The 57671-nt window shown below is 35.1% G+C and carries 48 protein-coding genes, 1 tRNA gene and 5 pseudogenes (1 of these 54 running past the window's edge); 26 read left to right on the forward strand and 28 right to left on the reverse strand.

Features of this window, described 5'->3' with window-relative positions; all coding sequences use genetic code 11:
- A partial coding sequence (locus tag A9G36_RS09455; protein WP_141670645.1) for a toxin VasX occupies positions 1-3941 on the reverse strand: 3941 nt, incomplete at its 3' end.
- A 78-nt stretch (positions 3942-4019) separates the two neighbouring features.
- Entirely contained in the window at positions 4020-4487 is a 468-nt protein-coding gene (locus A9G36_RS09460; RefSeq protein WP_065569533.1) for a hypothetical protein, read from the reverse strand.
- A 438-nt stretch (positions 4488-4925) separates the two neighbouring features.
- Here A9G36_RS09460 and A9G36_RS09465 point away from each other — a divergent pair, with 438 nt between their 5' ends.
- The 5 genes from A9G36_RS09465 to rpmE all read left to right on the forward strand — a co-directional run bounded on the left by A9G36_RS09465 (position 4926) and on the right by rpmE (position 8833).
- A complete protein-coding gene (locus A9G36_RS09465; protein WP_065569534.1) occupies positions 4926-5387 on the forward strand; it encodes a DUF721 domain-containing protein in 462 nt (153 codons plus the stop codon).
- A gap of 62 nt (positions 5388-5449) precedes the next feature.
- Positions 5450-5848: a YhcB family protein gene (locus tag A9G36_RS09470; RefSeq protein ID WP_051825300.1), complete on the forward strand. Its 399-nt coding sequence runs from the start codon at positions 5450-5452 to the stop codon at positions 5846-5848.
- A 72-nt stretch (positions 5849-5920) separates the two neighbouring features.
- A complete protein-coding gene (locus A9G36_RS09475; protein ID WP_034946696.1) occupies positions 5921-7294 on the forward strand; it encodes a Do family serine endopeptidase in 1374 nt (457 codons plus the stop codon).
- A gap of 129 nt (positions 7295-7423) precedes the next feature.
- On the forward strand, positions 7424-8476 hold the full coding sequence (degS, locus tag A9G36_RS09480) for an outer membrane-stress sensor serine endopeptidase DegS (protein ID WP_034946699.1): 1053 nt from the start codon (positions 7424-7426) through the stop codon (positions 8474-8476).
- A 141-nt stretch (positions 8477-8617) separates the two neighbouring features.
- Positions 8618-8833, forward strand: a complete 216-nt coding sequence (gene rpmE / locus A9G36_RS09485) for a 50S ribosomal protein L31 (protein WP_034946702.1) — start codon at positions 8618-8620, stop codon at positions 8831-8833.
- Between the two features lie 106 nt (positions 8834-8939).
- On the opposite strand, the gene metJ is transcribed toward rpmE, so the two are convergent.
- The gene (metJ, locus tag A9G36_RS09490; protein WP_034946705.1) at positions 8940-9257 is read right to left on the reverse strand and encodes a met regulon transcriptional regulator MetJ; all 318 of its coding nucleotides are present in this window, start codon (positions 9255-9257) and stop codon (positions 8940-8942) included.
- A 177-nt stretch (positions 9258-9434) separates the two neighbouring features.
- Here metJ and metB point away from each other — a divergent pair, with 177 nt between their 5' ends.
- Positions 9435-10619 carry a cystathionine gamma-synthase gene (gene metB, locus A9G36_RS09495; RefSeq protein ID WP_051825302.1) on the forward strand — a complete coding sequence of 395 codons (1185 nt, stop codon included), beginning with the start codon at positions 9435-9437 and terminating at the stop codon, positions 10617-10619.
- A gap of 177 nt (positions 10620-10796) precedes the next feature.
- On the opposite strand, the gene citX is transcribed toward metB, so the two are convergent.
- The 7 genes and pseudogenes from citX to A9G36_RS09530 form a co-directional block, all read right to left on the reverse strand.
- Entirely contained in the window at positions 10797-11336 is a 540-nt protein-coding gene (gene citX / locus A9G36_RS09500) for a citrate lyase holo-[acyl-carrier protein] synthase (protein ID WP_034946708.1), read from the reverse strand.
- 69 nt (positions 11337-11405) lie between these two features.
- The gene (citF, locus tag A9G36_RS09505; protein ID WP_065569535.1) at positions 11406-12935 is read right to left on the reverse strand and encodes a citrate lyase subunit alpha; all 1530 of its coding nucleotides are present in this window, start codon (positions 12933-12935) and stop codon (positions 11406-11408) included.
- Positions 12936-12947: 12 nt separating this feature from the next.
- Complete coding sequence (citE, locus tag A9G36_RS09510) at positions 12948-13835, reverse strand: citrate (pro-3S)-lyase subunit beta (protein ID WP_065569536.1); 888 nt, start codon at positions 13833-13835, stop codon at positions 12948-12950.
- Positions 13832-14122 (reverse strand): citrate lyase acyl carrier protein, encoded by a 291-nt coding sequence (gene citD / locus A9G36_RS09515; RefSeq protein ID WP_034946714.1) that lies wholly within the window; start codon positions 14120-14122, stop codon positions 13832-13834. The genes citE and citD overlap by 4 nt, the downstream gene beginning before the upstream one ends.
- On the reverse strand, positions 14123-15178 hold the full coding sequence (gene citC, locus A9G36_RS09520) for a [citrate (pro-3S)-lyase] ligase (RefSeq protein ID WP_065585662.1): 1056 nt from the start codon (positions 15176-15178) through the stop codon (positions 14123-14125).
- A gap of 8 nt (positions 15179-15186) precedes the next feature.
- On the reverse strand, positions 15187-16029 hold the full coding sequence (locus tag A9G36_RS09525; protein WP_034946717.1) for a fumarylacetoacetate hydrolase family protein: 843 nt from the start codon (positions 16027-16029) through the stop codon (positions 15187-15189).
- Between the two features lie 98 nt (positions 16030-16127).
- Positions 16128-17414 (reverse strand): annotated as a pseudogene (locus A9G36_RS09530) (2-hydroxycarboxylate transporter family protein); the annotation flags it as partial.
- A 280-nt stretch (positions 17415-17694) separates the two neighbouring features.
- Here A9G36_RS09530 and A9G36_RS09535 point away from each other — a divergent pair.
- Positions 17695-19284, forward strand: coding sequence for an ATP-binding protein (locus tag A9G36_RS09535; RefSeq protein ID WP_065569538.1), 1590 nt, complete (start codon positions 17695-17697; stop codon positions 19282-19284).
- Positions 19285-19305: 21 nt separating this feature from the next.
- Positions 19306-19998, forward strand: a complete 693-nt coding sequence (locus tag A9G36_RS09540) for a response regulator (protein ID WP_034947061.1) — start codon at positions 19306-19308, stop codon at positions 19996-19998.
- Between the two features lie 524 nt (positions 19999-20522).
- On the opposite strand, the gene A9G36_RS09545 is transcribed toward A9G36_RS09540, so the two are convergent.
- Both A9G36_RS09545 and A9G36_RS09550 read right to left on the reverse strand, forming a co-directional pair.
- Entirely contained in the window at positions 20523-21263 is a 741-nt protein-coding gene (locus A9G36_RS09545; RefSeq protein WP_065569539.1) for a carbonic anhydrase, read from the reverse strand.
- Between the two features lie 148 nt (positions 21264-21411).
- Positions 21412-21487 (reverse strand) — tRNA-Asn (locus tag A9G36_RS09550).
- A gap of 137 nt (positions 21488-21624) precedes the next feature.
- Here A9G36_RS09550 and A9G36_RS09555 point away from each other — a divergent pair.
- Entirely contained in the window at positions 21625-22200 is a 576-nt protein-coding gene (locus tag A9G36_RS09555; protein WP_065585663.1) for a TIGR00730 family Rossman fold protein, read from the forward strand.
- A gap of 67 nt (positions 22201-22267) precedes the next feature.
- Here the strand turns inward: A9G36_RS09555 and fruA are convergent, their stop codons facing one another.
- From fruA to glnA, 10 genes and pseudogenes are all read right to left on the reverse strand, one after another.
- Complete coding sequence (fruA, locus tag A9G36_RS09560; protein WP_065569541.1) at positions 22268-23977, reverse strand: PTS fructose transporter subunit IIBC; 1710 nt, start codon at positions 23975-23977, stop codon at positions 22268-22270.
- An 8-nt stretch (positions 23978-23985) separates the two neighbouring features.
- Positions 23986-24921, reverse strand: a complete 936-nt coding sequence (gene fruK / locus A9G36_RS09565) for a 1-phosphofructokinase (RefSeq protein ID WP_065569542.1) — start codon at positions 24919-24921, stop codon at positions 23986-23988.
- Positions 24922-26127 (reverse strand): fused PTS fructose transporter subunit IIA/HPr protein, encoded by a 1206-nt coding sequence (gene fruB, locus A9G36_RS09570; protein ID WP_065569543.1) that lies wholly within the window; start codon positions 26125-26127, stop codon positions 24922-24924.
- A gap of 682 nt (positions 26128-26809) precedes the next feature.
- Positions 26810-27565, reverse strand: coding sequence for an iron ABC transporter ATP-binding protein (locus A9G36_RS09575; RefSeq protein ID WP_065569544.1), 756 nt, complete (start codon positions 27563-27565; stop codon positions 26810-26812).
- On the reverse strand, positions 27562-28533 hold the full coding sequence (locus tag A9G36_RS09580; protein WP_065569545.1) for an iron chelate uptake ABC transporter family permease subunit: 972 nt from the start codon (positions 28531-28533) through the stop codon (positions 27562-27564). Before A9G36_RS09580 ends, A9G36_RS09575 begins: the two co-directional genes overlap by 4 nt.
- Positions 28523-29479, reverse strand: a complete 957-nt coding sequence (locus tag A9G36_RS09585; RefSeq protein WP_034912658.1) for an ABC transporter permease — start codon at positions 29477-29479, stop codon at positions 28523-28525. Before A9G36_RS09585 ends, A9G36_RS09580 begins: the two co-directional genes overlap by 11 nt.
- 11 nt (positions 29480-29490) lie before the next feature.
- On the reverse strand, positions 29491-30444 hold the full coding sequence (locus A9G36_RS09590) for a siderophore ABC transporter substrate-binding protein (RefSeq protein ID WP_141670396.1): 954 nt from the start codon (positions 30442-30444) through the stop codon (positions 29491-29493).
- Positions 30445-30658: 214 nt separating this feature from the next.
- Positions 30659-32113, reverse strand: coding sequence for a nitrogen regulation protein NR(I) (gene glnG / locus A9G36_RS09595; protein WP_065585664.1), 1455 nt, complete (start codon positions 32111-32113; stop codon positions 30659-30661).
- An 11-nt stretch (positions 32114-32124) separates the two neighbouring features.
- Entirely contained in the window at positions 32125-33174 is a 1050-nt protein-coding gene (gene glnL / locus A9G36_RS09600) for a nitrogen regulation protein NR(II) (RefSeq protein WP_065585665.1), read from the reverse strand.
- A gap of 72 nt (positions 33175-33246) precedes the next feature.
- Positions 33247-34656, reverse strand: a pseudogene (gene glnA, locus A9G36_RS09605) (glutamate--ammonia ligase).
- 551 nt (positions 34657-35207) lie between these two features.
- Between glnA and A9G36_RS09610 the strand changes: the two are divergent.
- Genes A9G36_RS09610 through gpsA form a run of 3 tightly spaced genes read left to right on the forward strand, consistent with a single transcriptional unit; the run spans position 35208 to position 37232 of the window.
- Positions 35208-35648, forward strand: a complete 441-nt coding sequence (locus A9G36_RS09610) for a rhodanese-like domain-containing protein (RefSeq protein WP_065585666.1) — start codon at positions 35208-35210, stop codon at positions 35646-35648.
- 25 nt (positions 35649-35673) lie between these two features.
- Positions 35674-36174 (forward strand): protein-export chaperone SecB, encoded by a 501-nt coding sequence (gene secB / locus A9G36_RS09615; RefSeq protein WP_065569548.1) that lies wholly within the window; start codon positions 35674-35676, stop codon positions 36172-36174.
- Between the two features lie 44 nt (positions 36175-36218).
- The gene (gene gpsA / locus A9G36_RS09620; RefSeq protein WP_065569549.1) at positions 36219-37232 is read left to right on the forward strand and encodes an NAD(P)H-dependent glycerol-3-phosphate dehydrogenase; all 1014 of its coding nucleotides are present in this window, start codon (positions 36219-36221) and stop codon (positions 37230-37232) included.
- Positions 37233-37302: 70 nt separating this feature from the next.
- Here the strand turns inward: gpsA and A9G36_RS09625 are convergent, their stop codons facing one another.
- Positions 37303-38277, reverse strand: a complete 975-nt coding sequence (locus tag A9G36_RS09625; RefSeq protein WP_065569550.1) for an ornithine cyclodeaminase family protein — start codon at positions 38275-38277, stop codon at positions 37303-37305.
- A gap of 189 nt (positions 38278-38466) precedes the next feature.
- Here A9G36_RS09625 and aas point away from each other — a divergent pair, with 189 nt between their 5' ends.
- From aas to A9G36_RS09685, 13 genes and pseudogenes are all read left to right on the forward strand, one after another.
- Entirely contained in the window at positions 38467-40608 is a 2142-nt protein-coding gene (gene aas, locus A9G36_RS09630; RefSeq protein WP_065585667.1) for a bifunctional acyl-ACP--phospholipid O-acyltransferase/long-chain-fatty-acid--ACP ligase, read from the forward strand.
- A 15-nt stretch (positions 40609-40623) separates the two neighbouring features.
- Positions 40624-41811, forward strand: a complete 1188-nt coding sequence (lplT, locus tag A9G36_RS09635; RefSeq protein ID WP_065569552.1) for a lysophospholipid transporter LplT — start codon at positions 40624-40626, stop codon at positions 41809-41811.
- Positions 41798-42694, forward strand: coding sequence for an N-acetylmuramic acid 6-phosphate etherase (gene murQ, locus A9G36_RS09640; RefSeq protein ID WP_065585668.1), 897 nt, complete (start codon positions 41798-41800; stop codon positions 42692-42694). The genes lplT and murQ overlap by 14 nt, the downstream gene beginning before the upstream one ends.
- 158 nt (positions 42695-42852) lie before the next feature.
- Positions 42853-43228, forward strand: a pseudogene (locus A9G36_RS10555) (PTS sugar transporter subunit IIA); the annotation flags it as partial.
- Positions 43229-43284: 56 nt separating this feature from the next.
- A pseudogene (locus A9G36_RS10560) lies at positions 43285-43827 on the forward strand (PTS system mannose/fructose/N-acetylgalactosamine-transporter subunit IIB); the annotation flags it as partial.
- Positions 43828-43853: 26 nt separating this feature from the next.
- Positions 43854-44648 (forward strand): annotated as a pseudogene (locus tag A9G36_RS09650) (PTS mannose/fructose/sorbose transporter subunit IIC).
- 16 nt (positions 44649-44664) lie between these two features.
- Positions 44665-45576, forward strand: a complete 912-nt coding sequence (locus A9G36_RS09655; protein WP_065585669.1) for a PTS system mannose/fructose/sorbose family transporter subunit IID — start codon at positions 44665-44667, stop codon at positions 45574-45576.
- A 147-nt stretch (positions 45577-45723) separates the two neighbouring features.
- Positions 45724-46098: a DUF956 family protein gene (locus A9G36_RS09660; RefSeq protein ID WP_034946779.1), complete on the forward strand. Its 375-nt coding sequence runs from the start codon at positions 45724-45726 to the stop codon at positions 46096-46098.
- 224 nt (positions 46099-46322) lie between these two features.
- Positions 46323-46571, forward strand: coding sequence for a 30S ribosomal protein S16 (rpsP, locus tag A9G36_RS09665; protein WP_034946782.1), 249 nt, complete (start codon positions 46323-46325; stop codon positions 46569-46571).
- 26 nt (positions 46572-46597) lie between these two features.
- Positions 46598-47125, forward strand: a complete 528-nt coding sequence (rimM, locus tag A9G36_RS09670) for a ribosome maturation factor RimM (RefSeq protein WP_034946785.1) — start codon at positions 46598-46600, stop codon at positions 47123-47125.
- A 16-nt stretch (positions 47126-47141) separates the two neighbouring features.
- Positions 47142-47894, forward strand: coding sequence for a tRNA (guanosine(37)-N1)-methyltransferase TrmD (gene trmD / locus A9G36_RS09675; protein WP_034946787.1), 753 nt, complete (start codon positions 47142-47144; stop codon positions 47892-47894).
- A gap of 31 nt (positions 47895-47925) precedes the next feature.
- On the forward strand, positions 47926-48276 hold the full coding sequence (gene rplS, locus A9G36_RS09680; RefSeq protein ID WP_034913735.1) for a 50S ribosomal protein L19: 351 nt from the start codon (positions 47926-47928) through the stop codon (positions 48274-48276).
- A 137-nt stretch (positions 48277-48413) separates the two neighbouring features.
- The gene (locus A9G36_RS09685; protein WP_034946789.1) at positions 48414-49016 is read left to right on the forward strand and encodes a MarC family protein; all 603 of its coding nucleotides are present in this window, start codon (positions 48414-48416) and stop codon (positions 49014-49016) included.
- 156 nt (positions 49017-49172) lie between these two features.
- Here the strand turns inward: A9G36_RS09685 and A9G36_RS09690 are convergent, their stop codons facing one another.
- From A9G36_RS09690 to A9G36_RS09710, 5 genes are all read right to left on the reverse strand, one after another.
- The gene (locus A9G36_RS09690) at positions 49173-50573 is read right to left on the reverse strand and encodes an amino acid permease (RefSeq protein ID WP_065569557.1); all 1401 of its coding nucleotides are present in this window, start codon (positions 50571-50573) and stop codon (positions 49173-49175) included.
- A 64-nt stretch (positions 50574-50637) separates the two neighbouring features.
- Positions 50638-51744, reverse strand: coding sequence for an alanine/ornithine racemase family PLP-dependent enzyme (locus A9G36_RS09695; RefSeq protein WP_065569558.1), 1107 nt, complete (start codon positions 51742-51744; stop codon positions 50638-50640).
- 17 nt (positions 51745-51761) lie between these two features.
- On the reverse strand, positions 51762-53174 hold the full coding sequence (locus A9G36_RS09700; RefSeq protein ID WP_034946802.1) for an APC family permease: 1413 nt from the start codon (positions 53172-53174) through the stop codon (positions 51762-51764).
- Positions 53175-53228: 54 nt separating this feature from the next.
- On the reverse strand, positions 53229-54626 hold the full coding sequence (gene lysA / locus A9G36_RS09705) for a diaminopimelate decarboxylase (protein WP_034946805.1): 1398 nt from the start codon (positions 54624-54626) through the stop codon (positions 53229-53231).
- Positions 54627-55239: 613 nt separating this feature from the next.
- On the reverse strand, positions 55240-56418 hold the full coding sequence (locus tag A9G36_RS09710; RefSeq protein ID WP_065569559.1) for an NAD(P)/FAD-dependent oxidoreductase: 1179 nt from the start codon (positions 56416-56418) through the stop codon (positions 55240-55242).
- 361 nt (positions 56419-56779) lie between these two features.
- Here A9G36_RS09710 and gltB point away from each other — a divergent pair, with 361 nt between their 5' ends.
- A protein-coding gene (gltB, locus tag A9G36_RS09715; RefSeq protein WP_065585670.1) for a glutamate synthase large subunit crosses the window boundary here: on the forward strand, positions 56780-57671 show its start. Its footprint extends 3566 nt past the window's final position; only the first 892 of its 4458 coding nucleotides appear in the window; its start codon is at positions 56780-56782; its stop codon lies off the right edge, out of view.

Here is a 57671-nt window from a genome sequence, read left to right on the forward strand (position 1 = left end):
GTGACTTTAGTGGGCGCACTATTTTTTAGATTTTGTTGACCTTCTTTCCCCAAATCGCTTGCATTCACTTCATGGTGGGCGGTTTGGCAAAGTCCTTTTCGGGATGCCAAATAAAAATCTTGCTCGGATAGGTAGTTGCCCGTATCACTAATGGGGTAAGGTGGGTATAAGTCATTGCGAGCTAGGTTGCCAAATATGGAGCGGTTTATCCATTTGTCCATTTCGTCCCATTGGCTGCCGTCGTCGTAAGTGCCAAATAGAAAATTAAGAATAAATGGCGCTAAAACTAAAACCAGCCCCCATGGTCCAGACAACGCAAACGATAACCCCAATCCGGCTATTGCAAAACCAATACAAGAACTGACCATAAAACTAACGGCGCCAACATCACCCCGGGCTAATGCTTTATTGGCACGACAGATATCATTTAAGCTATCCACCAATGCCAATACTTTACCTGCTGCGCCAACAAAGTTCCCTGCTTTACCTAGCTTATTGAGTACTTTTAATAAGCTTTCGTTACGTTCACCAAAAAGAGCCGCCAGTTTGATGCCGGAGATTGCCGCTTCAGATGCCGTTAGGGCTATATCTAAATAAGTCCTAAATAAGGCTTTTGATACTTTATCAATTAAGACTGAATCGGTTAGTGTGCTCAGTTTTTCCTGTAAATTCTTAATTTGAATATGCTGATAAGCTAACGTCAATACATTAACAATACCCGTCGCTGAGGTGTCTAATACAGTACTTCGCCACTGGCTTTCTGCTTTCAATTTAGCTGATTGCAATTCATCATAACTAATTACATGGGCTTCTTTAAACTTTTCTACTTTGGCTGTGCCCTGACTGGTGGTCATGGTGCTTTCAAAGTTGAGCCGCTGTGCATCACAACCAAAGGTCATGAGTAAATTAAGCTCTACGTGTTGTCCTTGTGCTTTTTTAATGTCTAGACTTTTTAAAACAAATTTTTCTTGGGTTGCAAAATAACGACCTTGAATTTTTTTCCCTGCTGAGGTAACAAGTTTGCCGCCTCGCTCCGTTGGGAAGACCACTTTGGCGCTATTGCCTAAGGTGTCTAAAAATGCCTGCAAATTACTTACCGGTACCTTTACGGTGTATTGTTTATGCGTTGCGGTGGTAAACATATTCATTGCTTGGATTAGGTGCTTGTCAGCAATGGCAGTATTTAGCTTGTAAGTTGAATTGTGGGATAACGTTTTGACTATGTTGGTCATTGAGAGCTTAACCAGCTCTTCAGTTAAGTAAGCCCCTACGGTGACATTTTCTTTAATTTTTAAGTTCATTATCGGGTCGGCTAAATCTAACACCGTTTTTATGCCCGATAGCGGGTTGGCAACCTCGGCTGTTTGTGCTTCACTATTTGTGTCATTTTTTGCTAATATCGCTTTTACTTCGGCCGTTAGTTGTTTGTCAGCTTCGCTCACATTACCAGAGGCAACATTAAATAGGGTATAGCTTCCTTCTTTGCCCTCAATGAAATGATGATAAATACTCGTTTCATTATTTATTAATAGTGTCCATAACTCCGCTTGTTTGTCTAAATAAAGACTGCCAATAAAATCATTATCTAAAATAATATGTAAACTTGATAAAGCATTTAGATGCCGGTCTGAGGTATCTGGGGCACATTCGTCTAACCAAAATGGCAGGGTGTTTTTTTCACCAAATAGCCATAACACATAATTGAAGTAATCGTTAGAGACCTTTTCCACATAGGTAACTAAATTTTGGTACAGTGTTTTATTTAATGCGTGGTATTGACTATAAGAAGCTTCGTTTAACCGTTTGGATTCTTTTTTACTCCAAGCTTCATCCCTTCGCCATTCGGCAAGGATATTTTTAGCATTGGGGTACCTGACAACAACAACATCATAGTCATCACCATGGATAGGGCTATCGCTATTTTGTTTATAAAGCGCTAAGATTTTCTGTTTTTGCTCAGCGCTAATCTTAACTCGTTGATAATCGCCTAATGGCGGATTGTTGGTTGAATATCCAACCCCTTTATTACTTAGGTACCTAAAATAAAAATACTTGGCTGTTAAGCTCATGGCTGCTTCATAAGCTACGCCATTTAACGGTAAGCCATTTTCTGCGGCAAATTCACGCTCACCAATAACATCTAACACGGTAATTTCATCAAGGTAAATCTGGTCTGGTGTACCGGTGTTGGGTCTCATGTTTGGGTTATAGTGATTTTTTAGCTCATCTATTGCCGCCCTTCTTTTTCTGAGCGTTAATTCATCTTTATTTACTGAATCTTTATAAAACGCAAATAAAATACATTCCGATGCCTCGGTGGGTTGATGATTTATTTTTAAGATATCTTTATAACTTTCTATGCTGTTATATTGATTACGGGCATAGCTTGTTTCGGGTTTAAAGTAAAGAAAAGGTCTATCATTGTTTGCTTGTGATTGTTGCTTGCTAAAATAATTTTGAATTGCTTTGGTTCGTGGACCGGCTAAATTTGCAGCTACTTTTGTACGTACGTTGCCCTCAGATTTATGCTCTAACCAACCCTGAGGCGGGGTGCTAAATCGTAAATAGTTAGGGGTGCTATTAATCTCTTTATACTGCTGGTTATAACTGAGATCTAAAATATTTTCAGCATAAAACGATTTGATGATATCAGGGTCGATATCGTTGCCTATTTCGTCTTTACCTTCAAGAATAATTTTCTCGGTGGTTTTACCCAAATTTGCGCTTAATCTTTTTTGTAAAGCAATCACCTGTTCTTGACTGCGACCCGCTAATCCATTGACTATCGGCGCTAATAGCTGTCTGCGTTGGACTGAAAGCTCTTCGGCTAGTCCAAAGCTGTCTTCCACCAGTATGACCCCAATTTCATCGGTTTTGTAATTTGAATGCTCTCGTGCTTCACTTCGATAGCTGTTTATGGTTTGTTCAAATTCTTTATGCACGCCACCGACCGCTTTTCTTAATGAGTTAAAATGGCTAGCCGTGCAAAATAAGGTGCTAAAATGACGCAGTACTTCTTCAGTGGTGTTGTTAATTAAATCGTCTAAATTCACTTTTTGGGCATAAAACACCCCTTTGCCTATCTCTTTATTGGCTGAGGTATTTAGTGCCGTTGTTTTTGCTTTTAATGATTTTTGATATGCCGTTTGTTGTTCTTTATCAAAATAGTCAAGTACTTCTTTATCGCTGCATTCAAGTTCAAGCAAGTAACGTTCTTGTGTGCCTGTATGCATAAAGTCGTTAAATGAAAAACTGCGTTTTTGAGATGCCGCCATCTCTTCTGGTTTGGTTTGGGTTAAATCAATTTCAGTAAAACGCTGTTTGCGTTTGTCTTCGTTTTGACGATAATATTCAACCGTTTTTTTATCCCAACGGTAAGAACTGTAGGCTACCCACGCTTTGTCATAAATTTTATTGTCTATTGTGATAAATTTCGCTTTAAATTGATGCCCTTCTTCAATACACGATGTTGGTAGCGCTTTGGGGCGTGAACCTTTGACGTTTCTAAACTCTCTTAAGCGAAAAGCACCTGAATTGGTCACTTCAAATACACTCACTTTTAACAGGTCTAGGTTAGTACCTTGCCATTCTTTTACCGATTTATTTTTTTGTAATAATAGATAGACATAACCTTCTCTTAAGGTTCGATAAGCATATTTAAAATGGGTTAGCGCTTCTTCTGGCTCTCGGTCTGTTAGGGATAACATACCTTTGTCCCATTCAATCCCTTTAAAGTTTTTAGGTACCACACTTTTTCTAACTAAAAAAAGAGGAAAGCCCTTTTTTTGGCATGCACCACATTTACCATTGTTCAACACCATGTTTTCCTTGGCTTCATTAATCAGCTCAGGGGTTACAACTGGTGGCTCGTTATTGGCTTGAAGATCGTTGTCGTTAAATTCTGAGTTAGTATTGTTAATCTTTGTATTGTTTGCATCCATTTTATTTCCTTAGTTATTTTTATAGTTATTAAATAATCTTTGAAACGTTAAGTTTAAAATACATTGTGATAATAGCCTTTACGTGTGAAAAGCAATATGATTGTTCATAATAGGGATTTTTTTATGTTGGTACTGAGCACTATATTGTATTGAATCAAAAAAAGTAGTTTGAGCAGAGATATCATTTTTAGTCGATTGATTGAGCAAGGATTGTAATGTATTTACCTCGATATTTTTCTTTAAAAGATCAATCATAATTAGAGGTAAGTAACGCAATAATCGATAAAATAACAAGGGCTGTTTAGCTACAACAATATTTTTTTGTCGATAACGCTGTTGTAATTGTTGCTGATGGAGATTGCTAAATTTATCCGTTTTCCAAACGGCGTGATAGCATCGGCTCAATAATGTTTTTTTTCCAATACATAAATGAAACCATACCAATGTGGTTTTAGCTTTTTCTTTTAGAAAGAGTAGATAATTGTTAAGTAATGCGAAGCTAGTTAAAAAGAATAATTGCCTTGCTCGTTGTTGTATTATATCCATGCTGATTTTAATAATCTTATTTTTAACTTTTTATTACTAGTATTGAATAATTAACATAGGTAATTTTTTGTTCGTCATAAACTACGTGATTTTTGGACATTATGCAATCTTTATTTATTCATTTATTCTTTAATTAAATTAGTTGGATAGCTTGAAAAAAGCGGTAATTAAGTTGATTTTTCCCTTATTTTTAATAAAGTTATCATTTTTTGTTTTGTTAATGTAGTTAATAATTTTAAAATTTATTTTTTATTAATCTAAGCGTTATTCTAGGCGTGAATTTATTATAAGATTAATGAAATTTTTATTTAATAATGCGTAAATATAATTTTTTGGTAAGACATTTTTTAACAATTAGGGTAAATTATTAAGTTATTAGTTGTACGATTTTTGATGAAATTTATTACTCTTGATCGATAACGGATTATAGGATTACATATGCGTGATAACGAACCACAGGTATTAATGTCAATATTGACACAAGACACATGTTTGTCACAAATTAAGGAAAGAGTTTCTGCATTAAATCAATTGTCTTATGTCGTTAACGAGTTGTTACCTTCACCATTAAATCAACAGTGTCGGGTGTCAAATTATCGTCAAGGAGTATTAATTATTGAAGTGAGTTCAGCTAGTTGGCTAACGCGATTAAAATATGAACAAAGCAATTTGTTGTCAGGCATTCGTAAAAAACTTTTGCCTTCTTTATCTTCTATTCAATATCGAATTAACCCAGATATATTGATAATGCCATTACCACGCACCGAAAAATCAAAAAAAATAAATAATAATAAAAATTATATGACGATTAATAGTGCTAAATATTTATACACTTTAGCACAACAAGCACCCGATAAATTAAAAAAACAATTGATTAAACTTGCTAACCATGCAAAATAAGCGCAGAGATTTGAGTACGATTTTTTATGCAATTTTATTATGAATAAATACAAGGAGTAAATATGGACAAAGATATAGTGATCTACCTTATTATTGGTTTTGCCGTAGGGTTTATTATCAGTTTTATTATTATGAATGTGATAAGCCCTAAAGCACGTAAGTATGCAAGTGTAAAACGCGAACTTGAGCAAGCGCAAGAAGAGTTGAAAACCCAAAAGCAGATCATTGCTAAACATTTTTCACACAGTGCAGAAATTTTAGATAATATGGCAAAAGATTTTCGACGCCTTTATCAACACATGGCAGAAAATTCTCAACAAATTATTGGTAATGATAATATACCCAATATTCGGATTGATTCAGAACCTAACGCGGATACCCAAAATAATTTGGTTTTTGAAAAACAGCCCAAAGATTATTCTGAAACCCCTCCAAATTTGTTTAAAACAAATGAAAAGTAATATCGATTTCGTTTTTTATATTAATTGGATCTTTCGTAAATATTATATTTTTTGAATAGTGAGAGTTGTAAAATGAACAATTCATTAAAAAAACAAAAAAAATTGTTAGGTGTAATTGCATTAAGTATCAGTATGAGCTTGTCCGTTTTTTCAAATGCTCATGCAAGCTTTTCAGCTACTCAATCCGCTGATAATACTGAAGTACCAAGTTTAGCACCTATGTTAGAAACCGTATTACCTTCCGTGGTGAGTATTAAAGTGGAAGGTGTGGCAAAAATGCAAAATACGATGCCAGAAGAATTTAGACGTTTTTTTGGCTATCCTGAAAATCAATCAAGAGCATTTACTGGTCAAGGTTCTGGTGTCATTATCGATGCAGAAAAAGGGTATGTGGTAACCAATAATCATGTTATTGAAAATGCAGATAAGATTACAATTAATTTAAACGATGGACATGAATATACCGCAAAATTGATTGGTAAAGATCCACAAAGTGATATTGCGTTACTTAAAGTCGAAAATGCTAAAAAGCTAGTATCCATTAAAATTGCAGATTCCGATAAATTACGAGTTGGTGATTATGTTGTCGCTATTGGTAATCCATTTGGTATTGGTCAAACAGTAACTTCTGGTATTATTTCAGCTCTGGCTCGTAGTGGACTTAGTATGAGTGGTTTTGAAAATTTTATTCAGACCGATGCGTCAATTAATCGTGGTAATTCTGGTGGTGCACTCGTTAATTTAAAGGGTGAATTAGTTGGTATTAATACGGCGATTATTGCACCAAGTGGTGGCAATGTAGGTATAGGTTTTGCAATACCAAGCAATATGGTTAAAAACTTAGCATTCCAACTTATTGAATTTGGCGAAGTGAAGCGTGGTGTGTTAGGTATTAAAGGTAATGAGTTAACCTCTGATATTGCCAAAGCTTTTGATATTGATGTGCAAAAAGGCGCTTTTGTTAGTGAGGTTATTGATGATTCCGCTGCGAAAGAAGCAGGTATTAAATCTGGTGATGTGATTATTTCTATGGACGGTAAACCTGTAGATAGCTTTGCTGAATTGCGTGCCAAAATTGCAACAACTGGGGCTGATCGTATCGTTAAATTAGGTTTAATTCGAGACGGTAAAAAAATTACGGTTGATGTTAAATTGAAACACAGTGATGAATCGAATACCGAGGCAAGATCACTTCATCGTTCACTTGAGGGGGCAATCTTAAGCAATGGAGAAGTTAAAGGTCAAAAAGGAGTATTAATTGAAAGTATTGCTAAAGGTTCAGCCGCTTCTCGGTTAAGTTTGCAAGAAGGCGATTTGATTACTGGTGTAAACAAAGAGCGTGTGAATAATATTGCTGATCTTCGTAAGATTATTGATAGTAAGCCGTCAGCCATTGCATTAAATATTATCCGTGGAAATAGCCGATTATATTTAATTCTTCGCTAAGTTTTATTAGTCATTATCGCTATTTTCTTCTTTTCGCCGGTGTTTTCACATCGGCGGAAATCGTCAATTTTAACATTTAGATAGATGTGTTAGAATCTGCCTACGTTCTTTTTTATAATCTAAATAATCATGCTTAAAAAAATCTTATGGCCAATATTGATTGGAGCCGTTTTAGCACTCGTTCTTTTGATTATTTTTCCGACTTTACGTAATGGAACTCAATCGAGCTTTTCAAGATCACTTTTTGATAATGCGCCAATAAGTTACTATGATGCAGTTAGAACAGCTGCACCTGCTGTGGTTAATATTTATAGCCGTTCGGTTAATGCCGTTTCTCATCAATCACAAAATAGTGCCATTACGCCTCTTGGATCGGGCGTGATTATTAATAATCAAGGTTATATCATTACCAATTATCATGTTATCGAGGGAGCAGAACAAATTATTGTTGCCTTGCAAGACGGACGAATTTTTGAAGCACTCTCAGCAGGGGCTGATAAGCTTGTGGATATTGCTGTGCTTAAAATAGAAGCAACGAATATCCCAACTATTCATATCAATACCTCGCGCGAACCCAAAATTGGAGATGTCGTTTTAGCTATCGGTAATCCTTATAATATTGGGCAAACAATTACTCAAGGTATCATTAGTGCAACAGGCCGTGACGGATTAAGTCCTTATCGACGACAGAATTTTATTCAAACTGATGCTTCAATTAATCATGGTAATTCTGGCGGTGCTCTTGTTAATACTAAAGGTGAATTAGTCGGTATTAATACCCTTACTTTTGCTAAAAATTTAGGCAATGAAGTCCCTGAAGGAATAGGCTTTGCAATTCCAACCGCTTTAGCAATGAAAATCATGAATAAATTAATTCAAGATGGCAAGATTATTCGCGGCTATATTGGTATTGATGGTTTAGAGTTTGCACCAACACAAAATCCAAGTGATATGCCAGTTGTGTTAGGTATTTTAGTAACAAATGTTGAAGGCCCTTCATTACAAGCAGGTATTCAAACTGATGATATTTTAGTTATGGTGAATAATAAACCTGTAAAATCGATTGTTGAAACAATGGATCAGATTGCAGAGTTGAAACCAGGCACTGTTGTCCCCATTATAGTTTTGCGAAATGGTGAAAGGATTGAGTTACAAGTGACAATCGGTCAGTTGTCTGTTTAATTAGTTTTTACTACTTGATTATCATGGCTATTGGTCGTATAATTTGCGATCTTATCATGTTATTTTAACACTTGTATGGTGTATAAATTTTGCTACTATAGCCGTTTATATAGCGATACAAACAAACTTTAGAGGCTTATTATGAAAGAAGGTATTCATCCAGAATATAAAGCAATTACTGCAACTTGTTCTTGCGGTAATGTGATTAAAACACATTCTACCATTGGTCATGATATTCACCTTGACGTATGTGGTGAATGTCATCCGTTCTATACTGGTAAACAACGTGATGTTGCAACTGGTGGACGTGTCGATAAATTCAAACAACGTTTTGCTATGGTTGGCGGTAAAAAATAATTTCCCCAAATGTACAGTTGGCATTCGTTAAAAAAGGCGCTTTATGCGTCTTTTTGCTTTCTGTAAATTAAATTAGCTAATTTTAGCCTAATTGTAATGCAATATCTTATTCATCAATTAAATCTGGGTTGATACCTAAATCCCGCATCATTTTTTGTGCTTGGCTTGGTATTCCATCTTCGCGATCTTTTTGTAAATCTTTATCACATGGTAATGGTTGACCTGTGTAAGCATGAAGAAAGGCTTCACATAATAGTTCACTGTTGGTTGCATGGCGCAAGTTATTAATTTGTCGTCTTGTACGTTCATCTGTCAATATTTTCAATACTTTTAAAGGGATTGATACTGTGATTTTTTTTACTTGCTCACTTTTTTTGCCGTGCTCTGCATAAGGGCTGATATACTCACCATTCCATTCCATCATATTTTTTTCACCGAATTACATTACAAATCATGTGGGTAATTCTAGCGTTTTTTTCATTTTGCTGCAATCTATACGCCAAGATACTTAGACGTCTAGACATGTTGACGTCCCTATTTATTGTGCTATTCTTATACAACTGATGTTTTAATAAACGCAATCTTTTCTAGGAATGATATTATGGTCAGTCAATCTAAAATTTCACGCCAATGTGCTAAGCTAAACCAGAGTACTATTGCTGTTCGTGGGGGGTTAAATACCGATGATCAGTATGGTAGTGTTGTTCCAGTCATTACACCTTCTACTTGTTATCGATATCAAGAATTTGCAAAACCAAGGGAGTTCGATTATGGGCGGAAATCAAATCCAAGTCGGCGATTAGTAGAAGAAACTGTCGCACAATTAGAAGGCGGCGCAGATGCTATTTTAACCAATTGTGGGATGTCGGCTATTCACCTTGTTAGTGTCGCTTTATTAACGCCAAATGATTTAGTTGTTGCTCCCCATGATTGTTATGGTGGTAGCTATCGCCTTTTTAATAGTTTAAGCCAAAAAGGTTACTTTAAGGTAAAATTTGTTGATCAGTCTGACTCAGCGGCCTTGCAAGAAGCACTCAGCTTACATCCTAAATTAGTATTGATTGAAACGCCTAGTAATCCATTGCTCCGTGTTGTTGATATTCAAAAAATTGCGCAACAAGCACATAATATTGGTGCTTTGGTTTTAGTCGATAATACGTTTATGACGCCTATATTACAAAAACCATTGGAACTTGGTGCTGATATTGTTACTCATTCTTGTACTAAATTTTTAAATGGTCATTCAGATCTGTTGGCAGGCATTTTGGTATTTAAAGAGCAGCAGCTTGCTTCCGATGTTTTATGGTGGGCTAATAATATTGGTACACTGACTTCATCATTCGATAGTTATCTTTTGTTACGTGGATTACGTACTCTTTCCGCTAGAGTAAGATTACAACAAGATAATGCTCAGAAAGTTGTAGAGTTTTTAGTTAACCACTCTAAGATAAAAAAAGTTTATCACCCATCTTTATCGTCAAATATTGGACACGATATTGCCCAAAAACAGCAAAAAGGGTTTGGATCACTTTTAAGCTTTGAATTAGCAGGCAACCCTGAGATTATGCCAAAATTTTTAAAAGCACTTAATATTTTCACATTAGCGCAATCTTTAGGTGGCGTTGAAAGCCTTGTTTGCCACCCTGCGACAATGACACATTCTGGAATTAGTGCAAAAGCACGTGAAACAGCAGGTATTTCAGATCAGTTATTACGAATTTCAGTTGGTCTAGAAGATATTGATGATTTATTAGCTGATTTGGAGCAGGCTCTTGCCATAATTTAAATATTGCAGAGGATAATATATAAGGATTGAGGTGATAACTTCAATCCGTAATTTATTAGCTTTCGATTACTTTTTTAGTAAAGCTTTAACCTGTTTTTGATAGTAATTAGGTTGTTATTGGACATAAAATTACTGTAGATTTATTGTTGTTGCACGTTTTAAAACTAGTGAATATTTTTATGACTGCTGAAAGTTTTGTATCTTTTTTTCTATTGCAATAAAAACTTCATTAATTGAGTGTCGTTTTGCTCGCCCACAAACTTTTGCTATGTCATCACAAACTAGGCATTGTCTTGGTTGATTTGCAAATAACACTCGAGAAAGGCTTTTTTTGGTTACTGGATCAATAACATCAATATCCCATAATCGTCCTAATGGGTGGCTATTTTCAATATTAATGCAATATTGCTTTAGCTTTTCGGCACAATAATTTATTGAAAATATGGCTTCATAACCGGTTATATCGCAATAATGTTTTTCATCAATGATAGTAATATTATTTTTTAAAAAGCATTTGTGAAGTGCTTTGATAGCTTCATTAAAAAGGTATTTTGCACCACTACTATTTTTTATAGCACCAGGAATAACTAAACTTAGTGAGATTATAGGGTGCTGATAAAGCGTCAGTACAGATTGTTGGTTAACGACCCTTTTTTCCTTGGCAAGTAACATTTGCTCTAGGCTTATTGGCGTTCCATCATCAAATTTTATTAGCATTTTATTCGTTATAAAAGCGCACTAGCCTAACATTGTTTAGTTCAATGTTAGGCTATTACTTGGTTGTGATTAGTCTTTAACTTCACGCACTACGTCAATGATTGAACCGTCGCGGTAATGAACAATTCCAACAATTTTATCTTTAAATTCAATTGGTTTGGGTTCACCTGTTAAAGAAACCGCTCTTTGATACAGCTCTTCAATGCTCATCACTGGTAAATTTGCTGCTTTTAAGCGTTCAGCAATTTCTGGACGGTTAGGATTAACTGCAATACCATGGTCGGTCACTAACACATCAACACTTTCACCTGGAGTAACTAATGTTGTCACTTTTTTAATTACAGTTGGGATACGGCTACGGATAAGTGGCGCAACAACAATTGTTAAATTTGCACCAGCCGCTGTATCACAATGACCACCAGATGCACCACGCATTACGCCGTCAGAACCAGTTAATACATTAACATTGTAATCAAGGTCAATTTCTAAAGCACTTAAAATTACAACATCGAGTTCATCAACACTTGCACCTTTCGATGCTGGGTTTGCATAAACATTAGTTGATACTTCAATGTGATCTTTATTTCTACCTAAAGATTGCCCAGCTGTACCATCAAAACTTTGAGTATCTAATAAACGTTTAACTAAGCCTTTTTCATGAAGATCAACAATACTTGCTGTGATCCCACCTAGCGCAAATGATGCTGTGATATTTTTTGCACGCATGCGATTTTCTAGAAAACGGGTTGCTGCTGTTGAAGACGCACCAGAACCTGTTTGAATCGAGAAGCCATCTTTAAAATAACCTGAATGCTCGATCACATCTGCAGCGTAACGAGCAATCATTAGTTCACGTGGGTTACTCGTAATACGCGCAGCACCTACACTAATTTTTGTTGGGTCGCCTACTTCATCAACTTTCACAATGTAGTCAACTTGATCTTGGCGAATACTTGCTGGGTGATTAGGGTAACCAACAATATCTTCTGTCAGTAATACCACTTTTTTAGCAAATTGAGCATCAACCATGGCATAGCCTAGTGCACCACATTGTGATTTACCTGATACACCGTTTGCATTACCTTGTTCATCAGCAGTTGATACAGCTAAAAATGCGATATCAATATTAATTTCGCCACTTTGGATTAGCTTTACTCGTCCGCCATGAGAATGAATATGGACTGGGTTTTCCATTAAACCATGTGAAATAGCATCCGCTAATTTTCCCCGTAATCCAGAAGTATAAATTTTAGTTATAACACCTGATTCAATATGAGGAATTAATGCTGAGTTACAACTTAGTAGCGAACTTGATGCTAAAGTTAAATTTTTAATACCTAATTTGCTAATCGTTTCAACTACTTTGTTAATAACTTTATCACCTTCACGAAAAGCGTGGTGAAAAGAGATGGTCATGCCGTCACGTAATTCGCATTTTTTAATTGCTTGTTCAATAGAATCACACAATTTGCGCGTGTATTTAGACTCATCTTTTAAATATGGTGTTGTTGCGTTAGCATCAACAAAAGGCTTAATATTCTTGAGATTAGGATGCTGTTTAAGCAAATCATCAATTTTTTTATCTATAGAAGTAGTCATTTTTTAATCCTATCAAATTTCTTTACGTACACCGGAATATTTGGCTAATTCAATCACCTTTCTAGCGCGAGCAATAATTGGTGCATCGATCATTTTGCCGTTTAGCGAAATCACACCAAGACCTTTTCTTTCACCTTCTTCAGCTGCTTCAACGACTTTTTGAGCATTTTCAACTTCAGCTGCTGTTGGGGCATACGCGTTATGTAATAGTTCAATTTGTCTTGGGTTGATAAGTGATTTACCGTTATATCCGAGTTTTTTGATTAGGCTGACTTCTTTTAAGAAGCCTTCGTCATCATTAACATTTGAATATACTACATCAAAGGCATCAATTCCCGCTACACGTGCTGCATGTAAAACAGCACAACGAGCATAAAATAGTTCAGTACCGTCACCGCGTTCAGTCTGCATGTCAACAAGGTAGTCAAATGCCGCTAATGCAATACCAATTAAACGTGGAGATGATTTAGCAATAGAAATTGCATTAACAACGCCTTGAGCAGATTCAATAGCTGCCATTAATTTAGTGCTACCAACTTCACGCCCACACTCTTTTTCGATTCGTTCAACGTGTGCTTCAAGTTCGTGGATATCTTCTGCGCTATTGGTCATTGGTAAACGTACAACATCGACACCAGCTCTAACAACAGCTTCAAGATCTTTTAAACCAAATGGAGTATCAAGTGCGTTGATTCGAACAACTGTTTCAATACCATTTTCTTTATAAATAGGAAGAAGTAAAGTTTGTGCGACTAATAAACGCGCAGAATCTTTTTCCTTAATTGAAACGGCATCTTCAAGATCAAACATAATTGAATCAGGTTTGTATACAAATGATGTCGATAACATTGCAGCATTTGCACCCGGAAGAAATAACATACTTCGACGTAATTTTTTCATAGTAATTTACTCCAATCTAAGCTTTCTTCTTCAGCACCTCGTAACACTGCACACTGTACTCTTGCTTTAATAGCACAATCTAATGCACCTTTATCATCGATAATAATTAAACCATCTGTGACGTTAAGATCATTTAAAGTTTGATCTACAACTGCTCGTATTTGATCGCCAAATTGTTTATTAACATCACTATTAATAACAACTTCGATTCCTGAATTTGGCATGACTTTCACTAACAAATCGCTCGATTCGAGAGTCCCTGCCATGGCTTCTTTTTTGATTTTCATTTAGTTACCTTTTGAACGAATTAATTTTTTGACTGAATCTAAATTTTCCGCTAGATAATTCCAAGTGGTTTCTGGAACCAATCGTTTTACCTGTTCATATTGCTCTGCAGCAAGTAGCTTTCTTACCAAAGAAGCAGATATGATATCTTGCCCTTCAACAATACGTTGTATTTCAACCAACGTGATAACTGGATAATCGCTAACTTTTTCATCCTGTAACCAATAACCCATTGATGTGTTGTATGCATTAGTGACTTTACTGTATGGTTCAGTGCCAACAAATCGATAAGTAATATTAAGGGTTGGGGCAATATAATTACGGAAAATTAATAAATCGATTCCCATGTATGCGCTATCGATCTTATCATTGTCTTTCAAAAAATATGTAGGAAATGTTGCTCTTGAAATAATATATGAAGAACTTGCATGTACTGTAACATTTTTTAAGTGTTTGGAACCTTCTTTCACCAACTGTAATCTAACATCAAACGGAAAAAGCGAAACATTTTCATTAACCACAAAAACGTGTAACCAATCACATTGGTTTGCTGCATATTCTAGTAGATGTTGATGACCTTTAGTAAAAGGGTTGGCATTCATGACAACGCTGCCAATCTTGGCTCCATCTTTACGCTGTTCGCTAAGCTGTTTGCAATATTGTTTAATGCCAACGGGTGTATTTTCCATTAACACTATTAGGTCATTTATTTCAACAATCGGATAAAATCCACATCCTTTGAAAAAATCGATATTTTCAGGTTTTGTATATAAAAATAGATGAAAATGACCTTGTTCATTAGCATATTTAATGGCGTTATCTAGCAATGTTAAGTTAAGTTGATTCCCGCGATAATTTGGGTCAATTGCAACGCATTTAATAATATTATCATCTAGACCTGCACAAGCCACAATTTTATTATCCATTCGGGCAATGATAAATGTGTCGACTTGAGGATCTAAGTCCAGATCCGATAAGGCTAATAATTGCTTTATCTGATCACGTTCTTCTAATGATTTAGATATATCTACTACTGAAAAATCGACCAAATTATACATGATGCCACCTATTTTTCTGCTACCACATAATTGGTTAAACGACCAATCCCTTTAATTTCAACTTCGATTTTATCGCCATCTTTCATAAATACCGGTGGATTACGCTTTTTACCAACTCCACCAGGTGAACCTGTAAGTATTACATCACCCGGTGATAATCGGGTAAAAGTGCTGATATAAGCAATTAATTCTGGTACTGTATGAACCAAGTTTTTTACTGAATCATGCTGCATTTCTTGATCATTTAAATATGTCGCTAATGTTAATACTGTTGGATCTGGAATTTCATCTGATGTAGTTAAACAAGGTCCAAATGCACCTGTACTTGGCCAGTTTTTACCTGCAGTAAACCAAGTATATTGCCAATCACGGATGGAGCCATCCATGTAACAACTATAGCCGGCTACATGCGATAATGCGTCTTCTGGTTTAATTCGGAAACATGATTTGCCAATAATAATCGCCAATTCACCTTCGTAATCTAACTCATTTGTAATAGCTGGTTTGATAATATTTGTTTTATGCCCAGTTTGAGAATCAGGAAAACGTACAAATAGTGTTGGTGCTGAACTTGTTTCGTTAAATTCTGCACGTTTTTCAGCATAGTTCATTCCAACACATAAAATTTTGTTTGGATTTGGAATAATAGGTAAATAAGTAACGTCTTGTTCATTAATGTCACTTGAGGCATTAAGGTAAGTTTTGGCAATAGATAACCCTTCATCATCTGCAAGCAACGATTTTAGGTCAACATATTTATCGCCTAACTTTTGACCTAAGTCAACAATGCCGTTGTCAGTAAGAAGACCAAAACTTGCTCTGCCAGAAACAAGATAACTTACAAGCTTCATGAATACTCCTTAAAAGCTGTTTGTGCTAATTGTTACTATAAAAATAAAAACAAACAACCCTAGTCAAAGCTAAGGTTGTTCTTTTATAACTCTAAAAACTATACTAGGAAATTGCCGAGAATGAGTAATGACACTGATACATTTATTGCACCACCAATACGTGTTGCGATTTGTGCAAATGGCATTAACTCCATACGTTCTGCTGCGGTTAGGATCGCTACGTCACCTGTTCCGCCTTGGCCACTTTGACAGCATGAAATAACTGCAGCATCAACAGGATACATACCAAGTTTTTTCGCTACAAAGAAACCTGTGGTTACTAAGCTTACTACTGTACAAACAATAACAACTAAATTTGTAATTGTGAATGCTTCAACAATTCTTTCCCACGGAGTGATTGCCACACCTACCGCAAATAAAATTGGATAGGTTACAGACGTTTGGAAAAATTTGTAAACAACTTGTGAACCACTCAATACTTTAGGTGAAACTCCAGATATTAGTTTAACAAAAACCGCTGCAAATAGCATCCCTACTGGTGCTGGAATACCTGTTACCTTATGGCCAATCATACCAACCATATACAGAATAGCCGCTAATAATACACCTGAAGCAAAAGTTGTTACATCAATAATAGATTCAGTTTTAGCTTCTTTTTTATCGGTAACTTCATCGTCAGCTGGTAATAGTCGACCGTTACCTGTTAAGTGTGGATAAATTTTACCTATACGGTTAAGAATACCACCACAGATAATACCGGTTAAACCACCTAACATTACGATTGGTAACACACGACCAAGCGCTTCACCTTGCTCCATACCTAAAATTGAAGCATATCCGATTGAAAGTGGAATTGCACCTTCACCAACACCACCAGCCATAATCGGTAATACTAAGAAGAAAAATGTTTCAAACGGTGTTAAACCAAGTAAATAACCAACACCAACACCAACTAACATTCCAACAATCTCACCACATACCATTGGACCAAAGATTCTTAAGAAACCTTGAATAAGGGTTTTCTTATCCATGTTCATAATACTACCAACAATGATACAACAGATGTATAAGTAAAGAATATGTGTATCTTTATAGAATTTAGTTGTTGCTTCAACAACCGATGTTGGAAGAATATTGTAATATACTAGTGCAGATGGAATAAAAGTAGCACAAATAGCCGCTGCCCCCATCTTGCCAACAATCGGTAAACGCTTCCCGATTTCACCACAAAGGAAACCAAAGAAAGCACAAGTTACTATCATAACAACAATTTCGCTAGGTAATTTACCAGTAACCAGAACTTCAGCGAAAATAAGGATACCAGCAATTATAAATAAAGGAAGCGGAATTACACCAATTTTATAATTGTCCATAAATCGCCACCAGTTATATGGCCAGCCTATTTGTTTTTCTTCAAAGTGCTTAACCTTTGATTCTTTTTCATTATGCGTTTTTCCAATTGAATTGAAATCCACCATATGTTTTTTTTCTCCAAAATAATTTGATTTTCTCGAATTTGATTGGCGCGTATCTTGACAAAAGATTGACATAAATTTTGTGATTTAAATCATATTTTAACTATGGTTTTTATGGTTTTAAAGGATCTATGTTTTTTAATGCTATGATACACTCATTCTTATTTTAATTTGAAAAGTAAATGTAAAAATGCGAAAAAAAATTCACTTCTCATTTACTACTAAGTTATTTGGTTCTCTTTTGCTCTTTTCCTTGATAATTCTTGCTCTACTGCAAAGCTATATTTGGAATACAACAGAAACAAATTTATATCGAAGTTTAGGTGAAAAAGCCCAAATTCAAGCAAAAGAATTAGCCGTTGTACCAAGCTTAATCAAATACGTTAAAGAAAAGAATACAAATAAAATAGCCGATTTTATTATTGATATTTTTCAACAAAGTGATGCTAGTTATATTGTTATAGGTGATGCTAATGCTCATCGTCTATTTCATACGGCTAACAGTCCTTTATACTCACCAATGATTGGAGGAGATAATCAGGAAGTACTTAATGGTAATAGCAGTATTACTATTAGCGAAGGTTCGCTTGGTTTAGCATTACGAGGTAAAGCACCTATTGTAGATCAAGGTAAAGTTATTGGGATTGTTTCTGTCGGTTATATGATAGATGATATCTACGCTATACATCTAACACAATTTATACCTTTTATTTTTTTCTGTTCTTTTTTATTTTTTGCTTTATTCATCTTTTCATTTTGTTTTTCAAAAGCAATCAAAACACAGATGTTTAATTTAGAACCCAAAGAAATTGCGTTATTAGTCAAAACACAAAAATCCATCATGGCGTCAATTTTTGAGGGTGTTATTGCTATCGATCTTAATTATAAAATTATAAATATTAATCAATCAGCAAGAAATATTTTAGGTATTAAAGTGAGTGATGAAGCATTGCCTAATCATGATTTGAGTGATTTTATTCAATCGACAGATATTTTTTATGGTGAAGATAAAGAAACTAAGGATCTTCATGACCATATTTGCCAGTTTAATCATATTGTTGTGATTGCTAACCGTATACGGATAATTGTTGATGATAAAATTCAAGGCTGGGTAATTACTTTCCGTAACTTTGATGAGATCAATTTATTGAGTATGCAGTTAACCCAAGTTACTCAATATGTGGATAATTTACGAGCCTTAAGACATGAGCATCTTAACTGGATGGCAACTTTATCCGGATTAATTTGTATGAAGCGTTATGATGAAGCACAATCGTTTATTGCATTACATTCAACTGACAATCAAAATAATTTAGATTTTATTACTCAGCATTTTAAAGTTCCCGCTGTATGCGGTTTATTAATTGGTAAATATTCTAAATCACATGAAATTGGTTTAAAATTAGTGTTCGATCCTGCTTGCCAATTAACTGCTTTACCCGATCTAATAACCGAAACAGAATTTATGTCAATTTTAGGTAATTTACTAGATAATGCATTTAATGCCAGTTTGCAAAATAATCTTGGTGATAAAACAATTTATCTATATTTAAGCGATGCAACTGATGAAATTGTGCTTGAGGTGAGTGATCAAGGTTGTGGTATCGATGATAGTATCCGTGATTCAATTTTCGAGCCAGGTGTTACCTCCCAAGATACTAAAGAGCATGGTATTGGCCTGCATCTTGTTTCGACTTATATCAAGAAAGCAAATGGTTATATTATATTTGAAGATAATAAACCCTATGGGACCATTTTTTCTGTTTTTATACCTAAATAGGATGAGTAAAGTATGAATGAAATAAAAGATGACATCATTAGAGCACTTATTGTTGAAGATGAACCCCTTTTAGCTGAGCTAAATGCTGAATTTATTCAAAAAGATACCAAGGTTAAAGTTATAGGTATTGCATCGAATCTTGCCGAAGCAAAAATTATGATTGAAAAACTTAAGCCAACGCTAATTTTGCTAGATAACTATTTACCTGATGGTAAGGGCATCGATCTATTTGAATATATCCTTAATAATAATTTAGATTGTTATGTAATTTTTATTACCGCAGCAAGCGATATGGATACTTGCAGTAAAGCAATTCGTTATGGCGCTTTTGATTACCTAATTAAACCCGTTTCTTATCAAAGATTGAAACACTCTTTAGAGCGTTTTGAACTTTTCTTATATCGGCAAAGTCTACAAAAACATGTTAATCAACGTAGAATTGATGAACTATTTAATTTGCAAACTAAAGATTTTGTTGATATGAATCGACACTCAAAAGGCATTGAAGAAATCACTTTACAAAAAGTTAAGGATCTTTTTATGCAAACCAATAAGCCTCAAACTGTTGATGAAATTGTTGAAAAAGCAAAAATCAGTAAAACTACAGCTAGACGATACCTTGAATATTGTGTACAGATAAAACTATTAACAGTCGAACTTAATCACGGAAAAATTGGTCGCCCAGAAAGACTTTATAAGCGATTAGGTAAATAATTGTTTTTATATTACAACCATTCCTATATATGATTGATAATTATATAAATATGCTTATTTGTTATTTTATTCTAAAAGAATTTGATGCTGGATTAAATTAATCCAACTTAGATAGCTTAAGTTTGCCTTATCAAATAAAAGGAGTAAACATAAGTTTATAAGGTAAAGTTGTTATGCCCCAAAATGATGAGATAAATAAAGATAACTTTTTATCATCAAAATTAATTATGTTGATACGCCATTTGGTAATAAATTACATATGTTACCAATTAAAGCTTGTCGTTATCACTATTTTGGTACAGATTATTTACCTAAATAATCATATAATTTTTTAAAGATAACCGTGTCAACCATAATAAAAGTGAATAAACATCGGTTATCATATCCTTTGCTCGAATAGTAGTCCTAACATTTACATAATAGAAGATTAAAAGAAAATTACCGTTTGCTCACCATTTAGCAAAAATCAAGTTTTGAGCAAGTAATAAATAGCTTGATTATGTTCGTAAAGCCAAACAGGTTTCTTAATCAATGATAATCCTACCATTTAGAGGCTGAACTGGCCGGTTATTATCATGATGCATGATTGAGTGGAATTTTTCAATTTGTTCTTTTGAAGCACTACTTTCATGTTCTAAAACAATCCATCTTACACCCTCTGTACATGGTGGTGTGGTAAGTGAACCACTAAAACGGTAAAAATCCAATACTTCCGGTAATAATACTTTAATATCAATTGTCCTATCTAATAAAATACTATCATCAACCGATATTGGAATTTGGTGCCATGCTTTTTCCAATTCTAAATTGGTTTTACCTTCTTTAAACATTAAAGCCATAACAGTCAGATCGCCATTTTCGTTTTGATAAACAAAATGTGCCTCCATTGGGTAATGCTTGCTGTTAATTTCATTCTCACTTGGCGAATGAAAATGAAATTGTTGCAAGGTAAAAGTTTCATCATCTAAAATTAACGTATTTTGCCCTGTAATGTTGATTTGCACAGTATGACCATTGTTTATCATTTCTTGTTTGCCAGATTCGAAAGTAAGACTCAGTTCACTATGATGGGTTTTAAGCACATGCTGTATATTGATAGGAGATTGATTTTTGCCATTTTCACAAGTTGAAAAATCAGGCGAAAGTTTTCCCCAATTTTCGGGTTTTTCTTGCCCTTCGTAGCCCCAATGTGGAGTATGTTCAGCAGCGAGACAAAATAAACTAGCGGCAGTTAGAATGACCGCAATGACTATATTAACCTTCATAATTTAACCATATTGTCGGACTCATGATTGAATTATAGACCTATTAAATCAGCCTTGCTATCTAAAAATTAACGGCTAAAAAATATTGTTTGTAGAGGAAAAAAAAACCTGCCATAAGCAGGAGTTAAAATATTGGAATTAGGAAAGTTGGCTCCTCCAACAGGACTTGAACCTGTGACATACGGATTAACAGTCCGCCGTTCTACCGACTGAACTATGGAGGAACAGTCAACGGACAGAATATTAACCATCTATAGTTATTCTGTCAATCGTAAAAATACTAAATAAAACCAATTGCTCATCTTGTAAACAAATTATGTTAAAATAGAGAATCAATTTAACAATTGCTAGAATATGTTTTATGAAAAAAAATATTTGTGTTTTTTGTGGTGCGAGTGAAGGAATCCGTCCAGAATATCGAGTGTATGCCGAACAATTAGGTAAAATATTAGCTCAGCAAAATAGGCGTTTAATCTATGGTGGTGGTAATAAAGGTTTAATGGGGATTATTTCTAATGCAGCACTTGCTCATGGTGGTGAGGTGATTGGTATTATTCCTGAACATTTAGTCAAGGCTGAAACAGCACACCACGGTACCACTCGTTTAGAAGTAGTGGATAATATGCATCAACGCAAAGCAAGACTTTCGGAATTGGCTGATGGTTTTATTGCTATGCCAGGAGGAACGGGAACTTTAGAAGAACTTTTTGAAGTTTGGACAGCAATGCAAATAGGTTATCATGAAAAGCCCGTTGCATTATTTAATGTGTTAGAATTTTGGCAACCAATGCTTAATTTTTTGCAACATGCAGTGAATGAAGGTTTTGTTCGAGATAGTTTTTATAAAACATTAATTGTTTCGGAAGATCATCAAACTATACTACAACGAATGGATCATTTTATCCCTAAAGATTTACAGCGCTGGGTAAAAAAATAGCTTAAATGTCATATTATATAAAAACGCCATCACTTGATGGCGCTTTTTCTTATATTATTAACAAACATTAAGCGACAGCTGTAGCTTCCGATTCTGGCTGTTTAATAAATGCATAAGCAACACCAGCAATAACGGCACCAACAACGATAGATAATAAGTAACCTCCAACTGGTTTAACCACACCTGGAATCGCTAAAGCAAATAACCCTCCATGTGGTGTCATTAATGTTGAACCGAAGGCTAACGCCATGCCACCAGTAATAGCACCGCCAATAATACAGCATGGAATAACACGTAATGGATCGCGCGCAGCAAATGGAATTGCCCCTTCAGATATAAAACATAAACCTAATACCAATGAAGCTTTACCACTTTCTTGTTCAGTTTTAGCAAATTTTTTGCGTGCAATAAGTGTCGCAATCCCCATTGCTAAAGGTGGAACCATGCCACCAGCCATAACAGCTGCCATTGGCATATATTGATGTGATGAAATTAATGTTGTCCCAAACAAATACGCTGCTTTATTGATAGGTCCTCCCATATCAGTGCACATCATACCGCCTAAAACAGCCCCTAAAAGAATTGCGTTCGTGGTACCCATTGATCTTAACCATACATCTAAATGAATCATAATCCATGCAATAGGTGTAGCAAAAATAAGCTGCATGACTAACCCTGTTATTAATGTTGCAAATAATGGCACAATAAGAATAGGTTTTAATGCTTCAAGAGTTTTTGGTAATGGCAAATATTTAGAAATACACATTGCTAAATAACCAGCAAAATAACCAATAATAATACCACCTAAAAATCCTGCGCCAGTCGATACCGCAAGTAAACCACCGACAAGTCCTGGTACTAAACCAGGTCTATCGGCAATCGAATAAGCAATATATCCAGCAAGTAATGGTACCATCAATGAAAAAGCAAGTTCACCAATTTGAGCTAGATGAGGTTCACCCACTAAAGTTTTAACCAAAACACCTTGGTTATTTATTACTTCTTTAAACTCACCTAATGCAAATGATAGAGCGATAATCAAACCGCCAGCAACCACCATTGGTAACATGTAAGAAATACCCGTTAATAGATGTTGATAGACACCTTTTTTATCATTATTTGCCTTAGCTGTTGAGGAGTTTGCTATTGGCTGATAAACTGTTGCTTCTTCAAATGCTTTATCAAATTCTTGCGCTGTTTTTTTCAGAGCTGGACCTGTTTTGGTGCGATAAAGTTTTTTACCTGCAAATTTACTCAAATCAACATCAATATCACAAGCCGCAATTACAACATCGGCTGAAGCCACTTCTTCTGGTGTTAATTCATTACCGACACCAACTGAGCCACGTGTTTCAACCTTACACCACCATCCACGTTTTTTGGCTTCCTCTTCAATCGCTTCTGCCGCCATAAAGGTGTGAGCAACACCTGTTGGACATGCGGTTACCGCAACAATACGTTTTTGACCATTATTTGGGATAGAAGCAATAGTAGTATTAGCTGATTGTTCATAAACAGTTGCTTTACTTTGTGCTTCATTCAAGATTTTTTTAGGATCAGCAAAAACTTCATTGAAATCACTTACTATATAAATTTTTTTGCCAATAACTGATTTTTCACTAATATTACCACTACCAACAGAAATGATGGTATCAGCTGATGTTGCATTATCAACAATATTTAAATTTAAAGAATTAGCTGCTAACGCTAATTCCGCTTTAGCTAAGCGCCCGTTAACTGGGCCTGCATTACTGCCTTCAATAATGTATATATTCATGAATACTCCTATCCCGCGATTATTTCAATTTTTTCCAACATGTTGGTAACCGCTTGGCGGTCTGAGATACCAACACCTGCTTGTTCAACTGATAAAGCGGCAATACTTGATGCAAATACTAAGGTGTCTTTAATTGATTGATTAGTTAGTAAACCATACAGTAAACCACCGACCATTGAATCACCAGCACCAACCGTGCTAACCACCTTGCATTTAGGCGGCTTGGCTAGCCATGCTTCATGTTTTGTTACCCATAAAGCACCTTTACTTCCTAATGAAATTACTACGTTTTCTACCCCTCTATCAATAAGTTCCATGGCTGCGGTTTTAATTTCTGACAATGTGGATAATTTTCTCCCTACCCACATTTCAAGCTCTTTATCATTTGGTTTAATTAACCAAGGTTTAGCTTTAAGCCCTGCGATTAAAGCTTCACGGCTACTATCAAATACCACCTTAGGACAAATAGCTTTAACTTGCTTCATCCATTCAGTGAATTTCTCAAGAGATACTCCTACTGGCAAACTACCACTAATGGCTACCATATCAATGTTTTTTAACCATTCTAATGAATTGGTAACAAAAGTTTGCCAATCTTGATCACTAATAGTAAAACCTGAAAAGTTTAAGTCTGTTACTTCGTTATTTTCTTCAGTTAGTTTAACGTTAATACGTGTACGACCATCGATGGTTTGAAATTTATCAACAACATTTAGTGAATCAAATAATAAATTAAAACCATCACGATTTTCTTTACCTAAAAATCCACCAACCGTTAATTTAATACCAAGATCAGATAATACTTTTGCAACATTGATACCTTTACCCGCTGCTAGCAAAGCGTTAGTTTGAACTAAATTAACATCACCAAGTTCAACTTTAGGGCAAAAACCTAATAGATCATAAGCAGGATTTAAAGTAATTGTTGCAATACGATAAGTCATTTAAACCCCCTCACCTAAACCGCTTTCAATAGCTTTACCAATAGCATCAAGCGCTTGTGCAGCATCATCACCTTCTGCTGTAAATTGTAATCGACTACCCTTTTTAGCACCAAGTGCAACAATTTTCATTAAGCTAGTAGCACTGACTGGTTCTCCTTTTCCATCAAGATTTGCGACTGTTACTTTACTACTAAACTCTTTGACTAATTTAACTAGTACAGATGACGGACGAGTATGTAATCCGTTCTCATTTGGTACGACAAATTCACGGCACAAAATATTATTAGCAGTTGTTGTCGTTGATATGTTTGGTGAAGTATGCTCAATATTTGTATTATTGGTTTCAGTGCATATTTCAGCACAACCTGAGGTAAGTAAACTTATTAGTTTTTCAGTATTGGCAGTCAGTAGGTGTTCCAATTTTTGGTTGAATGTTAATGATGCCAAATGTTCAATAATGTCTGAAACAGAATCATCTACAACAGACATGGTAATGAGCATTTTGACGGGATTTCCTTCTTCACTCAAATTGCTGACAGTACGACTAATTGCAATCGCATTTTTCAAATTCCCTTCTTTGCTATCGTTTAACCAAACACCACTACCTAAATAACTTGGTCTACTATCTAAAACATTTACGAGAAAGCTTGAATCTACTGCATGTTGTTGTTTTAAACGCGATGCATTTAATGCTTGTAGTGTGGATAAACTATCAGCAGAAATATCTAATAATAATGATGATTCATTTACAACAAATTGACTATCTTCTGGACTTATTTTTCCTGTTAAAATGGCAACTGCTTCGTCAGCAGATTGAATTTTTCTGATTCGTTCCTCTACCCCATCGGCACCAAGAACATGTGTCAATTGTCGAAGTAGCTCTAAATGCTCATCAGAGCTCGCAGCAATACCTATAGCAAGATAAGCTTTTTCTCCATCATCTCCCCATTCTACACCTTCAGGAAAGCAGAATACTTGAACGCCTGTTTTTTTAACTAAATGGCGAGTTTTAGGTGTACCATGCGGTATCGCAATACCAATACCTAAATAAGTTGCAGCCTGATCTTCACGCTCAAGCATCCCCTCAACATATCCTTCTTCGACAAAACCAGTACTAGTTAATGCTGCGGCAATCTTCTTAATTGCCTCAATTTTATTGGTTGCTTGTTCATTTAAATGGATATCTTCTTTAACTAAATGAAACATATAATAAATACCTCTGGGTTAAAATGTTGGGTCGACTAAAATGACTCAGCAAATCTAAATCCTTTTATGAATCAATTCTGCAATAATGAATAGATTAACATTAATTATCCAATAAATTATTTCTATTAATAAACAATATGTGATCTGGATCTAACTTTTTATTCTTTTATTTTAATTAAAATTTTTAGATTTATTATAAATATTTTCCATTATGTAGTTTTATAATTTTGTAGAGAATTAACGTCAAATATAAATATGATTCATATGGATTAATGTAAACTTTCATGCTCAACGTTATAGCTAAAGCATTTTATAAAATAACCATTTAATATTTCAAGAACATTAAGAAAGTTACGTGAGCAAATTATAAGAAGCACAAAGGAAGTTGCTAAATTCCGTTTGGTCATTTATGTTTTTAAATATTAATTGAAAACCATTCCGACATATTGCATGCGATAATTATTTGTATATTGAAAATTAACATCTCTATAAATTTTTAATTTAATATTATTAAATATCATCAAGGCACAATTGGCTTACTGGCAAATTTAATAATATTGGAATATCCATTATTTTCTAAACCCCAAATAATACCAATAAAACATGCTTTACCTATTCTAAGTTTTGCTATTATTTAATATAGGTAATACTTTGTCATCATTTGTGTTTATTTATGGCGCAATTAGTAATAAATTGCGATATTTTGAGAATGAACTTTTTCTATTTTAACAGTGGTTTCAAAGACATCTTCTAAAATAACTGAGTTCATAATCTGTTCTGGGGTTCCTTGATAAACTAACTCACCATTTTTCATCGCTAAGATGTAATCTGAATATACGGATGCAAAGTTGATATCATGAATAACAATCACAATGGTTTTACCCAGCTCATCGGCTGCGCGGCGCAATTGTTTCATCATGGCAACAGCATGTTTCATATCAAGATTATTGAGTGGTTCATCAAGTAATACATATTTAGTATCTTGACATAACACCATAGCAACATAAGCTCGTTGCCGTTGACCACCAGATAATTCATCTAAAAAGCGGTCTTTATATTCAGTAAGATCTAAAAAATCGAGCGCTCGATAAATATGGTTATAATCATCAGCATTTAAACGCCCTTTGGTATAAGGATAACGCCCAAATCCAACTAGTTCAAAAACAGACAATCTACTGGTAAAACGGTTTTCTTGTCTCAATACTGATAAATAAGTGGCAAGTTTATCACTTGGCGTATTAACAACATCCATATTTTGAATTTTAACTTGTCCTTCATCAGCTAATAGAAGACGACTTATAATTGATAATAGCGTCGATTTCCCCGCCCCATTTGGACCAATAATAGCAGTAATTCCACCTTGTGAAATCGTCGCGTTGACATTTTTTAATACAGATACTGTTTGATAGTTTTTACTAACATTATCAATTTTTATCACTTTGGAACCTTTTTTAATAATAAGAAGATAAACAAAGAACCACCAATGAATTCAATGACAATGGATAATGCACCAACCATATTTAATACTCGCTCTAAAAACATTTGTCCACCGACCAGAAAAATAACACCTAACAAAAAAGCAGTAGGCAATAAAAAACGATGCTGGCTTGATCCACTAATACTATAAGCTAAATTAGTAATTAAAAGCCCCAAAAAAGTGAATGGACCGACTAATGCCGTTGACACTGACACTAAAACTGAAACTAGCAATAATATAATAGTGACACTTTTTTGATAATCGATACCCAAATTGATTGCATTATCCCGACCCAACGCAAGTACATCAAATTTAAATCGCATTTGCCATAAAAATAGACCAACAATAGCTACTATTACTAACGAAAAGATAATCAATATAGGCTCTGCACGTGTAAATGTAGCAAAAATACGACTTTGAAGCACAGCGAATTCAGACGGGGTCATCAAGCGTTGCAATAGATTAGAAAAACTACGGAATAATGTGCCTAAAATAATTCCTATTAATAATACCAAATGTAAATTTTTCTTGATTCTAGTAAACAAACCTCGATATAAAAATAAAGAGAATAGAATTAATAAAAGTGATTCGAATACAAATTTACCAATAATACCAATATAAGGAATACCTTGTGAATCAATACAAAAGATTACAACTGTTTGAATAAGTACAAATAGTGATTCAAATCCCATAATAGAAGGTGTTAATATCCGATTGTTGGTAACTGTTTGAAAAAGCAGTGTTGATGTCGCAGCCGAAAAAGCGACTAAAATCATAGTTAGCATTACCCACGTTCGATGCTTCAAAATATAGCTAATATTGCCTTTAAGGTTGAAAGTCATAAAACATATTATGCAAACTAGAGCAATAATTAACAATAAAAGAACTCTTTTTTGACACAAAATATGGCGTTTTTGATTAACTAACATGACGTTTTCGACTCAACAATATTAAAAAAATAATAGCGCCAACTACGCCAAGAATAACACTCACGGGGATCTCAAAAGGATAGCGAATTACACGCCCAATAATATCGCAAATTAAAACTAATCCACTACCAAACAAACAGATCCATGGCATGGTTTTACGAACATTGTCTCCAAATAATAAACTAACAATATTTGGTACAATCAATCCTAAAAATGGTAAAACTCCAACAACTACAACGACAATACCGCCAATTAATGCAATAACAATAAGCCCTGTAAACATAACACGACGATAGTTAAGCCCTACATTAATAGAAAAATCACGCCCCAAGCCAACTACAGTAAACTGATCCGCACACCAACAAGCAAGTAATGTCAAACCACCCACCAACCATAATAATTCGTAACGGCCTTTTAAAATAGCTGAAAAATCACCTGATTCCCAACCACCAAGTGATTGTAATAAATCAAAATACATGGCAAAAAATGTAGTAATAGCGCTAATAACTGCACCTAACATAATGCCAATAAGAGGTACCATTATTGCTGACTTTAAAATAATCTTTCGAGAAATCGCCATAAATATCATTGTGCCAATCATAGCAAATAGGCTAGCAACAACCATTTTAGTCATAACACTAGCGCCAGGAGCTAAAACCATCATAACTAATAAGCCAAGACTAGCCGATTGAGTAGTGCCAACTAAAGAGGGTTCAACAAATCGATTTTGTGTTAATAATTGCATAATCAAACCTGCAACACTCATGGCGCTACCAGCTAACAATAAGGCAACAGTTCTAGGAATACGGCTTACAAAAAAAATCTCACGCATATTGCTATCTGACCATAAATCAAATAGTGTCACATGCCCTGCACCAATAAATAAACTTATTGCAGTCATGATCAATAAAATGAACATGCCTGCAATAAAATAAAATGATTTAATCATGTTTTACATTAATGTGCTGGTTCACTTTGCAAAGCGGCATCTATTTGGTCCATCAAATGGCTATAGGTTTGGATACCACCAGCAATATACATGGAAGAAGAATCTAAATAAACGATATGGTTTTGTCGCCATGCCGCAGTTTTTCGGATCAATTCATTGTCAAGTACTTGTTGTGCAGACTGAGCTTCTTTATTACCAATTGCATTATCTCTATCTAACACAAATATCCACTGCGGATTAACACTCAAAATAAATTCAGAGGTAACTGCATTACCATGACGACCAGCTTCTTGGAAAGTGGTTGCAGGCTGAAAACCAAGTACATCAAACACAAAACCAAAACGAGATTTTGAACCATAAGCCGACATTTTACCGCCATTAACCATAATCACAAGTGCTGTGCCAGCCGTAGTTGTCTTAGTTTTCAATTGTTCGATTTTTTGATTAAAATCGACAATAAGTTTCTTAGCTTCATTTTGTTTATTGAAGATTGAGCCTAATTGTTCTGTTCTTTGAGTTAAACTGATTAAAAAGTTATTTGGGTCAATATCTAAAGAAATCGTCGGAGCAATATCATTCAATTTTTTATAAGCATCAGTAGCACGACCTCCAGCAACAATAACATCTGGCTGAATTGAACTTAAAACTTCATAATTAGGCTCAAATAAAGTGCCCACATTAGTGTAGTCTTTGCGCTCATATTTAGATAAAAAAGTTGGATAATGCACATCTGATTGAGGCACTGCCGTCACAGGAATATTTAATGCGTCCATGATATCAAGTGTTGCAGTATTAAAAACAACAACTTTTTTAGGATTTTCAGGCAGATTAGTTTTACCTTGAGCATGTTCAATGATAAGTGTATTTGCAGAAGTTTGCTGTTCTTTTTTATTGTCACATCCAACCAAAACAAGCAAAACAGCAAGTAAAACTAAAAATTTCACTTTGATATATGAATACATTGTAACTCCTAATTATCAGCCAAGTAAAAAAACAAAAACGATAATTATAATAATTATCATTTACATCATGATTGTAACTAAAAATTTTGTTCTATTCAATGTACTTTAAATGTTTAAAAAACTAATATGTGATAAGAAATAGATTAAATAACTCTGAAATGAACGGATTAAAAAGCTATCGATTTTTATTCGATAGCATAATTAATATTGATAATTAGAGTTGTTTAGTGTGATCAAGGGATAAATCTTTAAGTTTTCTAGTTAAGGTATTTCGCCCCCAGCCTAGCAGATGAGAAGCATCTTGTTTATGGCCTCGAGTAAAATCAAGCGCACTTCTTAATAAGATTCGTTCAACATCATTTATTGCTTCAGTCAAAATTCCTGTTTTACCATCTACTAATGCTTGCTTTGCCCATTGTTCCAGCAATACCTTCCAATCAACTTCTTGTTGAGAAAAGTGGCTTGTAGGCAATGTGGTTTTTTCATTTGCAACAACTGTTTTAGTTGACGATAATTGCAATAATTCTGGCGGTAAGTCCTGAACTATAACTTCTTTATTTGAAGACATTACGGTAACCCAGCGACAAATATTTTCAAGTTGACGAACATTACCTGGCCAATTAAAGCGACATAAAACATTTAAAGCTTCCGAACTAAACACTTTACTTTCTACCCCCAATTCTTTTGCTGCTGTATGTAAAAAATGTTCTGATAGTTTTGGTATATCTTCAGTTCGATCGCGTAGCGGTGGCAATAAGATACGAATTACATTTAAACGATGAAAAAGATCTTCTCTAAATTTCCCCTCACGAACCCTAGCTTGTAAATCTTGATGAGTAGCTGCGATAATACGAACATCTACTTTGACAGGTAAATAACCGCCAATACGATAAAATTGCCCATCAGCAAGCACCCTTAATAATCTGGTTTGAACATCAAGAGGCATATCACCAATTTCATCTAGGAATAATGTACCACCATTCGCTTGTTCAAACCTTCCGTGCCTAATTTGAACTGCACCAGTAAACGCCCCTTTTTCATGACCAAAAAGTTCTGACTCAATAAGATCTTTAGGTATGGCTGCCATATTTAGCGCAATAAAAGGGGATTGTGAGCGTGGACTATGGGTATGTAGTGCTTTAGCTACTAACTCTTTCCCCGTTCCCGATTCACCATTAATTAATACACTAATTGATGATTTAGAAAGCCTACCAATAATACGAAAAACTTCCTGCATTGAAGGTGCTTCGCCAATAATACTTGTAGAGGCTTTGGTTGTAACACGATGATGTGACTTGTCACGTTGATTTTGTAATATGGCTCGTTCAACAAGCTGAATAACCTCATCAACATCAAAAGGTTTGGGGATGTAATCATAAGCTCCTTTCTGATAGGAATTCACTGCTGCATCAAGATCAGAATGTGCAGTCATTATGATCACCGGTAAATTGGGTTCATGTTCTTTAACATAATGAAGTAAAGTTAATCCATCTAATCCTGGCATTTTTATATCCGAAATTAATACAGCAGGTTTTTGCACATGTGTGGTTAATGCATCAATGACTTCTTGTCCCGTCGCAAAGCTAACACAAGTAAAATGGGCATTTTTTAGAGCTTTTTCTAACACCCATCTAATTGAGCTATCATCATCAACAATCCAAACATTCATTTTAACTTACCTCATTGTTTAATTGGTAAATATACCGAGAATTCTGTATGTCCAGGCCAACTGTTAAATTCGATTTTTCCATGATGTTGGTCAACAATATTATGTGCAATGGAAAGCCCGATACCTGTTCCTCCTTCATAACCACTCACCATTGGATAAAAAAGTGTGTCTTGTATATGAATAGGCACACCAGGTCCATTATCTTCAATATCTATCCGTGCACATAACCGATAACGTTGTCCATGTAAAGTAACTTGAAAAGCTGTCCGTGTTCTGATCGTAATTGTACCTATATTTGACCCGATAGCTTGCAAAGCATTACGAACAATATTTAAAATTACCTGCTCTATTCGTTCAGAGTCATGAATAAAATCAGGTAAGCTTGGATCATAATCACGCAGAATTTTAATATTGGTTGTCTTTTCTAAACACAGCAAAGCATAGATACGTTCTATTGCTTGATGAATACTTTGTTCTTTTTGCTGTAATCGTTGCTGTGGGCCTAATAACCTATCCACCAGATTTCTTAACCTATCCGATTGTTCAATAATAATTTTTGTGTAATCTTGCAATTCATTTTTAGGTAGTTCACGTGATAATAATTGAGCAGCTCCTCGAAGCCCTCCTAGTGGATTTTTAATTTCATGAGCTAGTCCACGAACTAATTCACGAGCAGCACTCTGTTGAGCTTGTTGCAATTGTTCTTGGCTAAGGCGTTTATGGCTATTTAATGGAGTCATTTCAATTAAAATCTGTCCATTAACTAATAGTTGAGCGGTCAATGTTAAAATATGCAATTCATTATTGATAACTAAATTGACTTCATTATCTGTAAAACCTTGATTTTGCTCTAATGTACTGAGCATTAAATCTATATCTAAAGAAAAGTATCCCAGCAAATCAGGAAGATAACTTTCTAATAATTTTTTTGAACTTTGTGCTAATAATTGCTGCGCAGCAATATTGGCATACAAAATATTAAGTTTAGTATCAAGTAATAAAATACTTGTAATCATAGAATCGAGAACAAGATTAGCATCAGATTCATTATTAAATGTCATCGTTGGTTTTCCGTCCTGATTAGAAACCACCGCAAATTAACGGTGGTTTGATAGGTTAAATTACTATATAGTTTATAGACTATAGTACATTTCAAACTCAACTGGGTGTGGTGTCATACGTACACGATCAACGTCTTGACGTTTTAAATCAATGTATGCATCAATAGTATCGTTAGTAAATACGTTACCACGTGTTAAGAATTCACGATCTGCATCTAATGCATTAAGTGCTTCTTCAAGTGACCCCGCAACCTGAGGAATTAATTTAGACTCTTCTGGTGGTAAGTCATATAAGTTTTTATCCATGGCATCACCTGGATGAATCTTATTGATAATGCCGTCTAAACCAGCCATTAACTGAGCAGCAAATGCTAAGTATGGGTTAGCTGCTGGATCTGGGAAGCGAACTTCAATACGTCGCGCTTTAGGACTAGTAACAACTGGGATACGAATTGATGCAGAACGGTTACGAGCAGAATATGCAAGCATAACTGGTGCTTCATATCCTGGAACTAGGCGTTTATAAGAGTTAGTTGCAGGATTAGTAAATGCATTAATTGCTTTAGCGTGTTTAATAATACCACCAATATAGAATAATGCCATTTCAGAAAGGCCAGCATATTTGTCACCAGCAAAAAGATTTACGCCATCTTTAGCAAGTGATTGGTGACAGTGCATACCAGAACCGTTATCGCCAAACATAGGCTTTGGCATAAATGTCGCAGTTTTACCATATGCGTGTGCCACATTTTGTACAACATATTTGTAAATTTGAACTTCATCAGCTTTTTTAGTTAATGTATTGAAACGGCAGGCAATCTCATTTTGGCCAGCTGTTGCAACTTCATGGTGATGCGCTTCAACAACTAAACCAAGTTGTTCCATGATTAAACACATTTCAGAACGAATATCTTGTGATGAATCAACAGGAGGAAGTGGGAAGTAACCACCTTTAACGCTAGGACGATGGCCTTTATTACCTTCTTCATATTTTGTGCCAGAGTTCCAAGCTGCTTCAATATCATCAATATGAACAAAACTACCAGACATTGGCGATCCAAAACGAACATCATCAAATAAGAAAAATTCTGGTTCAGGACCGAAAATAACAGTATCAGCAATACCTGATGATTTTAAAAATTCTTCGGCACGTTTAGCAATTGAACGCGGGTCACGATCGTATCCTTGCAGCGTTGCTGGCTCTAAAACATCACAACGTAGATTTAATGTTGCATTTTAAAAAAATGGGTCGATTACCGCCGTTGAAGGATCCGGCATTAATACCATATCTGATTCATTAATACCCTTCCAACCAGCAATTGATGAACCATCAAACATTTTGCCATCTTCAAAAAAATCATCATCAATTTGATTAACAGGGATAGTTACGTGTTGCTCTTTACCTTTAGTATCTGTAAAACGTAAATCAACAAATTTAACATCATTTTCTTTAATTAGTGTTAAAACTTTTTGTATAGACATGTAGCTTCTCCATTGAGGACAAATAATTGTTCAGTATATGGCATACTCGCCAAGTAATTTATTTATGTAAATAGAGTGTATGCAAATATGATGCCATTTTTTTGTGTTTTTTTAATCATTTTTATTATGTAAATAATAACACAAACATCACAACACACCAAAACAATGCATTAAGCACCAAATAGATGCACTAAAATAAGACATATAATATGTACACAAGTTATATTGTTATGTTAATTAATGCTTAATATATTTACTAAATAAATTTAGTTAAATTATCTTCAAAAGATGACTCATAATTTTATATTAAATATTTCTCAACTCGATTTTAACTTCATTGAATATCGAACTTTAATAAGCGCATAAATCTGGTAGTGTTAAACAATTTAATCAAACTATTAAGCTAATAACTCAAAAACTTTTTAACACTTTACTTGTTACAAAGATTTTAAGCATACTATGGCAAGTTTTCTTATATTTCTACTATATTTCAGTTTGTAATATCGTTATAATCTGCGTTTATATCGAAAAAATTAGGTAATCATACAAGTATGGAATTTCTTACACTCGAATTACTACCTTTTATAAAAAATCATATTTTACTTTCACTCGGTTGGATTATTTTAGTTATTGCAATTATTGTATTGACCATCAAAAGTAAATTATCTAAAGTTCAAAACATTAATAATGCTCAAGCAATTAATTTAATAAATAAACAAGATGCAATTGTTGTTGATGTTCGCTCAGCAGATAACTTTAAAAAAGGGCATATTACTGAGTCTTATAACATTTTGCCAATTGATATTAAAAATGCGAATATTAAGCCAATTGAAAAATTTAAAGAAAAGTTTGTTGTTTTAGTTGACGAAAATGGTTTATCATCAACGGCTATTGGTGAAATCCTTGTAAAGCAAGGCTTTTTGCATGTCTTTACATTGAAAGATGGCATTATAGGATGGAATAGCGAAAATTTACCATTAGTAAGAAAATAATATAATTTTAAAATAAGGTTTTATCATGACAGAACAAAACAATACACAACGTTCAGAAACACAATTTGCGATTCAACGAATCTACACTAAAGATGTTTCTTTTGAAACCAACAATGTACCTGAGATATTTACTAAGCAGTTCCAGCCTGCTATGAATGTTGAGCTAAATTCTTCCTCTCAATTGTTGAATGAAAATGTATTTGAAGTTGCATTACGCGTTACAGTTACAATGAAATCACAAGATGAAGTAGTTTATATTTGTGAAGTAACTCAAGCAGGTATTTTTTCTGTTGTTGGATTCAATGATGCTCAATTACAACATTGCCTCGGCGCTTATTGTCCTAATATTTTGTTCCCTTATGCACGTGAAACTATTTCTGGTTTAGTTAGTAAAGGTACATTCCCTCCAGTAAATTTAGAGCCAGTTAACTTTGATGTGTTATTTATGAATTATCTTCAACAACAGCAACAACAAGCTGAAGCTAATGTTGGAGCCGAATCTGAAACAAACGAAACGCTACAATGATTTTTCTAAATTAATTAACATTAACGATAAATTAATAAATTGTTATGAAAAAAAAAGCTGTAGTGACAGTAATTGGAGCAGGTTCTTATGGAACCTCCTTAGCTATTTTACTCGCTCGTAATGGGCATCCAACTCTGCTATGGGGTCATAACCCTGATAAAATGGCTGCTCTACAGCAAGACAGACAAAATAAGCAATTTTTGCCGGATATTGCTTTTCCTGATCCGCTTCAAATTGAAAGCGATTTACAAACAGCTGTTTTAGCTGCCCCTATTTTGTTGATTGTTGTACCAAGCCATGCCTTTGCAAATATTCTGATACAAATTAAACCTTTTTTGCGCCAAGATACTAAAATTGTATGGGCTACAAAAGGGCTTGAGGTTAATACAGGGCGAATGTTACAAGATGTAGCTAAGGAAATTTTAGGTGATAAAATCCCATTAGCGGTTATTTCTGGTCCAACTTTTGCTAAAGAAGTGGCATCTGGATTACCAACGGCAGTAACTGTAGCATCAACTGATGAGCATTTTTTGAATCAACTGCAAACTTTGTTTCATTGTAGCAAAAGCTTCCGAGTCTATAGCAGCAAAGATTTTATTGGAGTGCAACTTGGTGGCGCAATCAAAAATGTTATTGCTATTGGAGCTGGATTATCTGATGGTCTTGGTTTTGGCGCCAATGCCAGAACAGCATTAATCACACGTGGACTTGCCGAAATGATGCGTTTAGGTGCTGCATTAGGCGCAGATCCAGCAACTTTTATGGGGATGGCAGGATTAGGTGATTTAGTTTTAACTTGTACCGATAATCAATCTCGTAATCGTCGTTTTGGAATGTTACTGGGTCAGAATAAATCCATTCAAGAAGCTCAAGATGCTATTGCCCAAGTTGTTGAAGGTCGCAATAATACAAAAGAGGTCTGGTTATTAGCCCAAAAATATCATGTAGATATGCCAATCACTGATCAAATTTATCAAATCCTTTATGAGCATAAAGACCCCAAACAAGCAGCGATGGCATTACTTAGACGATCACAAAAAGAAGAACTAAAAAGCTAATTTTTATACTCAAACACCTAGTTACCGGAAACTTTTTAACACAAAATTATACTAACTTGATACCTAAGTATTATAAAAACGTACCAATTCCTTTTTCTTTTGCTTTAAGATAGATATCGTAGCCAATATACACGTCTAATACTGCTGTACCAACAGTTTTAAACAGCGTAATTTGCTGATCATTTAGACGGCATTGAGCTGGATCTATCACTAAATCTCCTAACTCTAAAAAATCATCTTCTGATACCAATTGTTGTTTAATTGGATCAATAATATCGCCGGCTTCAGCAAATACACCTTCTTTAGTATCAACTACACGAATATTAGCCTTTTCAACAATACATTCTGGAATTTCATGCATTTCTGGCGTATAAGCACCCACTCCATTAACGTGCGTGCCAGGTTTTACTTTTTCGCCATTAAATGTCACAACTTTTGAGGTTGTAACCGAAGTAATAATATCAGCCTGGCTAATATCATCATCCAAATTTTTTGAAAAATAAAGATTAGTAGAAAAATGGGCAAAACGATGTCTCATCTCTTCTGTAAATTGTTTCGCTTTTTGTGTATCAATATCAAAAATAGCAACGTCAGTAAGTGAACGAACAGTTAACATTGCCTCTAATTGAGATACTGCTTGCCCACCAGTACCTATCAATACTGCTCGACTAGCATTTTTACGCGCCAGCAAATCGGTTGCTGCACCTTGAACGGCTCCTGTACGAAGCTGAGTGACAAAAGTACCATCTAACATAGCACAGACTTCACCTGTTTGTGGGTCTAACATTAAAACTTGAGCTGGTACTGATGGTTTACCCAATTTAGGATTGTCAGGAAATACCGAAACAATTTTTATACCCACAATATCGCTACCTTTAATATGCGCGGGCATAAACAAACATTGTCCCTTTTGCATATCAAAATTTATTCGTAACGGCACATCACTGTTTCCTTGGCTATAGATTTTCAAGGCTTGTTTATCTGCAGCTATTGCATCTTTCATTGTATAAAATCTTTCAATATCATTGGCTGTTAAAATAAGCATTTTTATTCCTTATTGATTTTCTATATTTTTTAAACTTTAGTATCTAATATCTATTTTTTAGAGCAAGATTTATTGTTAATTAAACCATAAAAAACTGTTTTATATAACAAAAATCGCAGTTCTTGTATATCTTTTATATTTTCACTATTATTACTGCGTGTACTTTTGCACGATATTTGAGAATATCAGATGTTATTTAAAATATTAAAATTTTTCTTAAAGACTTTATTTCATGTCAGAATTGATGGCGATTTAGAAAATTTAAAACAAGATAGACTTCTTATTACACCTAACCATGTATCTTTCCTTGATGGTATTCTAATCGGCATATTTTTACCCATAAGACCTGTCTTTGCTATTTATTCGGGTTATATTAATCATTGGTTAGTTCGCTTAGCAAAGCACTATGTTGATTTTGTGCCAATGGATCCGCTTAGTCCAATGGCAATAAAGCGATTAGTTCGCGAAGTTGAAAAAGGCCGCCCGATAGTCATATTCCCTGAAGGGAGAATTACTATAACTGGCTCATTAATGAAAATTTATGATGGCGCTGCTTTTGTTGCTGCTCGCTCTCAAGCCACCATTGTACCAGTGTGGATCGAAGGAGCTGAATTTACTTTAACTAGTCGTTTAAAAGGTTTATTTAAGCGTCGTTTATTTCCTAAAATAACTATTCATGTTCTTAACCCCACATCTATTCCGATGCCCGATGCGCCTAAAGCTAGTGAAAGGCGTTATATTGCAGGTGAAAAACTTCATCAAATTATGATGAATGCACGCATGGCAAGTCGTCCAAAATTAACGCTGTTTGAAGCATTATTAGAAGCACAAGTTCGCTATGGCGTGAAATCAAGAATGGTACAAGACCCGACAACTCACGAAGCATCTTATCGCAATTTATTAAAACAAATTATAGGTGTTGGTTGTATTATTGCCAAAATTACTAAAAATAAAGAGCGAGTAGGTGTTTTATTACCCAATGCGACCATTACTGTTGCAACTATTTTTGGTTTGTCAGTAAAAAATCGAATTCCAGCAATGCTTAACTATACTGCGGGAACAAAAGGCTTAAACTGTGCCATTACTGCGGCTGAAATAAAAACGATTATTACTTCACGCACATTTATTAGAAAAGGGAAACTTGATTATCTACTTGAAGAAATCAAAGACGTTAAGTGGTGTTTTCTTGAAGATTTGCGGAAAAACTTAACTTTAAAAGATAAGTTTTATGTTGCAGTGCATCAATATATTCCACGCTTAATTAAATATCAACAATCAAGCGATGACGAAGCACTAGTATTGTTTACCTCTGGTTCAGAGGGGAACCCTAAAGGTGTTGCTCATAGCCATGCTAGCTTACTTGCTAATGTTGAGCAAATTCGAACGGTTATTGATCCAACTCCAGCAGATCGATTTATGTCAGCACTGCCATTATTTCATGCTTTTGGTATTACAGCAGGATTATTCCTGCCGCTATTTTCAGGTAGCCGTACATTTTTATATCCAAATCCATTACATTACCGTATGGTTCCTGAAATTATTTATGACCAAAACTGTACAGTTTTATTTGGTACGCCAACTTTCTTGGCAAACTATGCCCGTTATGCTCACCCATATGATTTTATGCGTTTACGCTATGTTGTTGCAGGCGCTGAAAAATTATCAGATGCAGTACGAGAACAATGGAAAGATAAATATGGTATTCGTATTTTAGAAGGCTATGGCGTTACCGAATGTGCGCCTGTTGTAGCGCTTAATGTTCCTATGGCATTTAAAACTGGTACTGTAGGACGATTACTGCCGGGCATGGCATCAAGATTAATTCATATTCCAGGCATTAGCGATGGAGGCCAATTACAAGTCAAAGGGCCTAATGTGATGAAGGGTTATTTAAGGGTGGAAAATCCCGGAAAACTTGAAGAGCCAGTTGCAGTTGATGAAAATGGACAAGCCGAAAAAGGTTGGTATGATACCGGCGATATCGTTGCTATTGATAGTGAAGGTTTTGTAACAATTAAAGGGCGCTTGAAGCGATTTGCCAAAATTGCCGGTGAAATGGTTTCATTAGAAAGTGTTGAATCCTTAGCAAAAAAAGTTGACTCTGATGCAATGCACGGTGCAACAGTTAAAGCCGATGCTGCTAAAGGTGAAGCAATTGTCTTATTTACTACCTCAACAAAATTAAATCGAGAGCAACTTAATCTGGCATCTCAAGAATTGGGCATTCCGGCATTAGCCGTTCCTCGTGATATTCGTATAGTAAAAGAGTTACCACTACTAGGTACAGGTAAAATTGATTTTATTACTTTACGAAAAATGGCTGACGAATAAACTAAAGGATGTCACATGAAACAACATTCTCTGTTAAGCAAAGGCATGGTTGCAACCATGCTGGCGCAGTTTTTTTCAGCATTTGCTGATAATGCAATCTTTTTTGCGATCTTAGCTTTCATCAAAAATTTACATTATCCAACATGGAGTCAATCGGTATTACAGATTAGTTTTGTACTGCCATTTATTATCCTTTCGCCTTTTGTTGGTCAATTTGCTGACAGCATATCAAAAGGTAAGGCAATGATGATTTCAAATAGTATAAAATTACTGGGTGCTAGTTGCATTTGTTTAAACATCAGTCCTTTTGCTGGCTATTTCCTAGTCGGTATAGGCGCTGCGGCCTACTCTCCTGCTAAATATGGAATTTTAGGTGAACTTACGACAGGCGATAATTTAGTTAAAGCAAATGGGTTAATAGAAGCATCAACCATTGCAGCCATTTTACTTGGTTCGCTGGCTGGTGGTCATATTGCCGATCTTAATGTGAGCGCTTCCTTAATTGCGTGCGTGTTAGTGTATGGGCTGGCAGTTATTGCTAACTTTTTTATTCCTAAATTACCTGCTGCACGACAGGATATTTCATGGCAATTTATAGGCATGATCAAAGATTTTGCTAACACAATCAAAATTACCTTCACCAATAAGCAAATCTTATTTACATTATTAGGTACTAGTTTGTTTTGGGGAGCAGGTATTACTTTACGTTTTCTTTTAATTAGCTGGGTTCCAGCTATCTTAAATATTCATGACAACGCAACACCAACAAACCTTAATGCAATAGTTGCTATCGGCATTGTTATTGGCGCAGGTCTAGCTAGTACATTTATTGCTATTAACAAAACCTTAAGCTGCGTTCCTGCTGGTATAATGATGGGCATAGCGGTAATTGCCTTCACTTTGCAAGGGAACATAATTTCGTCTTATATTTTACTCATTGTTATCGGAGCATTAGGTGGCTTCTTTTTGGTACCATTAAATGCTTTTATTCAAAAAATGGGGAAAGATTTGGTCGGTGCCGGCAGTGTTATTTCGGTACAAAATCTAAGTGAATACTCAGCGATGATGATAATGTTAGGGCTTTATACGTTAGCCGTTGCTTTAAATTTATCGGTTACTGCTATCGGTGTTGGTTTTGGGAGTTTATTTGCTTTAGTTATATTTTTGTTATGGTTAGGATTAAAAAATAATGAATCACATTAATTTATCAGCAATGCTAACAGAAAGGCGTAATCCTAATAGCGAAAAAATAGATAACTGTTCAACATTAGAAATGCTACAAATCATCAATAATGAAGATAAAAAAGTCGCATTGGCTATTGAAAAAGAGTTACCCAATATCGCAAAAGCTGTTGATGCAATTAGTTTAGCATTTTCAAATCAAGGTAGACTAATCTATATCGGTGCTGGCACATCAGGACGACTAGGTATTTTAGATGCAAGTGAATGTCCACCAACTTATGGTACATCACCAGAACAAGTTATTGGTTTAATTGCTGGGGGCAAAACAGCCGTTTTTAAGGCGGTTGAAAACGCAGAAGATAACCCAGAATTGGCAATTACTGACTTAAAAAACATTAATTTTAGCTCAAATGACGTTTTAGTTGGCATTGCCGCTAGTGGGCGCACACCTTATGTAATAGGTGCTATGCAATATGCTAAATCAATTGGAGCAACAGTGATTAGCTTATGCTGTAACCCATTAGCTCCAATGATTAATTTAGCCAATATTGCTATTACACCAATCGTTGGTGCAGAAGTAATTACTGGCTCATCCAGAATGAAAGCGGGCACAGCACAAAAATTAGTCCTCAACATGTTAACCACTGCCAGCATGATAAAAATCGGCAAAGTCTATAGTAATTTGATGGTTGACGTAGAAGCTACCAACGCCAAGCTTGTTGAACGGCAAATATCTATTGTTATGCAGGCTACCGATTGCAGCCGTGAAAAAGCCATTGCAGCATTAGCAGAGAGTAACAAACATTGTAAAACCGCTATTTTAATGATTCTTTCAGGTTTAAATGCAGAGCAAGCAAGACTGAAACTTAAAAAAGAAAATGGTTTTATTCGTCAAACGCTGTAACATAAACTAACTTTGTTTTAATAAAAAATAGAAAATTTATGTTGTTATCAAAATGTGATAGATACATAATTTTCAAATTATTTTGTGTTATAAAATAAATGCTTTTATTTTTATACTATTTATATTATTTAATTAATATAAAATTAGGAGGTAGTTGTATGGTAGGAATCATCCTAGCAACTCATGGTGAGTTTGCTGAAGGTATTCTACAATCAGGAACGATGATATTTGGAGAGCAAGAAAACGTTAAAGCTGTTACCTTGTATCCAAGTGATAGTCCGGAAAGTTTAAAAGAGCGAATGCTTGAAGCAATAGCTACATTTGATAATCAAGATGAAATACTTTTTTTAGTTGATTTATGGGGAGGCACACCATTTAATCAGGCTAACAATTTATGTGGAGAGCATAGCAACTGGGCTATTGTAGCCGGTTTAAATCTACCTATGTTAATTGAAGCCTATTCCTCGCGCTTTTCAATGGAAAGTGCAAAAGAAATTGCTGCTGCAATTATTGAACCAGGCAAAGAAGGAGTTCGAGCAACAGTCGAAATACCAACACAATCTTCTGCTTCTACTAAAAACGCAAATACTATCCCCGAAGGAACAGTACTCGGAGATGGTAAGATGAAAATCGTGTTAGCTCGTGTTGACTCACGCCTATTACATGGGCAAGTGGCGACAGCATGGACAAAATCAACCAATCCGAACCGGATTATTGTTGTTTCTGATTCGGTTGCAAAAGATGAATTAAGAAAAAAACTCATCCAAGAAGCAGCGCCTCCTGGTGTAAAAGCAAATGTAGTTCCAGTTAAAAAAATTATTGAAGTTTCACGCGATCCTCGTTTTGGTAATACCAAAGCGCTACTTCTATTTGAAAATCCACAAGATGTGCTACGAACCATAGAGGGCGGTGTCGATATCAATGAACTTAATATTGGTTCAATGGCCCATTCCGTAGGAAAGGTTATGGTTAATAAAGTGCTGTCAATGAATTCTGATGATGTTGATACATTTGAAAAATTAAAAACAAAAAATGTGAAATTTGATGTTCGCAAAGTACCTAATGACTCTAGCAGTAATATGGACGAATTATTGAAAAAAGCGAAAGAAGAATTGGCGCAACAAAAGAATTAGTTTATTTAAGGGGTTATATTATGACATTGTCAATTATTGCTATCATTTTAGTGATAGTTATTGCCTTTCTAGCTGGTATGGAAGGTATTTTAGATCAGTTTCAATTCCACCAACCTTTAGTGGCTTGTTCTTTAATTGGACTTGTAACAGGTAATTTAGAAGCAGGGGTTGTATTGGGCGGTTCGTTGCAAATGATTGCTCTCGGTTGGGCCAATATTGGGGCGGCAGTAGCGCCTGATGCAGCTTTAGCATCGGTTGCTTCATCAATTATTTTAGTATTAGGTGGCCAAGGTATAGCTGGCGTATCTACCGCTATAGCTGTTGCTATTCCACTTGCAGTTGCAGGGCTATTTTTAACCATGATTGTGCGAACTATTGCAGTTCCATTAGTACACATGATGGATGCGGCAGCGGAGGAAGGCAATATTCAAAAAATTGAATGGTTACAAATTTTAGGTATCTGTTTACAAGGTTTACGTATCGCAATCCCAGCTGCTGCATTACTCTTTATTCCTGCTGAAATTGTTAGAAGTACACTAGAAGCAATGCCAGAATGGCTAACAACAGGAATGGCTATTGGTGGTGGAATGGTTGTTGCTGTTGGTTATGCAATGGTAATCAATATGATGGCAAACCGAGAAGTATGGCCATTTTTCATTATTGGTTTTGTCGTTGCTGCGATATCACAATTAACACTGATTGCACTTGGCGCTTGAGGTATAGCATTAGCACTAATTTACCTCAATCTTTCTGAACGTGGCAATTCATCCAATGGTGGTAGCAAAGGTGATCCACTTGATGATATTTTAAATGATTACTAAAAACTTGGAGAAGAAAATGACTGATAGAATCCAATTAAACAAAAAAGATCGTTTAGCGGTTGCTTGGCGTTCAACCTTCCTCCAAGGGTCTTGGAACTATGAACGTATGCAAAATGGTGGATGGGTCTATTCAATGATCCCTGCTATCAAAAAATTATATACCACCAAAGAGGATCGCTCTGCTGCTCTTAAGCGTCACCTAGAATTTTTTAATACTCACCCTTATTTAGCTTCTCCAGTACTTGGGGTAACTCTTGCACTTGAAGAGGAACGGGCTAATGGAGCTGCTGTTGATGACGTAGCAATTCAAGGGGTAAAAGTTGGGATGATGGGACCATTAGCGGGTGTGGGTGATCCAGTATTCTGGTTTACCGTACGTCCAATGCTCGGTGCTCTTGGCGCTTCACTTGCGCTAAGTGGTAATATTATGGGACCAATTTTATTCTTCTTATTATGGAATATTATTCGTTGGGGCTTCATGTGGTATACCCAAGAATTTGGTTACCGCACAGGCTCTAAAATAACCGATAATTTATCTGGCGGATTACTACAAAAAATCACCAAAGGAGCTTCTATTTTAGGGATGTTTGTACTGGCGGCCTTAGTACAAAGATGGGTATCAATTAAATTCCAACCAGTCGTATCTACTGTCAAGCTAGACAATGGTGCTTTTATTGATTGGAATACATTACCAGCAGGTGCTAAAGGCATTCAACAAGCATTAATTCAAATGCAAAGCGGATTATCACTGACTCAACAAAAGGTAACCACCTTACAAAATAACTTGGATCAGTTAATACCTGGACTTGTTCCTTTACTATTAACCTTCTTTTGTATGTGGTTACTTCGTAAAAAAGTATCACCAATCCTAATTATTTTGGGATTATTTATAGTAGGTATTGTTGGTCATGTAATCGGCCTTTTATAAACATATAGCTATGCCTACATATATTTGGAAAGTATGATATTTAAAAATAGCTCCAACTTTCTATTTAATATTACATTAACCTTTTCATCACATAATGCGATGAAAAGGTGTCATTAATCATTTGAACTTTGCATGGATATAGGGTAGATGGTTCAATCATTAAATACTAAAATTGATTTGACAGTGAAAGCAACCGCATTTACAGGCTTATCTGAATACGGCAATATAATAATTGGTAACAAAGCCTTTGAGTTTTATCATCAACAAGATCCACGCAAATATATCCAAATACCATGGAATGAAGTTGACTATGTGATTGCTTCTGTATTATTAGGTGGTAGATGGATTCCTCGTTATTCAATACAAACAAAAAAAAATGGTACATATACCTTTGCATCTAAAGAGCCCAAGAAGGTATTAAAAGCCATTCGAGTTTATGTTGACGGGCAAAAAATGGTCCGGTCACTTGGCTTTTTTGATGTTTTAAAGAGAGCTTTTTTTCACAAAAAGAACAAAAAATGAAAATCACTATTTTGTTATATTTATCGATTTTCACTTAAATTAAATGAATTATAGTTGGTATCATTTTTATCCATCCTTTTTTAAGTTAGTTTAAGTCCACCAATATAGCCTCCATCATCAACAAACAACCATTGCGCTTTTTGCCAAAAAGAGTATAATCCTATGGCTTTGATTTTGTCCGTGTTGGACAAAAAGAAGATTATTTTTTAACTTAAGAGGATGTTATGGTAACTATTCGTTTAGCTCGTGGTGGCTCTAAAAAGCGCCCTTTTTATCAAGTAGTTGTTACCGATAGCCGTAGCCCACGTGATGGTCGTTTTATTGAGCGCGTTGGTTTTTTTAATCCAATTGCACAAGGTAAAGCAGAGGAATTACGTTTAGATCTTGATCGCGTAAATCATTGGGTTGGTTTAGGTGCAACTGTTTCTGATCGTGTTAATGCACTAATTAAACAAGCGCAAAAAGCTGCTTAATTTAGTAATTGATAATCACTGTAATGATGAATACTGAGAATCTTATTGTTGTTGGTAAACTTGGTTCAAGCTACGGCATTCGCGGATGGCTCAGAATTTTTTCGTTTACAGAATTCCCAGATAGCATTTTTGATTACACACCTTGGTATATTCAGCGTGCTGGACAATGGCAAGAGGTAATTGTAGAGAGCTTTAAACCGCATAATCATGATATGATTGTGAAACTTAAAGGCATTGATGATCGTGATCAAGCCATTGCATTAACCAATATTGAAGTGTTTGTTGATGCAGAAAAATTACCTGCACTTAGCAATGGTGATTTTTATTGGAAGGATCTCATTGGTTGCCGAGTTAAAACAGTTAATAACTATGATTTAGGACAGGTAACTGATTTGATGGAAACCGGATCTAACGATGTATTAGTGGTTAAAGCAAATCTAAAAGATGCATTTGGCGCAACAGAACGTTTAATCCCTTTTGTTGATAATCAATTTATAAAACAAGTTGATTTAACAACAAAAATGATTGTGGTCGATTGGGATCCTGCTTTTTAATTGGTAAGGTAAAACTATGTGGATTGGCGTAATCAGCCTTTTTCCCGAAATGTTTCAAGCCATTACCTGTTATGGCGTAACTGGTCGAGCCGTTAAAAATGGACTGTTAACAGTAGAATATTGGAACCCTCGCGATTTTGCGCATGATAAGCATAAGACTGTCGATGATAGGCCTTATGGTGGTGGTCCCGGCATGTTAATGATGGTTCAACCACTTAAAGATGCAATTCATGCGGCAAAAACAGTTGCAGGTAACAATACAAAAGTAATCTATCTTTCCCCACAAGGGCGCAAATTAGACCAACAAGGTGTTTGCGAATTGTCACAAAATCAAAATTTAATTTTGATTTGTGGACGATACGAAGGTATAGATGAACGCGTTATTCAAACCGAAATTGACGAAGAATGGTCAATTGGGGATTACGTGTTAAGTGGTGGTGAAATACCAGCGATGACCATGATTGATGCATTAGCAAGGTTTATTCCTGGCGTGCTAAATCACCAATCATCGGCAAAAGAAGACTCTTTTGCTAACGGTTTACTTGACTGTCCACACTATACTCGGCCTGAGGTGTTAGATGGAATGGCGGTACCTGACGTATTAATGTCTGGTAACCATGAAGCGATTCGTCGTTGGAGATTAAAACAATCACTAGGACGAACTTGGTTAAGAAGAGAAGATCTTCTTGCAAATCTAGCTCTGACTGATGAAGAGCAATGTTTACTCACTGAATTCCAACAAGAATACGGTGACAAACTAAGCAATTAATATTTCAGTATAACTAGTAAGAGATAATATTATGAAAAATGCAATTATTCAGCAATTAGAACAAGAACAAATGAAAAAAGACATCCCGTCTTTTCGCCCAGGTGACACGGTTGAAGTAAAAGTATGGGTTGTTGAAGGTAATAAAAAACGTCTTCAAGCTTATGAAGGTGTTGTTATTGGCATTCGTAATCGTGGTTTGCACTCTGCATTTACAGTGCGTAAGATTTCGAATGGAGAAGGTGTTGAACGAGTATTCCAAACTCACTCACCAATTGTTGATTCAATTACTGTGAAACGTCGCGGTCAAGTACGTCAAGCTAAACTTTACTACTTACGTGAACTTCGTGGTAAAGCGGCTCGCATTAAAGAGCGCCTTAACTAATTTTTTATTGGTTGATATTTAAAACCAGATAAAGGTGGTCACCTCGATGGTGACCGTTTTTATGTCTAAAAGAAATTATTTATGTTAATTTTAATTAGTTAGAAAATTAAAAGTAGTTTTATTCAAAAGGGAATGCTATGGGTAACTATCTTATTGATATTCTTGCCACAACAGTTAAATTATTTGCATTAATGACTCCTCCAGCAGTTTTAAGTGCATTTTTGAGCGGTACTAAGCAATATGATGAATTATTAAGGCGCAAAACAGCGCTAAAAACCTCATATGCTGTATTTATCATTGGTATTGTACTGTTTTTCTTTGGCAATACTATGTTTAGTGTTTTTGGCTTTACTCTAGATGCATTCCGCATAGGCTCTGGTGCATTACTTTTTATCACAGCGGTTTCACTAATGAATGATTCTCCTGAAAAAAACAAAATTAGTAGTGATGAAGATATCAGTGTGGTACCTCTTGCAATTCCACTTTGTATGGGACCCGCTTCTATTGGTACTATCATTGTTATGGGAACAAGTTCAGTAGGCTTTGCTGCCAATATGGTTGGTGCCGTCTCTTTATTCATTGCTTCTTCAGGAATTTATGCAATGCTGTTATGCGCAAAAAGCATTGCAAAAGTATTAAAAAATACAGGTATTGCAATTTTATCGAAACTGACCGGGCTATTAATATCAGCTATAGCCGCACAAGTTGTCTTTACCGGAATATCTGCTTTTATAAAATAACCTAGCATGACTTTTATAATTTCTTCAAACTGCTATATAAAATAGATAAAATACATGTTTTAAATGTCTTAGATCTGATTTAATTCAGAATAGTATGTAATTACCATTAGGTAATCACATACTTAATTGACTAAGTATGTTCATCACTAATCTAATTTAGTAGTTATTGTGAAGTTTACGGTTTTTATAGAAAAAGTAAGTCAGTAAAATGATTATGACTAAGATAACTTCAGATAATAAAATAAAGTGACCCGATTCGCCAAACCATACTCCAACAATAATCACAACATTAGCAATAATTGAAATTGCAGCTAACCAAGGAAATAACGGAGATTTAAATTTAATCATCTCTTTGGAATATTTACCATTAATCACACCTTTTCGGAATTGATACTGGCACCAAGCAATAATGATCCAAGCAAAACAACCTACTTGCCCTGTGGCTGCAACTAAATAAAGATAAAGTTTTTCAGCAGCAATATACTTCGATAATAACGATACTGATGCAATACTTGAAATAAATAAAATTCCTTTTGTTGGTACTCCTCGCCTATTTACTTTTGAAAAATACTTAGGAGCTAAATTATCCTGAGCCATAGACCATAACATCCTTGAGCTTGCATAGATTGCAGAATTAGCCGCAGATATTGCTGCACAAAAAATCACAAACAACATTGCATATGAAGCAAATTTAATACCTGCGCGGTTAAATACCCAGACAAAGGGGCTAATCTCACCATGTATTGTTCCATAGGGATAAACAAACGCTAATACTGCAATCGATAAGACATAAAACAATATAATTCTAAAAGCAACACCTGTAATAATTTTCGGTAAAACTGCCTGTGGTGACTCAGCTTCACCTGCTGCACTACCAATTAATTCAACACCTTGAAAAGAATAAGTCACAATAGTCATACAAACCAATATGGCTGAAAAACCATTGGGAAACCAACCATTTTCTGTTTTTAACGTAGGTAAAACCTGTGTATCAACATATTGATGATAAAGCAGATAAATACCTGTTCCTATAAACGCAATAATTGCAAAGACTTTAATGGTTGAAAACCAGTATTCACTTTCACCAAAAGCTCGTACTGAGGTTAAGTGTACTAAGGTTAAAATAACAAGAATTAATAAGCTAAAAAGATAGATAGGAATTGAATTAAAAAAATGATAAGCAATCATCGCAGCAGCCGTTAAATCTGCAGCCATAGACAGCACCCAGCTTAACCAATATAACCAACCAATGGTATAGCTCCAAATTGGATTCGGTATAAACATTAATGCATAATGTTGAAAAGAACCAGCATGAGGAAAGGCACACGATAATTCACTTAAACATAGCATGGTTGAAAGCATAATACTACCAGCTAACAAATAAGCAATAATAGTGCCTAGCGGTCCAACATCGCTAAGAGGTGCTGCAATACCAATAAATAGTCCTGTACCAATTGAACCACCTAAAGAGATCATTAAAAGATGGCGATTCTTTAAATTCTTCTTTAAACTACTAGTACTAGGATAGGAACTTCCTTGATATTCTGATGTTACCATGTAAACCACCTAGTCAGGAATAAAAGCTGCTGGAAACCAGCAGCAACATGAATACATGAATGAATTAATAAATAAACCGTTTGTCTACGCCACTCGCTTGGCACGCCATAAGTAAAGCAGTATAATCAAGTTCAAAACCAATCACATCACCAACTCGTAATGTATTAGGAACATCCTCAATATCAACAATAGTATGATCACTCGTTTGCCCTAAAATAGTAATACTATCACTAATAGGAGTACAGTTTTCAGCAGGTACATCTTGACGGCCAAAAGCAAGTAGTGCCCGTTTACGAGTTCCATGATCAATAAATGTCTTACTATTCAAGAAAGCATCAACACCTAATTCTCCAACAGGAACGGTTGGTTTACTATTAAGTTCAATGATTTGTGCATATAATTTATAGATATTACTGCATGCTTTACCAACAGGCTTATTGGAATGATGAAATTCATCAAGATATTTCATTTCAACATATTCAATACCAAACTCATGTAACCCACCAATTCTTATGTGATTTAACCCTTCTGGCCAAATATTTTTATCTAACAAATGATAGCTGGTACAATTTCCTGCCGATAGATATCGTACTTTAATACTACAAGTTTGCTCTACTTTACGTGCTATATGTAAAAAATCCACCCCATTTTTAACCGTCGGTAATACCGTACCATAGCAATTAAAATTGGTTCCAAGTCCATAAAGTTCAATTCCTGGTAAAGCAAGGATTAATTTTACCATATCAATAATTTCATCAATATTTTCAAACCAAATACCTTCTCGTAAATCTCCCATATCTACCATCAACAAAACTTGATGAACTTTTTGTTGCTTAACAGCTTCATCAGAAAGTGATTGAATAACTTGCTTTTCGCTATTTAGGCTAATATCCGCGTATTTAACCACATCACTAATTTCACTTAAACAAGGACTACGTAATAAGCATGTTTTACAATTTAAAGCATCTTTCAATTTTTTTAAATTGTAAGTTCTTGATTCGGCAATCACATCAATACCACCATCAAGAACAGCTTTTGCTGTTTCAATACAGCCATCAAAAACTTTATTAACAGCCATTACATCAATACCGTGTTTGGCTAAAATAGTTTTTTCAACACGAGCATTTTCTTTTAATTTACATAAATCGATTTCCAATATAGGTTTGTACATATTTACTCCTCTATATTTTACTGTTGTTGCAAATGATTACGTCTTTGAGCTCGATGATAGATCCATTCAGCCAATACAATAGCAAGCACTGCACCACCAACAATTTTAGCGATATACTCAACATATCCACCCATATCAATTTGGGCTGGGGGAATAAATACTAATATCACTGCGAACAATGTAGATAGAAACCCTAAAGCCGGTAAAATAATCGGAAGGACTTTCCCAGGAATTTTAAAGCTACGCGGTACATCGGGTTGAGCAATGCGTAAACGATAATATGCAATAAACATCACTAAGTAAGGGATGAAGTAACAAATTGTAGTTAACGCTGTTAACATCCAATACGCAGCAGCTATACTTGGTGAAACGAATGTTGAAAAACAAAGTACCGTTACGATAATAGCTTGAACAGTTAATGCAAAAGCAGGGGTTTGATATACTGGGTGTAAATGGCCAATGCGCTCACCCAGCAAATTATCTTCTTTTGATGCTTCTTGTAACATATAGATAGGACCAACTAGCCATGAGTTAATTTGTCCTAATGCGCCAAAAAATAAACAGATTGCCATAACAGGAAGCAACCAAGGCATATGTAACTCTTTTGCAGCCGCTTCCATTGCTTGCATAACACCCGCTACGATATCAGTATCGGCTGCGGGTAATAAAGTATTAATAGCCCATGTTCCGACCATATAAATACCAACAATTACCACTGCTGAAACCAACATTGCTTTTGGAAAGTCTCGTTGTGGATCTCGTGTACGCCCTGCAATCATTGGAGCCACCTCAAGGCCAGCAAATGCGAACATCATGCTAGATAGGAAAACAATAGTATCCCAACTGCTTAAATCTGGCATCCAATCACTGAAATGACTGTAATTAGTTGCCATTGGATGATCTGTAAATAACCAAACAATAGCAAGTAATATGATAATAGCTGCTGGGATAAATACACCGAGCCATGCACTCACACTATTGATAATTTTAGTCCATTGCATGCCACGAATATTCATCAGCGTTAGAATCCAAAATACCACCATAGATCCTACTCCAATAAACACCTCATTTTGGGCTAATTCGGCACTAAACATATATCCAATTGCAGTAAAACCAAATTGCAACATTAACGGGAAGAAGAGCACACAAGAAAACAAGAAACAAACAACTACTATCCAGCCAATACGTTTACCAAAAGCTTCTTTTACCCAAACAAAGATTCCACCATCTTTTGGCCAGCCTGTTGAAAGCTCACCACAAACCATTGCTAATGGAAAAAATAGACAAAATGCAGCGATGAGCCAAAGTATCATTGCAGATGCCCCATAAGGAGCAACATTCGGGATTTGACGCAAGCTGAGTATCGCAATGACATTCATAAACACAATGTCTTTAATACCAAGCAAGCTTGAATCTTTAGAATCACTCATAGTAACCTCACATTATAATATCTGGAGCCTAAAAAATCTCCAGATAGTTCATGATTAATATACGTCGTATCCAACCATATCTTCGTAAGTGTCTTCTCGTCTAATCAACCTATCCTTGTCTTTTTTATCTATCATCACAACAGCGGTACGAGGGCGATTGTTATAAACTGTTTGGCTTTCAATGGTATAAGCACCAGCATCCAAGAAAACCACAATATCACCAATCTGTGTATCTTTTGGCATTAAGAACTCTTCGCCTTTTACACCAACATGGTAATAATCACCGCCATCACATAAAGGACCAGCTAATTTAACATATTCATCATGTGCTTCATTGATTTTTGAAGCATTATAAACATAGAAAAACCAATCGAAATGTTGACTATCAGAAAGCACACTATAGCCAGCATCCACAAATTTCCATTCAACATGCTCTTCAATATTGCCGTCTAAATCATAGTTAGTTTTACGTTTTTCACAGGCTATTTCGGTTACAAGCACGCCAGCTGATCCAGTTACTTTACGACCTGGTTCAATACAAATTTCAACATCAGTACGCCATTTGTGTACTTCATTAATAACGGCATCAGCAAATTCTTGTGCAGTAATTCCCGCATACATGTTATCTTGCAATGGATCGCCATTCTCTTCGTCATACTTATATGGAACAGGAATACCACCACCTACGTTGATTAAATCAAATTTAATGTCAAGCACTTCTTCTAAACGGCGTGATTCATCAACTAATACTTTAGTTGCTTTAGCAAAAGGTTCTGATTCTGGAACCTGATCACCAACATGCATATGTAAACCACGTAAATGCACATAAGGCATTTCAATAATACGACGACAAGTCTCTTCCGCTTGCTCTAGATCAATGCCAGATTTAGCATGATACGCTGTTACCAATTCTGCGTGGGTTGCTGATGGAACATTTGGCTCAACACGCACACAAACATTTGCCACTTTTTTCAAGCGCCTTGAAATTTCATCAATAATATCAAGTTCATATAAACTATCCACATTGATAATATACAGATCATTTTCGATAGCATACTCTAAGTCCACCGGTTTTTTCACTACCCCATTGAACACAATTTGGCTGCCACTAAAACCAATTTCCAAGCATTTGCGCACTTCAAACATTGAGTTCGCTTCGGCATAAATTCCTGCATCTTTAATTGCTTTAAGAACGCCCATTACTGAACAAGTTTTTGATGCATAGAAAATTTTAGTATTTGAATGAGCCTTAAATGCCTGTTTAATTTCTTGTACATTACGGTCAATTTCCTTTTCAGAAAAAACATAAAAAGGGGTTGGATATTTTTTTGCTAATTCTTCTAAATTAACGCCCTCAAAACATAATTTACCGTTTTGAGCACTAAAACGTCGATCTTTCATTATAAGATCTTTACGTAATTTATTGTAATTAGAAATAATTTTGTCGGACATATGACCTCCAGTTAATTAATACATAAAAACTACATAAGAAAACAATCAAAAATAGCTTATTGCATCCAATGCAATTGATAGATCAATTTGAAAAATATAATAATTAAATAAATAGGTAAAACATTTCTGATAAAAATATTTGTCATTAAATAAAACAGACTACTATGACAAACATTCATTAATTTTATTAAAGATGATAGAAAGGCATTTAATAAAAGAACACGTTTTAGCAAACAATCCAAATTTCATAATGTACTAATATTATGATAGTCAATCTTGAATAATTACAATCTTTGGAAATATTTAAATTTTTTTGGTTTAACACATTGGCAAAGCCATTATCGATAAGGTGTAAATATACTATTACAACAGAAAAGCGTGACCTTAATTGCTATCTTAAAGATAAGACCATAGGAAATAATAGTAGCTAAAGTTTAACCTAATTTAAAAAAAGAAGATAGTATTTTGTAGTGATGATTGTCAAAAGATAATATCATCTCTAATTATCAAATTATCGACTACTTACTCACCATTTATCCTCTTTACAATTTCAATAAAGAAATAATCAATATAATAAAATTAAATCACAACTTATCAATAGCAAATTTATTAATTAAAAATCCTCAGTACAAGCAAAAGCACTGCTCCAAGCCCATTGAAAGTTGTAACCTCCTAGCCAGCCTGACACATCGACAACTTCACCAATAAAATAAAGGTTGGGGTGTGTTTTAACTGCCATAGTTTTGGATGACAACGCATCAGTACTTACACCACCAAGAGTCACCTCAGCAGTACGATAACCTTCTGTCCCATTTGGAATAATACGCCAATGTGTTAACACATTATACAAGTCTTGCTGTTGTTTAAGATTAAGTTGCTTAACTGTTATATCATTTATCAAATTGATCTGTATTAACACTTCAATAAGCCTTTTAGGTAAAATCTGTGCTAAGCAGTTTTTTATCGTTTGATTACGATTTTGCTCTAATAATGGTTTAAACGATGATTCGAATGTAAAATCAGGTAATAAATTAATAGTAATTGGCTCACCAGCCTGCCAATAGCTCGATATCTGCAAAATAGCAGGCCCAGAAATCCCTCGATGAGTAAACAATAAATTTTCTTTAAAACTAATTCTTTCATTAGAAACTTCAACAGCAACGGCAATACCTGACAAGGTTGATAACACATCAAGTAAAGGTTTATGCAACGTAAGTGGTACTAGTCCCGCTTTTACTGGCACTATAGGAATATCAAATTTTTCAGCAATTTTATAACCAATTGAAGTCATACCAAGAGCTGGCATAGATAGACCTCCCGTTGCGATAATAAGTTTCCCAGTATCAATAATACCTTGAGAAGTATGTAATTTAAATCCTATTCCATCACTGCTAATATCTTCAACCTGAGTCTGCATCATAAAATTAACATGCCCTTTCTTGCTCTCGTTTAATAGCATATCAACAATATCTTGCGCTGAATTATCACAAAATAATTGGCCATGATCTTTTTCATGGTAAGCAATACCATAGTGATTTACTAATTGGATAAAATCCCATTGTGTATATCGTTTCAATGCGGATTTACAAAAGTGTGGATTTTCAGAAATATAATTACTTGGCTCGACAGTAAGATTAGTAAAATTGCAATTACCACCACCAGACATTAAGATTTTACGACCTAATTTTTTACCATTATCAATTACTGTAACTTCATAACCTTTTTGTCCCAGTAAGCCTGCACAAAAAAGCCCAGCAGCACCAGCACCTACAATCGTAATTTTAGTTTGCATTATTAATACTTCAAAAATTAAAAGATAACAAATTATAACAGTATACAATTATCACTCATAGCCATTGGACGGAACAGAATTGGTATACTGAAATAAATGCTTTCCTGAAACTTTTCAATAAGAAAAAGAATTCATACTTAATATATTTATGCTAATTGTTGAATGCGTAGTTTCAACTTATAAAAAATCATAAAGATATATACTACTATTAGATTCATTAATAACCCCAATATAAATTATTAGAAAATTGACTTATAAGTAATATTTATTTGACCAAAAAAGTTTTTTTAATTAACGTCACATTTAATATGGGATTAAAGCCTATACCTTCTTATAAAAGCGATGAATTAGAGGCAATGATATGTTATATAACCAGCATCATGAAAAAGATAACTGTGGATTTGGTTTAATTGCTCACATTGAAGGACAACCAAGTCATAAAGTGGTGCGTACTGCAATTCACGGACTTGCCAGAATGCAACACCGTGGTGCCATTTTATCAGACGGTAAAACTGGCGATGGCTGTGGACTTTTATTACAAAAACCCGATCGATTTTTTAGATTAGTGGCACAAGATGCGGGCTGGCGTTTAGCAAGTAATTATGCTGTTGGTATGTTGTTTTTGAGCCAAAATGAAAAAGAAGCTCAAATTAGCCGTGATATTGTCGAAGAAGAATTAACCAATGAAACCTTATCAATTCTAGGTTGGCGTGAAGTACCAATTGATAAAAGCGTACTTGGTGAAATTGCCCTATCCTCATTACCAAAAATTGAACAAGTATTTGTCAATGCGCCCGCTGGGTGGACAAAAATTGATTTAGAACGTCGCCTATATATGGTACGCCGTCGAATTGAAAAACGGGTACAAGACGATACATTTTACGTTTGTAGCTTCTCAAATCAGGTCAATATCTATAAAGGCTTATGTATGCCTAAAGATTTACCTCGATTCTATCTAGATTTGGCTGACATCCGAATGGAAACAGCAATTTGTTTATTTCATCAACGTTTTTCAACCAATACTGTTCCTCGTTGGCCATTAGCGCAACCTTTTCGGCATTTAGCTCATAATGGTGAAATAAACACTATTGAAGGTAATAGACAATGGGCACAAGCACGTTCCTATAAATTTAAAACGCCACTCATTCCGGACTTACAAGATGCGGCACCTTTTGTTAATGTCACAGGTTCTGATTCAAGTTCATTAGATAACATGCTTGAGCTATTTCTTGTAGGAGGAATGGATATTGTAC

The sequence above is a fragment of the Gilliamella sp. Choc6-1 genome (assembly GCF_001690385.1).
Taxonomy (GTDB): domain Bacteria; phylum Pseudomonadota; class Gammaproteobacteria; order Enterobacterales; family Orbaceae; genus Gilliamella; species Gilliamella apicola_A.

Excerpts from the sequence above, each read along its gene's own strand:
- A9G36_RS09460 (WP_065569533.1), bottom strand. The coding sequence starts at position 4,487 with ATGGATATAATACAACAACGAGCAAGGCAATTATTCTTTTTAACTAGC.
- A9G36_RS09465 (WP_065569534.1), top strand. The coding sequence starts at position 4,926 with ATGCGTGATAACGAACCACAGGTATTAATGTCAATATTGACACAAGAC.
- A9G36_RS09470 (WP_051825300.1), top strand. The coding sequence starts at position 5,450 with ATGGACAAAGATATAGTGATCTACCTTATTATTGGTTTTGCCGTAGGG.
- A9G36_RS09475 (WP_034946696.1), top strand. The coding sequence starts at position 5,921 with ATGAACAATTCATTAAAAAAACAAAAAAAATTGTTAGGTGTAATTGCA.
- degS (WP_034946699.1), top strand. The coding sequence starts at position 7,424 with ATGCTTAAAAAAATCTTATGGCCAATATTGATTGGAGCCGTTTTAGCA.
- rpmE (WP_034946702.1), top strand. The coding sequence starts at position 8,618 with ATGAAAGAAGGTATTCATCCAGAATATAAAGCAATTACTGCAACTTGT.
- metJ (WP_034946705.1), bottom strand. The coding sequence starts at position 9,257 with ATGATGGAATGGAATGGTGAGTATATCAGCCCTTATGCAGAGCACGGC.
- metB (WP_051825302.1), top strand. The coding sequence starts at position 9,435 with ATGGTCAGTCAATCTAAAATTTCACGCCAATGTGCTAAGCTAAACCAG.
- citX (WP_034946708.1), bottom strand. The coding sequence starts at position 11,336 with ATGCTAATAAAATTTGATGATGGAACGCCAATAAGCCTAGAGCAAATG.
- citF (WP_065569535.1), bottom strand. The coding sequence starts at position 12,935 with ATGACTACTTCTATAGATAAAAAAATTGATGATTTGCTTAAACAGCAT.
- citE (WP_065569536.1), bottom strand. The coding sequence starts at position 13,835 with ATGAAAAAATTACGTCGAAGTATGTTATTTCTTCCGGGTGCAAATGCT.
- citD (WP_034946714.1), bottom strand. The coding sequence starts at position 14,122 with ATGAAAATCAAAAAAGAAGCCATGGCAGGGACTCTCGAATCGAGCGAT.
- citC (WP_065585662.1), bottom strand. The coding sequence starts at position 15,178 with ATGTATAATTTGGTCGATTTTTCAGTAGTAGATATATCTAAATCATTA.
- A9G36_RS09525 (WP_034946717.1), bottom strand. The coding sequence starts at position 16,029 with ATGAAGCTTGTAAGTTATCTTGTTTCTGGCAGAGCAAGTTTTGGTCTT.
- A9G36_RS09535 (WP_065569538.1), top strand. The coding sequence starts at position 17,695 with ATGCGAAAAAAAATTCACTTCTCATTTACTACTAAGTTATTTGGTTCT.
- A9G36_RS09545 (WP_065569539.1), bottom strand. The coding sequence starts at position 21,263 with ATGAAGGTTAATATAGTCATTGCGGTCATTCTAACTGCCGCTAGTTTA.
- A9G36_RS09555 (WP_065585663.1), top strand. The coding sequence starts at position 21,625 with ATGAAAAAAAATATTTGTGTTTTTTGTGGTGCGAGTGAAGGAATCCGT.
- fruA (WP_065569541.1), bottom strand. The coding sequence starts at position 23,977 with ATGAATATATACATTATTGAAGGCAGTAATGCAGGCCCAGTTAACGGG.
- fruK (WP_065569542.1), bottom strand. The coding sequence starts at position 24,921 with ATGACTTATCGTATTGCAACAATTACTTTAAATCCTGCTTATGATCTA.
- fruB (WP_065569543.1), bottom strand. The coding sequence starts at position 26,127 with ATGTTTCATTTAGTTAAAGAAGATATCCATTTAAATGAACAAGCAACC.
- A9G36_RS09580 (WP_065569545.1), bottom strand. The coding sequence starts at position 28,533 with ATGTTAGTTAATCAAAAACGCCATATTTTGTGTCAAAAAAGAGTTCTT.
- A9G36_RS09590 (WP_141670396.1), bottom strand. The coding sequence starts at position 30,444 with ATGTATTCATATATCAAAGTGAAATTTTTAGTTTTACTTGCTGTTTTG.
- glnG (WP_065585664.1), bottom strand. The coding sequence starts at position 32,113 with ATGAATGTTTGGATTGTTGATGATGATAGCTCAATTAGATGGGTGTTA.
- glnL (WP_065585665.1), bottom strand. The coding sequence starts at position 33,174 with ATGACATTTAATAATGAATCTGATGCTAATCTTGTTCTCGATTCTATG.
- A9G36_RS09610 (WP_065585666.1), top strand. The coding sequence starts at position 35,208 with ATGGAATTTCTTACACTCGAATTACTACCTTTTATAAAAAATCATATT.
- secB (WP_065569548.1), top strand. The coding sequence starts at position 35,674 with ATGACAGAACAAAACAATACACAACGTTCAGAAACACAATTTGCGATT.
- gpsA (WP_065569549.1), top strand. The coding sequence starts at position 36,219 with ATGAAAAAAAAAGCTGTAGTGACAGTAATTGGAGCAGGTTCTTATGGA.
- A9G36_RS09625 (WP_065569550.1), bottom strand. The coding sequence starts at position 38,277 with ATGCTTATTTTAACAGCCAATGATATTGAAAGATTTTATACAATGAAA.
- aas (WP_065585667.1), top strand. The coding sequence starts at position 38,467 with ATGTTATTTAAAATATTAAAATTTTTCTTAAAGACTTTATTTCATGTC.
- lplT (WP_065569552.1), top strand. The coding sequence starts at position 40,624 with ATGAAACAACATTCTCTGTTAAGCAAAGGCATGGTTGCAACCATGCTG.
- murQ (WP_065585668.1), top strand. The coding sequence starts at position 41,798 with ATGAATCACATTAATTTATCAGCAATGCTAACAGAAAGGCGTAATCCT.
- A9G36_RS09655 (WP_065585669.1), top strand. The coding sequence starts at position 44,665 with ATGACTGATAGAATCCAATTAAACAAAAAAGATCGTTTAGCGGTTGCT.
- A9G36_RS09660 (WP_034946779.1), top strand. The coding sequence starts at position 45,724 with ATGGTTCAATCATTAAATACTAAAATTGATTTGACAGTGAAAGCAACC.
- rpsP (WP_034946782.1), top strand. The coding sequence starts at position 46,323 with ATGGTAACTATTCGTTTAGCTCGTGGTGGCTCTAAAAAGCGCCCTTTT.
- rimM (WP_034946785.1), top strand. The coding sequence starts at position 46,598 with ATGAATACTGAGAATCTTATTGTTGTTGGTAAACTTGGTTCAAGCTAC.
- trmD (WP_034946787.1), top strand. The coding sequence starts at position 47,142 with ATGTGGATTGGCGTAATCAGCCTTTTTCCCGAAATGTTTCAAGCCATT.
- rplS (WP_034913735.1), top strand. The coding sequence starts at position 47,926 with ATGAAAAATGCAATTATTCAGCAATTAGAACAAGAACAAATGAAAAAA.
- A9G36_RS09685 (WP_034946789.1), top strand. The coding sequence starts at position 48,414 with ATGGGTAACTATCTTATTGATATTCTTGCCACAACAGTTAAATTATTT.
- A9G36_RS09690 (WP_065569557.1), bottom strand. The coding sequence starts at position 50,573 with ATGGTAACATCAGAATATCAAGGAAGTTCCTATCCTAGTACTAGTAGT.
- A9G36_RS09695 (WP_065569558.1), bottom strand. The coding sequence starts at position 51,744 with ATGTACAAACCTATATTGGAAATCGATTTATGTAAATTAAAAGAAAAT.
- A9G36_RS09700 (WP_034946802.1), bottom strand. The coding sequence starts at position 53,174 with ATGAGTGATTCTAAAGATTCAAGCTTGCTTGGTATTAAAGACATTGTG.
- lysA (WP_034946805.1), bottom strand. The coding sequence starts at position 54,626 with ATGTCCGACAAAATTATTTCTAATTACAATAAATTACGTAAAGATCTT.
- A9G36_RS09710 (WP_065569559.1), bottom strand. The coding sequence starts at position 56,418 with ATGCAAACTAAAATTACGATTGTAGGTGCTGGTGCTGCTGGGCTTTTT.